This window comes from Microbacterium sp. C23T (assembly GCF_053345975.1).
This window is the reverse complement of the sequence record NZ_JBKFBD010000026.1, coordinates 1-56,715: the sequence shown is the minus strand read 5'-3', so window position 1 is coordinate 56,715 and position 56,715 is coordinate 1. Positions and strand designations below refer to the sequence as shown.

Annotated in this window: 54 protein-coding genes and 1 pseudogene (1 of these 55 only partly in view); 40 read left to right on the top strand and 15 right to left on the bottom strand. The window is 69.1% G+C overall.

The window, feature by feature from the left end:
* From ACLBXX_RS15015 to ACLBXX_RS14995, 5 genes are all read left to right on the top strand, one after another.
* Positions 1–284: the end of an L-idonate 5-dehydrogenase gene (locus ACLBXX_RS15015; RefSeq protein ID WP_447658677.1), read on the top strand. It extends 721 nt beyond the left edge of the window; 284 of the gene's 1,005 nt are visible here — the last part of the coding sequence; its start codon lies beyond the left edge, outside the window; the stop codon is at positions 282–284.
* A 44-nt stretch (positions 285–328) separates the two neighbouring features.
* Positions 329–1,729 (top strand): MFS transporter, encoded by a 1,401-nt coding sequence (locus tag ACLBXX_RS15010; RefSeq protein ID WP_387144133.1) that lies wholly within the window; start codon positions 329–331, stop codon positions 1,727–1,729.
* 77 nt (positions 1,730–1,806) lie between these two features.
* The gene (gene manD / locus ACLBXX_RS15005) at positions 1,807–3,036 is read left to right on the top strand and encodes a D-mannonate dehydratase ManD (RefSeq protein WP_447658676.1); all 1,230 of its coding nucleotides are present in this window, start codon (positions 1,807–1,809) and stop codon (positions 3,034–3,036) included.
* Positions 3,026–3,688: a bifunctional 4-hydroxy-2-oxoglutarate aldolase/2-dehydro-3-deoxy-phosphogluconate aldolase gene (locus tag ACLBXX_RS15000; protein WP_447658675.1), complete on the top strand. Its 663-nt coding sequence runs from the start codon at positions 3,026–3,028 to the stop codon at positions 3,686–3,688. Before manD ends, ACLBXX_RS15000 begins: the two co-directional genes overlap by 11 nt.
* On the top strand, positions 3,685–4,656 hold the full coding sequence (locus tag ACLBXX_RS14995) for a sugar kinase (protein ID WP_447658674.1): 972 nt from the start codon (positions 3,685–3,687) through the stop codon (positions 4,654–4,656). The genes ACLBXX_RS15000 and ACLBXX_RS14995 overlap by 4 nt, the downstream gene beginning before the upstream one ends.
* A gap of 261 nt (positions 4,657–4,917) precedes the next feature.
* Here ACLBXX_RS14995 and ACLBXX_RS14990 read toward each other — a convergent pair whose 3' ends face one another.
* On the bottom strand, positions 4,918–5,796 hold the full coding sequence (locus tag ACLBXX_RS14990; RefSeq protein ID WP_447658673.1) for a PhzF family phenazine biosynthesis protein: 879 nt from the start codon (positions 5,794–5,796) through the stop codon (positions 4,918–4,920).
* Between the two features lie 105 nt (positions 5,797–5,901).
* Between ACLBXX_RS14990 and ACLBXX_RS14985 the strand changes: the two genes are divergently transcribed.
* The 11 genes from ACLBXX_RS14985 to ACLBXX_RS14935 all read left to right on the top strand — a co-directional run bounded on the left by ACLBXX_RS14985 (position 5,902) and on the right by ACLBXX_RS14935 (position 21,247).
* Positions 5,902–6,651, top strand: a complete 750-nt coding sequence (locus ACLBXX_RS14985) for an ABC transporter permease (protein WP_447658672.1) — start codon at positions 5,902–5,904, stop codon at positions 6,649–6,651.
* Between the two features lie 102 nt (positions 6,652–6,753).
* On the top strand, positions 6,754–7,800 hold the full coding sequence (locus tag ACLBXX_RS14980) for a LacI family DNA-binding transcriptional regulator (protein WP_447658671.1): 1,047 nt from the start codon (positions 6,754–6,756) through the stop codon (positions 7,798–7,800).
* Positions 7,801–7,930: 130 nt separating this feature from the next.
* Positions 7,931–9,292 (top strand): ABC transporter substrate-binding protein, encoded by a 1,362-nt coding sequence (locus tag ACLBXX_RS14975; protein ID WP_447658670.1) that lies wholly within the window; start codon positions 7,931–7,933, stop codon positions 9,290–9,292.
* A gap of 78 nt (positions 9,293–9,370) precedes the next feature.
* Complete coding sequence (locus ACLBXX_RS14970; protein WP_447658669.1) at positions 9,371–10,405, top strand: carbohydrate ABC transporter permease; 1,035 nt, start codon at positions 9,371–9,373, stop codon at positions 10,403–10,405.
* Positions 10,402–11,292, top strand: coding sequence for a carbohydrate ABC transporter permease (locus ACLBXX_RS14965; RefSeq protein WP_447658668.1), 891 nt, complete (start codon positions 10,402–10,404; stop codon positions 11,290–11,292). Before ACLBXX_RS14970 ends, ACLBXX_RS14965 begins: the two co-directional genes overlap by 4 nt.
* Complete coding sequence (locus ACLBXX_RS14960; RefSeq protein ID WP_447658667.1) at positions 11,289–12,026, top strand: hypothetical protein; 738 nt, start codon at positions 11,289–11,291, stop codon at positions 12,024–12,026. Before ACLBXX_RS14965 ends, ACLBXX_RS14960 begins: the two co-directional genes overlap by 4 nt.
* Positions 12,023–14,146, top strand: a complete 2,124-nt coding sequence (locus ACLBXX_RS14955; protein ID WP_447658666.1) for a glycoside hydrolase family 36 protein — start codon at positions 12,023–12,025, stop codon at positions 14,144–14,146. Before ACLBXX_RS14960 ends, ACLBXX_RS14955 begins: the two co-directional genes overlap by 4 nt.
* Positions 14,139–15,038 (top strand): family 43 glycosylhydrolase, encoded by a 900-nt coding sequence (locus ACLBXX_RS14950; RefSeq protein ID WP_447658665.1) that lies wholly within the window; start codon positions 14,139–14,141, stop codon positions 15,036–15,038. The genes ACLBXX_RS14955 and ACLBXX_RS14950 overlap by 8 nt, the downstream gene beginning before the upstream one ends.
* Positions 15,035–16,033: a hydroxyacid dehydrogenase gene (locus ACLBXX_RS14945; protein WP_447658664.1), complete on the top strand. Its 999-nt coding sequence runs from the start codon at positions 15,035–15,037 to the stop codon at positions 16,031–16,033. The genes ACLBXX_RS14950 and ACLBXX_RS14945 overlap by 4 nt, the downstream gene beginning before the upstream one ends.
* A 26-nt stretch (positions 16,034–16,059) precedes the next feature.
* On the top strand, positions 16,060–17,640 hold the full coding sequence (locus ACLBXX_RS14940; protein WP_447658663.1) for a family 43 glycosylhydrolase: 1,581 nt from the start codon (positions 16,060–16,062) through the stop codon (positions 17,638–17,640).
* A 118-nt stretch (positions 17,641–17,758) separates the two neighbouring features.
* Positions 17,759–21,247, top strand: a complete 3,489-nt coding sequence (locus tag ACLBXX_RS14935; protein WP_447658662.1) for a hypothetical protein — start codon at positions 17,759–17,761, stop codon at positions 21,245–21,247.
* A 57-nt stretch (positions 21,248–21,304) separates the two neighbouring features.
* Here the strand turns inward: ACLBXX_RS14935 and ACLBXX_RS14930 are convergent, their stop codons facing one another.
* Positions 21,305–21,787, bottom strand: a complete 483-nt coding sequence (locus tag ACLBXX_RS14930; RefSeq protein WP_447658661.1) for a hypothetical protein — start codon at positions 21,785–21,787, stop codon at positions 21,305–21,307.
* A 57-nt stretch (positions 21,788–21,844) separates the two neighbouring features.
* Positions 21,845–22,309: an Hcp family type VI secretion system effector gene (locus ACLBXX_RS14925; protein WP_447658660.1), complete on the bottom strand. Its 465-nt coding sequence runs from the start codon at positions 22,307–22,309 to the stop codon at positions 21,845–21,847.
* Between the two features lie 187 nt (positions 22,310–22,496).
* On the opposite strand from ACLBXX_RS14925, the gene ACLBXX_RS14920 reads away from it, so the two are divergent.
* The 3 genes from ACLBXX_RS14920 to ACLBXX_RS14910 are packed head-to-tail and all read left to right on the top strand — an operon-like array spanning position 22,497 to position 25,262.
* Positions 22,497–23,174: a response regulator transcription factor gene (locus tag ACLBXX_RS14920; RefSeq protein WP_447658659.1), complete on the top strand. Its 678-nt coding sequence runs from the start codon at positions 22,497–22,499 to the stop codon at positions 23,172–23,174.
* Positions 23,167–24,468 carry a sensor histidine kinase gene (locus ACLBXX_RS14915; RefSeq protein ID WP_447658658.1) on the top strand — a complete coding sequence of 434 codons (1,302 nt, stop codon included), beginning with the start codon at positions 23,167–23,169 and terminating at the stop codon, positions 24,466–24,468. The genes ACLBXX_RS14920 and ACLBXX_RS14915 overlap by 8 nt, the downstream gene beginning before the upstream one ends.
* Before the next feature lie 56 nt (positions 24,469–24,524).
* Positions 24,525–25,262 carry a PepSY domain-containing protein gene (locus tag ACLBXX_RS14910; protein WP_447658657.1) on the top strand — a complete coding sequence of 246 codons (738 nt, stop codon included), beginning with the start codon at positions 24,525–24,527 and terminating at the stop codon, positions 25,260–25,262.
* 455 nt (positions 25,263–25,717) lie between these two features.
* Here the strand turns inward: ACLBXX_RS14910 and ACLBXX_RS14905 are convergent.
* Both ACLBXX_RS14905 and ACLBXX_RS14900 read right to left on the bottom strand, forming a co-directional pair.
* Positions 25,718–26,176 (bottom strand): annotated as a pseudogene (locus tag ACLBXX_RS14905) (O-acetyl-ADP-ribose deacetylase); the annotation flags it as partial.
* A gap of 164 nt (positions 26,177–26,340) precedes the next feature.
* The gene (locus ACLBXX_RS14900; protein ID WP_447658656.1) at positions 26,341–29,226 is read right to left on the bottom strand and encodes an ATP-binding protein; all 2,886 of its coding nucleotides are present in this window, start codon (positions 29,224–29,226) and stop codon (positions 26,341–26,343) included.
* 185 nt (positions 29,227–29,411) lie between these two features.
* Here ACLBXX_RS14900 and ACLBXX_RS14895 point away from each other — a divergent pair, with 185 nt between their 5' ends.
* From ACLBXX_RS14895 to ACLBXX_RS14840, 12 genes are all read left to right on the top strand, one after another.
* A complete protein-coding gene (locus tag ACLBXX_RS14895; RefSeq protein ID WP_447658655.1) occupies positions 29,412–33,230 on the top strand; it encodes a S8 family serine peptidase in 3,819 nt (1,272 codons plus the stop codon).
* Positions 33,231–33,324: 94 nt separating this feature from the next.
* Entirely contained in the window at positions 33,325–33,987 is a 663-nt protein-coding gene (locus tag ACLBXX_RS14890; RefSeq protein WP_447658654.1) for a YoaK family protein, read from the top strand.
* A 67-nt stretch (positions 33,988–34,054) separates the two neighbouring features.
* Positions 34,055–35,443: an AAA family ATPase gene (locus ACLBXX_RS14885; RefSeq protein ID WP_447658653.1), complete on the top strand. Its 1,389-nt coding sequence runs from the start codon at positions 34,055–34,057 to the stop codon at positions 35,441–35,443.
* A 90-nt stretch (positions 35,444–35,533) separates the two neighbouring features.
* Positions 35,534–37,576 (top strand): vWA domain-containing protein, encoded by a 2,043-nt coding sequence (locus ACLBXX_RS14880; RefSeq protein WP_447658652.1) that lies wholly within the window; start codon positions 35,534–35,536, stop codon positions 37,574–37,576.
* 283 nt (positions 37,577–37,859) lie between these two features.
* The gene (locus tag ACLBXX_RS14875) at positions 37,860–38,432 is read left to right on the top strand and encodes an alternate-type signal peptide domain-containing protein (RefSeq protein ID WP_447658651.1); all 573 of its coding nucleotides are present in this window, start codon (positions 37,860–37,862) and stop codon (positions 38,430–38,432) included.
* Between the two features lie 73 nt (positions 38,433–38,505).
* On the top strand, positions 38,506–39,096 hold the full coding sequence (locus tag ACLBXX_RS14870) for a hypothetical protein (protein ID WP_447658650.1): 591 nt from the start codon (positions 38,506–38,508) through the stop codon (positions 39,094–39,096).
* Entirely contained in the window at positions 39,093–40,010 is a 918-nt protein-coding gene (locus ACLBXX_RS14865) for a hypothetical protein (protein WP_447658649.1), read from the top strand. Before ACLBXX_RS14870 ends, ACLBXX_RS14865 begins: the two co-directional genes overlap by 4 nt.
* Positions 40,007–40,690, top strand: coding sequence for a signal peptidase I (locus ACLBXX_RS14860; protein WP_447658648.1), 684 nt, complete (start codon positions 40,007–40,009; stop codon positions 40,688–40,690). Before ACLBXX_RS14865 ends, ACLBXX_RS14860 begins: the two co-directional genes overlap by 4 nt.
* A 391-nt stretch (positions 40,691–41,081) precedes the next feature.
* Positions 41,082–41,246 (top strand): hypothetical protein, encoded by a 165-nt coding sequence (locus tag ACLBXX_RS14855; RefSeq protein ID WP_447658647.1) that lies wholly within the window; start codon positions 41,082–41,084, stop codon positions 41,244–41,246.
* An 80-nt stretch (positions 41,247–41,326) separates the two neighbouring features.
* A complete protein-coding gene (locus ACLBXX_RS14850) occupies positions 41,327–41,641 on the top strand; it encodes a TraR/DksA family transcriptional regulator (RefSeq protein WP_447658646.1) in 315 nt (104 codons plus the stop codon).
* Between the two features lie 362 nt (positions 41,642–42,003).
* A complete protein-coding gene (locus tag ACLBXX_RS14845) occupies positions 42,004–42,900 on the top strand; it encodes an alpha/beta hydrolase (RefSeq protein WP_447658645.1) in 897 nt (298 codons plus the stop codon).
* Between the two features lie 184 nt (positions 42,901–43,084).
* Entirely contained in the window at positions 43,085–43,777 is a 693-nt protein-coding gene (locus tag ACLBXX_RS14840) for a head GIN domain-containing protein (protein WP_447658644.1), read from the top strand.
* 107 nt (positions 43,778–43,884) lie between these two features.
* Here the strand turns inward: ACLBXX_RS14840 and ACLBXX_RS14835 are convergent, their stop codons facing one another.
* From ACLBXX_RS14835 to ACLBXX_RS14820, 4 genes are all read right to left on the bottom strand, one after another.
* Positions 43,885–44,331 carry a VOC family protein gene (locus ACLBXX_RS14835; RefSeq protein ID WP_447658643.1) on the bottom strand — a complete coding sequence of 149 codons (447 nt, stop codon included), beginning with the start codon at positions 44,329–44,331 and terminating at the stop codon, positions 43,885–43,887.
* Between the two features lie 93 nt (positions 44,332–44,424).
* Positions 44,425–44,805, bottom strand: a complete 381-nt coding sequence (locus tag ACLBXX_RS14830; protein ID WP_447658642.1) for a nitroreductase family deazaflavin-dependent oxidoreductase — start codon at positions 44,803–44,805, stop codon at positions 44,425–44,427.
* Positions 44,806–44,900: 95 nt separating this feature from the next.
* Positions 44,901–45,299: an ester cyclase gene (locus ACLBXX_RS14825; RefSeq protein ID WP_447658641.1), complete on the bottom strand. Its 399-nt coding sequence runs from the start codon at positions 45,297–45,299 to the stop codon at positions 44,901–44,903.
* Between the two features lie 234 nt (positions 45,300–45,533).
* Positions 45,534–45,914, bottom strand: coding sequence for a VOC family protein (locus ACLBXX_RS14820; protein ID WP_447658640.1), 381 nt, complete (start codon positions 45,912–45,914; stop codon positions 45,534–45,536).
* 84 nt (positions 45,915–45,998) lie between these two features.
* On the opposite strand from ACLBXX_RS14820, the gene ACLBXX_RS14815 reads away from it, so the two are divergent.
* Complete coding sequence (locus tag ACLBXX_RS14815; protein WP_447658639.1) at positions 45,999–46,346, top strand: nuclear transport factor 2 family protein; 348 nt, start codon at positions 45,999–46,001, stop codon at positions 46,344–46,346.
* 97 nt (positions 46,347–46,443) lie between these two features.
* Here the strand turns inward: ACLBXX_RS14815 and ACLBXX_RS14810 are convergent, their stop codons facing one another.
* Both ACLBXX_RS14810 and ACLBXX_RS14805 read right to left on the bottom strand, forming a co-directional pair.
* Complete coding sequence (locus ACLBXX_RS14810; RefSeq protein ID WP_447658638.1) at positions 46,444–46,803, bottom strand: MmcQ/YjbR family DNA-binding protein; 360 nt, start codon at positions 46,801–46,803, stop codon at positions 46,444–46,446.
* Between the two features lie 153 nt (positions 46,804–46,956).
* Positions 46,957–47,397 (bottom strand): hypothetical protein, encoded by a 441-nt coding sequence (locus ACLBXX_RS14805; RefSeq protein WP_447658637.1) that lies wholly within the window; start codon positions 47,395–47,397, stop codon positions 46,957–46,959.
* Between the two features lie 160 nt (positions 47,398–47,557).
* Here ACLBXX_RS14805 and ACLBXX_RS14800 point away from each other — a divergent pair, with 160 nt between their 5' ends.
* From ACLBXX_RS14800 to ACLBXX_RS14770, 7 genes are all read left to right on the top strand, one after another.
* Positions 47,558–48,094: a hypothetical protein gene (locus ACLBXX_RS14800; RefSeq protein WP_447658636.1), complete on the top strand. Its 537-nt coding sequence runs from the start codon at positions 47,558–47,560 to the stop codon at positions 48,092–48,094.
* Positions 48,095–48,139: 45 nt separating this feature from the next.
* A complete protein-coding gene (locus ACLBXX_RS14795; RefSeq protein ID WP_447658635.1) occupies positions 48,140–48,577 on the top strand; it encodes a hypothetical protein in 438 nt (145 codons plus the stop codon).
* A 133-nt stretch (positions 48,578–48,710) separates the two neighbouring features.
* Positions 48,711–49,517: a hypothetical protein gene (locus ACLBXX_RS14790; RefSeq protein ID WP_447658634.1), complete on the top strand. Its 807-nt coding sequence runs from the start codon at positions 48,711–48,713 to the stop codon at positions 49,515–49,517.
* Positions 49,518–49,783: 266 nt separating this feature from the next.
* Positions 49,784–50,104, top strand: coding sequence for an SdpI family protein (locus tag ACLBXX_RS14785; protein WP_447658633.1), 321 nt, complete (start codon positions 49,784–49,786; stop codon positions 50,102–50,104).
* Between the two features lie 399 nt (positions 50,105–50,503).
* Positions 50,504–50,941 (top strand): SRPBCC family protein, encoded by a 438-nt coding sequence (locus tag ACLBXX_RS14780; protein ID WP_447658632.1) that lies wholly within the window; start codon positions 50,504–50,506, stop codon positions 50,939–50,941.
* Positions 50,942–51,309: 368 nt separating this feature from the next.
* Entirely contained in the window at positions 51,310–52,059 is a 750-nt protein-coding gene (locus tag ACLBXX_RS14775; protein ID WP_447658631.1) for a hypothetical protein, read from the top strand.
* Positions 52,060–52,274: 215 nt separating this feature from the next.
* Entirely contained in the window at positions 52,275–52,493 is a 219-nt protein-coding gene (locus tag ACLBXX_RS14770) for a hypothetical protein (RefSeq protein ID WP_447658630.1), read from the top strand.
* Between the two features lie 9 nt (positions 52,494–52,502).
* On the opposite strand, the gene ACLBXX_RS14765 is transcribed toward ACLBXX_RS14770, so the two are convergent.
* The 4 genes from ACLBXX_RS14765 to ACLBXX_RS14750 all read right to left on the bottom strand — a co-directional run bounded on the left by ACLBXX_RS14765 (position 52,503) and on the right by ACLBXX_RS14750 (position 54,868).
* Positions 52,503–53,144 (bottom strand): hypothetical protein, encoded by a 642-nt coding sequence (locus ACLBXX_RS14765; RefSeq protein WP_447658629.1) that lies wholly within the window; start codon positions 53,142–53,144, stop codon positions 52,503–52,505.
* A 280-nt stretch (positions 53,145–53,424) separates the two neighbouring features.
* Positions 53,425–53,754 carry a hypothetical protein gene (locus tag ACLBXX_RS14760; protein ID WP_447658628.1) on the bottom strand — a complete coding sequence of 110 codons (330 nt, stop codon included), beginning with the start codon at positions 53,752–53,754 and terminating at the stop codon, positions 53,425–53,427.
* Positions 53,755–53,908: 154 nt separating this feature from the next.
* A complete protein-coding gene (locus ACLBXX_RS14755) occupies positions 53,909–54,325 on the bottom strand; it encodes a hypothetical protein (RefSeq protein WP_447658627.1) in 417 nt (138 codons plus the stop codon).
* A gap of 117 nt (positions 54,326–54,442) precedes the next feature.
* Entirely contained in the window at positions 54,443–54,868 is a 426-nt protein-coding gene (locus ACLBXX_RS14750; RefSeq protein ID WP_447658626.1) for a hypothetical protein, read from the bottom strand.
* Between the two features lie 698 nt (positions 54,869–55,566).
* Between ACLBXX_RS14750 and ACLBXX_RS14745 the strand changes: the two genes are divergently transcribed.
* Positions 55,567–56,334 carry a ferritin-like domain-containing protein gene (locus ACLBXX_RS14745; protein ID WP_447658625.1) on the top strand — a complete coding sequence of 256 codons (768 nt, stop codon included), beginning with the start codon at positions 55,567–55,569 and terminating at the stop codon, positions 56,332–56,334.
* Positions 56,335–56,715: the final 381 nt, after the last annotated feature.

Sequence of the window (56,715 nt, the reverse complement as noted above, 5' to 3'; positions counted from 1 at the left end):
CGCAGTCGGTGCGCGGCGCGCGCCGTACCGGAACGATCGTCCAGGTCGGCATGCTCCCGAACGCCGAGATCGGCGTGAACCTGGCGCCGATGCTCGCGAAGGAGCTCACCCTGCGCGGGGCGTTCCGGTTCTCGACCGAGATCGATGACGCCGTGGCCATGCTCGCCGAATCGGACGCGCTCGATGCCGTCGTCTCGCACACGATCGAGGCATCCCGTGCCGTCGAGGCGTTCTCGGTCGCGCGCGACTCGTCCGCCTCGGCCAAGGTCCTGCTCGAACTCTGACCTCTCACCCCCTCCACCGCTCACTCATCTACGAAGGAGTACTCATGAGCACCCCCCAGGTCCCCGGCGTCGACGCCCCCGCGCCGCCGCCCACCGTCACCCGCTCGACGGGCGACCTCGTCCGCGCCGCCGTCTCCGGCTGGCTCGGCACCGCGCTGGAGTTCATGGACTTCCAGCTGTACTCGCTGGCCGCTGCCCTGGTCTTCAGCCAGCTCTTCTTCGCCGGCGAGGAGCCCGGCATGGCCGTCGTGCTCGCCATGGCCACCTACGGCGTCGGCTACCTCGCCCGTCCGCTCGGCGCGTGGTACTTCGGGCGCATGGGCGACAAGATCGGCCGCCGCAAGGTGCTCTTCTACACGATCCTGCTCATGGGCCTGGCGACCACGCTCATCGGCTTCCTGCCGACGTACGAGACGGCCGGCATCATCGCTCCGATCATGCTCGTCCTGCTGCGACTCGCGCAGGGCTTCGGCGCGGGCGCCGAGATCTCGGGTGCGGGTGTCATGCTCGCCGAGTACGCGCCGGCCAAGCGCCGCGGCATCATCGCCTCGCTCGTCGCACTCGGCACCAACTGCGGAACGCTCTTCGCGTCCGCGATCTGGGCGCTCCTGCTGGCCGTCATGGTCGAAGAGGACGTCCTGGCCTGGGGCTGGCGCATCCCGTTCATCGCCTCCGCCGTGATCATGGTGTTCGCCGTCTGGGTGCGCCTCAACCTCAAGGAGAGCCCGGTCTTCGAGGAGCGCACCGACGTCGTCGACGGTCAGGCCCTGTCGCGTGACGAGATGGTCGACCTCGCGACGCAGACCAACGACATCCGCACGCTCGAGTCGCTGCAGCGCAAGCCGATCAAGGCCACCCTCGTGTCGTTCTTCCTGCGCTTCGGGCAGGCCGGCAACTCGGGCCTCATCCAGACGTACCTGATCTCGTTCATCACGATCACCCTCGCCGTGCAGAAGGGCGTCGGGCCCGAGATCGTGATCGTCTCGTCGCTCATCGGGTTCGGCACCATCCCGTTCGTGGGCTGGCTCGGCGACAAGTTCGGCCGCCGCCGGATGTACATCATCATGACGTCGCTCGCGCTGGTGCTCATCGTCCCGACGATGCTCGCGATCAACACCAAGGAGGTCGCCTGGATCTTCGTCGGCTACGTCGTGATCCACAACGTCGCCGTCCTGGGCCTCGCGTCGATGGAGAACATCGCCATCCCCGAGATCTTCGGTTCGCGCAACCGCTACACGCTCACGGCGATCGTCCGCGAGATCGCGGCGATCATCGCGACCGGCATCGGCCCCGTGCTGGCCGCCGCCTGGGTGGCTGCGACCACGGGCAGCGTCATCCCGGTGATCGTGCTCCTCGCGCTGTACACCCTGTCGGCGCTCATCGCGGCGGTCGTCGCGCCCGAGTGGACCGGTCGCGACCTGACCGACCCGCGTCCCGCGATGTAGTCCTCGGGACACCCGATCCGAACCCTGGTGCGGCCGTCGTCCGCGGCGGCCGCACCGACACTTCCTAGGAGACTCAGATGGCGATCGAGAACGTCACCGTCAACATCACCAGCCCCGGTCGCAACTTCGTGACGCTCAAGATCGTGACCTCCGACGGAATCGTCGGGTGGGGCGACGCCACCCTGAACGGCCGCGAGCTGTCGGTCGCCTCGTACCTCGCGGACCACGTCGCCTCGATGCTCATCGGGCGCGACGAGGATCGCATCGAGGACACCTGGCAGTACCTCTACCGCGGTCCGTACTGGCGTCGGGGTCCCGTGACGATGGCGGCCATCGCCGCGGTCGACATGGCCCTGTGGGACATCAAGGCGAAGAAGGCCGGGATGCCGCTGTACCAGCTCCTCGGCGGTGCCAGCCGCTCGGGCATCCGTGTCTACGCCCACGCCTCGGGCACCGACTACCAGGCTCTCGCGAACGCGATCACCGGGTACGAGGAGCTCGGCTTCACCGCGGTCCGCGTGCAGACCGGCGTGCCCGGCCTCGGCCAGATCTACGGCGTCTCGTCGGCCGGTCCGGGCGTCCGCTACGACTACGAGCCGGCCAAGCGCGCCGCTGACGGCCGGCCGAGCGAGGAGACGTGGGACACCCGCACCTATCTCTCGCACATGCCCGACGTGTTCGCCAAGATCCGTGAGGACTTCGGCACGGGCCTGCGCATCCTGCACGACGGCCACCACCGGATGTCGCCCATCGAGGCCGCGCGGTTCGCCAAAGACATCGAGCCCTACGACCTCTTCTGGCTCGAGGACTGCACGCCGGGCGAGGACCAGTCGGCACTGCGCCTGGTGCGCCAGCACTCCACGACGCCGCTCGCCATCGGCGAGGTGTTCAACACCGTGTTCGACTACCAGACGCTCATCACCGAGCGGCTCATCGACTATGTGCGCTCGGCGGTCACGCACACCGGCGGCATCACGGCGATGAAGAAGCTGCTGGACTTCGCGGCGATGTACGGCATCAAGTCGGGCATCCACGGCCCCACCGACATCTCGCCCGTCGGCATGGCGGCGGCCCTGCACCTCGACCTCGCGATCCACAACTTCGGGATCCAGGAGTACATGCCGCACAACGAGCAGACGCTCGAGGTGTTCCAGACGTCGTTCACGTTCGACCGCGGCTTCCTGCACCCGGGCGAAGCGCCGGGCCTCGGCGTCGAACTCGACGAGGACGCCGCCGCGGCCTTCGAGTACACGAAGGCCTACCTCCCGGTGAACCGCCTGCTCGACGGGACCGTCCATGACTGGTGAGACCGCGCCCGGGCGCCTGGCGCTGCCCGAACGCACGGTCGCCTCGCGCCTGGTCGTCGTCGCACGCGCCGAGCGCGCGGAGGACTACGACCGTGTGCTCGACGTGCTGGTCGAGGCCGGTATCCAGAGCGTCGAGCTGACGCTCACGACCCCCGGCACGTTCGACCGGTGGGGGGCGCTGCGCGAGCGGTACGACACCGTCCTCGACCTCGGGATCGGCACGGTGACGAACGCGGACGACCTCGCCCGGGCCATCGACGCCGGAGTCGCGTACGTGGTCACGCCGATCACGGACCCCGCGCTGGTCGCGCAGGCGACGGATGCCGGCCTGCCGATCGTTCCCGGAGGGCTCACGCCCACCGAGCTTTTCTCGTCGTGGTCGGCCGGCGCTTCCGCGGTGAAGATCTTCCCCTCGGGCGTGGTGGGTCCCTCGTATCTCAAGGACCTCCGCGGGCCGTTCCCCGACATCGTCGCGATGCCGTCGGGTGGCGTCGACCTCGACGGCGCGGCCGCGTGGCTGAAGGCCGGCGCCGTCGCCGCGAGCGTCGGCGGTCCGCTGCTGGGCGACGCGTTCCGCGGGGGCGACCTCGCAGCCCTCCGTGACCGTGCGAAGGCGTTCGTCGACGTCTGCGCGGAGGCGGGCGACCGATGACCGAGGCACGCCCCGGGCGAGCCATCGTCACGCTCGGCGAGACGATGGCCCTCGTGCGCACGACCGAGCTCGGGTCGCTGCGTCACGCGTCGGGCCTGGCGCTCGGCATCGGCGGGGCCGAGAGCAACGTCGCCATCGGGCTGGGCCGCCTCGGCGTCCCGGCGTCGTGGCTGGGCCGCGTCGGCGACGACTCGCTCGGTGAGCGCGTCGTGCGCGAGATCCGCGCCGAGGGACTCGACGTGCGCGGCATCGTCGACGCCGGCGCGCCGACGGGGCTCATGGTGAAGGAGCGGCCGTCCGCCGCATCGACGGCCGTGCACTACTACCGCTCGGGCTCGGCCGGGTCGCGGCTGAGTCCCGAAGACCTTCCGGCCGACTGGGTCGAGGAGGCGGCGCTGCTGCACGTCACGGGCATCACGCCGCTGCTGTCGGAGTCGGCGCGCGCGAGCGTGCGCGGCGCCGTCGATCGGGCGCGGGCCGCCGGCGTGGCGGTGAGCTTCGACGTCAACTACCGCTCGGCGCTGGCAAGCCCCGAGGCCGTCGGCTCGGTCTTCCGTGAGATCGCCGAGCATGCCCAGGTCGTGTTCGGCGGCGTGGAGGAGCTCAGCCTGCTGTTCCCGCAGACGGATGCCGAGACCGCCGCGCGCCGACTGCTGGAGGCCGGGTGCACCGAAGTCGTGCTGAAGCGCGGCGCCGAGGGCGCCACCGTCTTCACCGCCGCGGGCGGCGCCGTCGAGTCGCCGGGCTTCGTCGTCGACGTCGTCGACACGGTGGGCGCGGGCGACGCGTTCGTCGCCGGATACCTCAGCGCCACGCTCGACGGTCTCGACGTGCCGGAGCGGCTGCGACGCGCGAATGCCTGCGGCGCGCTCGCGTGCACCTCCCCGGGGGACTGGGAGTCCGCTCCGACCCTGCGCGACGTCGAGAGATTCCTCTCGGGAGGCGACAGCGACCCCGTGCGTCGCTGATCCCGACGAGCGAGAGAGCCTGCGGCGGAGCCGCTCTACCGAAGCCGACGGCATCAGCTCGGTGCGGATGCACAGAATCGAAAGATCCCGGCGGCGCGCCGGTGACGGATGCCTCGGCACGGCGTGTCGCCGAGAACCTCCGATCCTGTGCATGCGGTTCGTCAGTGACCGGTGAGAAGCGCGGTGACGGAGAGGCCGCGCGAGGCGGTCACGGCGTGGTCGCGGACGAACGCCGCGGCCCACGGCGGGTCGAGCTGGGGGTCAGAGCCGGAGCACGCCGTCGGCCACCACGAGCCCGCTTCCCGACAGGTCGACGCGATCGCCGTCCACGGCGACCTCGAGGATGCTCGGCCTACCCATCGCGTGGCCTTGCAGGATACGGATGCTGCCACCCGGCGCTTCTCCGTCGCGCGCGAGAAGTGCGGCGATAGGCCCGGCGGCTGTGCCGGTCGCCGGGTCTTCGACGATGCCGACGGTGGGGTTGAAGAACCGGGTGTACGCGTCGGCGCCGTCCGGGCCGCCCTCGGTGGTGAAGACGTAGCACCCCTCCGCGCCGACCCCGGCGAGCAGCGCTCGGAGGCGTGCCGGCTCCGGCGCCGCGGCGTCGACGTCGGCGCGCGTACGGAGCCCGAGCATGAGGTGCTCGGCCCCCGTCCAGACGACCTCGGCAGGTCGATCGGCCAGGGCGGAGGGGGAGAGGCCGAGCGCCTCAGCGAAGTCCGCGTGCTCTGTCGTCGAGTGCAGGAACCGGGGTGCGGCCTGCCGCATCGTCACCCTCGACCGGCCACCGGAAGTGCGCGTGATCCACACCGGCAGCACGTCGTCGCCGATCTGCTGCGCGAACTCCTTCCGCTCGGGCGGCAGTGCACCGGTGTCGGCGAGCCAGATCCAGGCGCCCATCGCGTTGTGACCCGCGCCGAGCACCTCGACGCCGGCGGCGGTGAACGACCGGAGGCGGTGGTCCGCGCCGGAGGCCGACGGCGTGACGAGGAACGTCGTCTCGGACTGGTTGAACTCCTGCGCGATCGCGCGCATCTCGCGCTCGCTCAGCGCATCGGCGTCGGGCACGAGCGCGAGCGGATTCCCGGTCAGCGGGGTCTCGGCGAATACGTCCACCCAGAAGAAGCGCAGCTCAGCCATCTCGTCCCGTTCCGTCGCGCGGCGTTCCGACAGGACGAGCCTGGCAGAACCTCCCCACGCGTGTCCGCCCGTCGGAGCTCGCCGCCCGGTCGGTAGGCTCCGACCGTGAACGTGCCCGCCGGCCTGGCCCCGACGCTCGTCGGCGTGCTGGTGCTCGCGGCCGTCACGACCGTCGTCCTGGCGGCGTTCCGCATCCCGAGCATGTGGGCGCCGGTCGTGGCGATCCTGCGCGGTGCGGTGCAGCTCGCGGTGATCAGCGTCATCCTTACGGGCGTCATCACGAACCCGGTGTGGATCGCCGTCGCGCTCGTCGTCATGTTCACCATCGCCACGTCCGTCGCGACGGGTCGCATCGGCTGGTCGACGCGTGGGTTCGCCACGATGTCGTCATCGATCGCAGTCGGCGTCCTCGTCGCCACGACCGTGGTGTTCGCGACCGGCGCGCTGGAGCTCACGCCGCGCTACGCGCTCGCCATCGGGGCGATCATCATCGGCAACGCGATGAGCATCGCGGCGCTCACCGGGCGCATGTTCACGACCGCGATCGTCGACCACTGGGACGAAGTGGAAGGCTGGCTCGCGCTCGGAGCGACGCCGCGAACCTCTACTGTGCTGCTCGCTCGCCGCGCAGTGCGCGATGCGCTCGTGCCGGCGATCGACCAGACGAAGACGACCGGGCTGGTCGTGCTTCCCGGCGCCTTCGTCGGTGCGATCTTCGGCGGCATCTCGCCGATCGAGGCCGGTCGCTTCCAGATCGTCGTGCTCGCCGCGATCATGGCCGCGGGCGCGATCACGTCGGTGCTGGTGGCGACGTGGATGGGCCCGGTCCGTACCAAGCCCGCGCAGCCGGCGTGACGCGCGTTCCCTTCGCTGGCGCCGTCCTCGACGCCTGTCTGCCGCGAAAGTCATTGTTGGATAGCGTTATCTAGTCACGCTCGCCCGTGTGAGAGGAAGTCGATGCCGAAGCCCGCCAAGCCCCCCACCCTCACCGACGTCGCACGCCTGGCCGGTGTGTCGGTGCCGGCGGCGTCGCGTGCGCTCAACGGCGGGGTTCGCGGCAAGAAGAGCGGATCGCCAGAGCTCCGCGAACGCGTCGAAGAGGCTGCCCGCACGCTCGGCTATGCCGTGAGCCCGGCGGCTCAGACCATCAAGGGTGGCAGGGCGCGCACGGTGGCGTTCATCGTGGGCGACATCGACGACTTCGGCTCGGCGACCATGATCTCGGGCATCATGCATGCAGCCGAGGAGCGCGGGATCTCGGTGGCCGTGCGCACGACGCGCGACGATCCGATGCGCGAGCTCGACCTGTTGACGCAGTTGCGCGGCGAGCGCCACCTCGCGGTGGTGATGGCGACGAGCCGGACGACGGATGCGGCCCGCGAGGCGTCGGTGAAGGAGCAACTCGCGGTGCTGCGGGACCACGGAGCGAAGATCGTCGTGATCGGCGACAACGAGCTCGGCTTCCCCACCGTGACCGTGGACAACCGGCACGCCGCCCGCCTGCTGGCGGAAGGGTTGGTGGACGCCGGGCGCCGGCGATTCGCACTCGTGTCCGGTCCTGCTGGCGAGATCACGGCGCTCGAGCGCGTCGGCGGCTTCGTCGAAGGCCTCGCGCACCGGGGCATCGCCGTGGACGAGCGCGACATCGTGCACACCGAGTTCTCTCGCGATGGCGGCCACCGAGCGGTGGACCAGCTGCGAAAGCGGCTCGGCGAGATCGACGTCATCGCGGCCATGAGCGACGCGATGGCAGTCGGTGTGATCGCTCGTCTGCGCGAGTTCGGCGTCTCGGTTCCCGATGGCATCGAGGTGACAGGATTCGACCACGTCCCCATGCTGGGGGATGTCCTGCCGGGGTTCAGCACGGTCGAGGTGCCGCTCGAGCAGTTCGGCGAAGCGGCGCTCGCCCTCGTGCTGGATGAGCATGCCGACGGCGTCGACACGGTCGGGCTGAGCGGCACGCCGATCATCCATGGCGAGGCGATCGCAGCCCTCGATCGCTGACGCGGGAATGTGTCCGCGGTTGTCGAGCGGACGCGAGGAAAGCGTGTTCCTGAAAGAGTGGCAAACGTTGTCCACTTTGGGGTACTCTCTCGATGACGGAATCGTTCCGGCACGAATCAAGGGAGATCACATGCACGACGCAACGACGCGGGCAGGGGCGCAGCGGCGCCGTTCTGCCTGGCTCGCGGGCGCAGCGGGTGTCGCCGTCGCGGCTCTCGCGCTCACCGGCTGCACCAGCTCGGGAGGCGACGGCGATGACGCCGGTGCCGCCCCGAAGACCACCATCCGCTTCCTCTACGCAACGGGCGACGAGACCTGGAACTCGGTCGTCGACGCGGTCGTCGAGGCCTTCAACGAGCAGAGCGAGACCACGACCGTTCAGCTCGACCCGCTCCCTGCGGGAAGCGACTACGCGACGGCGCTGAAGACGATGGATGCCACGGGCAACTGGCCGGCCGTCGTCGATATGCGCGACACCCTCACGTACATCAATGCCGGCAAGCTCGCGCCGATCCCCGAGTCGGTCACCGAGCTCATCGAGCCGGAGGCGGTCGGCTCGGCCGAAGACGGGAACGTCTACACCGTGCCGTACAGCGCTCTCAACGGTGAGATCGGCCTGAACATCGTCTACAACAAGGACTACTTCGAGGAGAACGACCTCGAAGTCCCTGAGACTTACGACGACTTCACCGACCTTCTCGCCGACATCAAGGCCAACGGTGACGAGCCGCTTGCCACCGCGGCGGCCGAGGTCTGGCCCAGCGACCAGCTGTGGAAGCAGCTCGCCTCGCCGTACTTCGCCGAGTGGGGCGACGAGGGCGGGTTCTGGACGGCCGCCCAGAACGGCGACGCCACGATCGAGGACCTGCGCGAGCCGCTGCAGGAGCTCCTCGACATCACGAACGAGTACGTCCTCGAGGGCTGGCAGTCCACCGCGGACGCGCAGACCACGACGCTGCTGGTGAACGACATGGCCGTCATGGCGACCTCGTCCGCCGGCATCGGGCGGCTGAACGACATCCACAAGGTCGATCCCGACTTCAACGCAGGCCTGTTCATCGTCCCGGGTGAGGACGGCTCGATCAACGTGCTGAAGAACGCCGTCAACGGCGACACCGCCGGCGGCCTGGCCATCTCGTCGCAGGCGGCGGAGGACGACGACGTGTACGCATCGGCGACCGAGTTCCTCGAGTTCTTCTACCAGGTCGATACCGCCAACCTCATGGAGGCGAACGGCTGGCTTGCGCCGAACATCGTCGCGGCCGACGCGATCGAGCGGAACACCTCGATCCCCGGCGCCGACGACTACTTCGCCTTGCTCGAGAGCCCGAACCTCGTCTGGTACGAGAACGTCTCCGACCTGTCGACGTTCAGCGCCTTCAACACCTTCTTCCGCCAGGCGCGGATCGAGATGCAAGACGGGCAGTCGTCGATCGACGACACCATCGCCAAGGTGCAGGCCGAGTTCGACAAGACGGTCGCCGCAGGCTGATCCACACCGGATGTCGCGGTGCCCGGGTTCCGCCCGGGTTCCGCCCGGGCACCGCGACAAGGAGCCGAGGAGGTCTCCATGACAGATCAAAGTGCATCGCAGGGGCAGACCCAGGTCGTGGGCGCCGCCGTGCGCCTCAGCGGCGGAGGTCCGCTCGACGGCGCGCCGGATGGTGCCCCCGACGACGTGTCGTTCGTGCCGGTCGGGCCCGAACGCGAGCAGCGCCGCACGCGGCGGTTCCGCTCGGCGCGGTGGGTCATGCTGGGCTTCGTCGCTCCGGCACTGATCGTCTACCTGTTGATGGTGATCGTGCCGTCGATCCAGTCCCTCCAGCTGAGCTTCACGAACTGGGACGGCATCAGCCCCGACTACGACTACATCGGCACCCGCAACTACGAAGAGATCCTGACGAGCGGACGGTTCTGGAACGCGGTCAAGAACACGCTGATCCTGGGCCTCGGCTCGGCTGTCATCATCAACGCGATCTCGCTCGGCGTCGCGCTCATGCTCGACAAAGTCGGTCGCTGGCAGGGCTTCTTCCGCACCGCCGTCTATCTGCCGGCGCTGGTGAGCGGCTTCATCCTCGCGACCGTGTGGAAGTACCTCCTCAACTTCAACTTTGGCGCGGTGAACACGTTCCTGCGCGACGCCGGCTTCCCTGAGTGGGCCCGCGACTGGCTGGGCGACAGCTCGATCGTGGTGGGCGTCATCCTCTTCATCACGTGCTTCACGCTCGGCGGCAACACGACGCTCATCTACCTCGCGAATCTGCAGTCCGTGCCGCAGGAGCTCACCGAAGCAGCACGCATCGACGGGGCCAACAGCCGCCAGGTGTTCCGGCACGTCACGTGGCCGATGCTCGCAGGAGCCGTCACGGTCAACATGACGCTCGCGATGATCGCGGGCTGGACCATCTTCGATCAGGTCATGGTCCTCACCGCCGGCGGACCCGGGTTCGTCAGCGAGACCATGGCGTTCTTCATCTACAAGGTCGGATTCGGCGAGTACCGCGCCGGCTTTGGCAGTGCGGCCGCCATCGTGCTGTTCCTCGTGGTGATCGTCAGCACCGTCGCGGCGAACGCGTACATGCGCAAGAGGGAGATCCAGGCATGAGCACCGAGACCGAACTGCTCGTCGCCCCGGAGCGCACGTCGCGCCGGGCGCGGCCCAAGCCCAAGAAGCTCACTGCGGGCCAGGTCGTCGTCATGGCCGTGCTCGCGGTGCTGGTGCTGATCGTGGCGAGCCCCGTGATCTACGCGGTCCTGAACTCCTTCCGGTCGTACGCCGAGATCACGGTGGACCCGATGGGTCTGCCCACCCAGTTCACCCTCGACAACTACGTCCAGCTGTTCCAGCAGACGGACTACGGCGAGGCGCTGCTCAACACGCTCACCATCACCGTCACCACCGTCGTGCTTCTGGTGGCGATCGTGCCCATGGCCGCCTACGGGATCGAACGGATCGGCGGACGCACCTCGCGATTCCTCTACATCCTGTTCATCGCCGGTCTGATGATCCCTTTCCAGGTACGCATGATCCCGCTCGTGAAGGGCTTCGACGAGGTCGGGCTGTACAGCACGCTCACGAGCGTCATCCTGGTCCACCTCGGCGGGGCTGCGAGCTTCGGCATCCTGCTGTACTGCAGCTTCATCAAGGGCATCCCGATCGAGGTGGAGGAGGCGGCGCACGTCGACGGCGCCGGGCGCCTCCGGACGTTCTGGTCGATCGTGTTCCCGATGCTGCTCCCGGTGACCTCGGCGTTCGTGATCATTCAGGCACTCGGTCTGTGGAACGACTTCTTCATCCCGCTGGTGTTCCTCGACTCGTCGTCGGCGGGCACGATCAACGTCGCCATCAACCGGATGGTGGGCCTGCTCACGTCGCAGTGGCAGCTGATCTACACCGGCGCGATCCTCGCCATCATCCCCTCGGTCGCGATCTTCGCGGCGTTCCAGCGCTACTTCGTCAAGGGCATGTCGGTGGGGGCGGTGAAGGGATGACCGTGTCGAACACGTCGTCCCGCACAGCCGGCGTCGGCCCGCGGATGCGCGCGATCCTCGCGCTCGACGGCCCCCTCGCCGGGACTGTCCTCGCGATCTTCCAGTACTTCGTGGTCTCGGTGTCGTTCCTCGGGTGCCTCAGCCCAGCGCTCGCGTTCACGGCGCTGGTCGGCTGGCAGTCGACGCATCTGGCGATCTGGCTGGGAGCTGCCTCCCTCCTGCCTCTCGTGCCCGCGATGTACGCCCTGCTGCGGAGCACGCGACGCTTGCTCGCCGAGCGTGGCGAGGCGCGGGCCGGCGGTGTGTTCTGGAGATCGTTCGCGAGCGGATGCCGCTCCTTGGCGTGGGCCGCGATTGCAGCGAGCGCGGTGGTGCTTCTGCTCGCATACGACTTCGCGCTGTTCGGCGGGTCCGATGCGATGCTGCTGTTCGTCGCAGCCGCCGGCGCGGCATCCCTCGCCTTCTTCATCGCGGTGGCGGTGCTCGCTGCCGCGGCGAAAGACGAATACGGCGCTGTCGCGCTGGCGACCGCGGCGGCGAAGGTCATCGCCCGGCGGCCGCACATCGTCCTCAGCGGGCTGCTGCTGACCGGCCTCGGCGTCGCGGCGCTCGCGCTGCCGATGGTCGGGCCGCCGCTCGCGCTTTTCCTTCCTGCGCTCCTGGGCGTCAGCATCCACATCTGCAACGACGCCCTGCGTCTTCCCCTGATCGACGAGACGAGAAACACTCTGTGACTGACGCCGCTTCCTCCACTATCGCCTCGACCCTCACCGCGGAACGGGAATCCGCGCCCGCCGGCTTCCGCTCCCGGGTCGGCGCGTTCGAGCTGCGCTGGTCGGCCGACGCACCGGCTTCGCTCAGCGTCCCGTCGTCGACGCATGCGGGCCGTCCGGGGGTTGGGCTCGTCCAGGTGTTCACCGCCGTCGAGCAGCGCGCCCGGACGAGCCAGGCGTACTGGCGATCGGCGCTGGGTGACCGTCTGCGTGTGCAGGGCTCGGACGTCACGACCGTCGCGGGGGCGTCGCGCGCCGTCGTCGTGCAGACGGATGCGGTCAGCGGGATCGAGATTCGCACGACGGTCACCGCCCCGATGGGCGCGAGCGCCGTCCGCGTCGAGCACGAGGTGCGCAACGGCGGGCGCGACACGGTCGTGCTGACCGCGGTGTCGTCGGCGACGATCGGCTTCGGCCGCTCGCAGGATGACCTCGACGACGTCATATGGGGCGCGGCGGCGAGCGAATGGCTTGCCGAGAATCGCTGGAGCGAGACGTCGCTGCGGACGCTGCTTCCCGACATCGCGCTGCCGTTCCACGGACAGGATGCGCGCGGCCATGCGGCGATCACCAGCCACGGTGCCTGGTCCAGCGGCGAGCATGTGCCGTGCGGATACCTCACTCGCGGAGACGGTGAGGCGCTGGCGTGGCAGATCGAGACGAGCGCCGGATGGCACGCAGATCTCAGCCAGACGCGCGACGGGGGAGTGCTGTCGCTGCTCGGCCCGACGGACCTGGAGCACCAGTTCGCACACGAGCTCCTGCCGGGCGAGACATTCACCGTCGTGCCCGTCGCGATCGCCGCATCGACCGCCGCGCGCGACGGCGCGATCGGGGAGTTGACCCGCTACCGGCGATGGCTGCGCGGCCCGGCGCGGGACCAGGCCCTCCCGATCGTCTACAACGACTTCATGAACACTCTCATGGGGCAGCCGACGACCGAGCAGCTCCTGCCGCTCATCCGGCGCGCGGCTGACGCGGGCGTCGAGGTCTTCTGCATCGACGCCGGCTGGTTCGCCGACCCCGCCATCGGCGACTGGTGGTCGACGGTCGGCGAGTGGCGCGAGGCGTCGACCCGGTTCGCCGACGGGGGCCTGCGGCGCGTGATCGACGAGATCCACGCGCTCGGTATGGAGGCAGGACTCTGGCTCGAGCCGGAGGTGGTCGGTGTCGACAGCCCGGCCGCGGCGCAGCTGCCCGACGAGGCGTTCTTCCAGCGGTTCGGTCGGCGGGTCCAGGAGGATCGCCGCTTCCACCTCGACTTCCGGCATCCGTCCGCTCGTGGCCATCTCGACGCGACCGTCGATCACCTCGTCACCGAGTACGGCATCAGCTACCTCAAGCTGGACTACAACATCAATCCCGGCGCCGGGACCGACCACCACGCCACGACCGCGGGCGACGGCCTGCTCGCGCATACCCGTGCGTTCCGCGACTGGCTCGAGCGGGTGCAGCAACGGCACCCCTCGCTGCGCCTCGAGAACTGCAGCTCGGGGGCGATGCGCGCCGACTACGCGCTGCTCGCGGTGACCCACCTGCAGTCGACGAGCGATCAGCAGGACTTCCGCCTCTACCCGCCGGTGGCGGCGTCCGCGCCGGTGTCGATCCTTCCCGAGCAGTGCGGCAACTGGGCGTACCCTGCACGTGGCATGAGCGACGAGGAGACGGTGTTCACGCTCGTCAGCGGACTGAGCGGGCGGCTGTATCTGTCGGGATTCCTCGACGATCTGCGGCCCGCGCAGAGGGCGCGCATCACCGAGGCGGTGGCGCTGCACAAAGGACTCCGCGAGCAGCTGGCCGACGCAGAGCCGTTCTGGCCACTGGGTCTGCCCGAGTGGGACGCGGCGACCGTATGCCTCGGGCTGCATACGACGGACGGTGACCTGCTGTTCGTCTGGGATCGGGATTCTGCGCCGGCCGCCTTCGAGCTGCCCGGCGTGGAGGGCGCGGTCGAGGTGCTCTTCCCCGCCGCCGACTCGGGGAACGGTCGGGAATGGCGGCTGCAGTCCGTCGACGGAGGCCTTTCGGTGGCGACGACGGCGGGGCTCGGCGCCCGCGTTCTGCGGGTGCGCCGTGGCTGACCGCGCGGTGATCCGGCCGGGCCGGACGTTCACCGACGAGCGTGGACGCACCGCGCAACTGCACGGTATCGGGCTGCAGCGCATCGGCGACCGCTGGTTCGCGTGGGGTGAGGACAAGACGGCCGGCGACCGGTTCATGGCGGTCGCGTGCTACTCCTCAGCCGACCTCACCACGTGGGTATTCGAGGGCGACGCACTCGCCGTGGGCACCGGCGACATCGGCGCGGACCGCATCGTCGAGCGCCCGAAGGTGCTGCAGCGGCCCGACGGGCGGTGGGTGATGTTCCTGCACGTCGACACGGGCGACTACGCCTACGCCCGAGTGGGGTATGCGATCGCCGACCGACCGGAGGGGCCGTACGAGTACGTCCGCAGCGAGCGGCCCCTCGGCAACCTGAGCCGCGACATCGGCGTGTTCCACGAAGACGGCGTCGGCTACCTGCTGTCGGAAGACCGCGATCACGGCCTTCACATCTACCGCCTGCGCGACGACATGCTCGGCGTCGACAGCATCGTGGCGACCCTGCGACAGCAGGCGAATCCCGCGATCGGCTACGAGTCGCCGACGCTCGTGCGCCACGACGGCCGCTACTGGCTCTTCGGTTCCGACCTCACCGGGTGGAGCATGAACGACAACGTGTACACGAGCGCAGCGAGCCTGTCGGGACCGTGGGACAACTGGCGCCCGATCGCGCCTCGTGGGACGAACACCTTCGAGTCCCAGGTGAGCGTCGTCGCGCCCGTCGGCAAGGGGTTCGTCTACATCGGCGATCGCTGGACGCCCGACGACCTCGCCGAGTCTGCCGCTGTCTGGCTCCCACTCCGCATCGACGACGGACATGTGCGCCTCGAGTGGCGCGACGCCTGGAGCATCGAGGAGCTCGGAGCATGAGGGCCGCGCTGTTGATGGACCCCGCAATGGTGCCGTTCGTCTTCGGCGAGCACGAGACGCGGCGCCTGGCCGACATCCTCGCCATCGAGATGACGGATGCCGTCACTTCCCTCGACGACCTTCACGACCCTGACCGCATCGAGCTGCTCCTCACCGGCTGGGGCGTCGTGCGGCTGGGCGCGGAGCAGCTCGACACGCTCCCGGCACTGCGCGCCATCGTGCACTGGGGCGGCGGGATCGGGTTCCTGGACGAGGCCGCGTCGGCGCGCGGTATCCGTGTCTCCACCGCCCGTGCTGCCAACGCGATCCCCGTGGCGGAGTTCACGCAGGCGATGATCACGCTCGCCGCCAAGGACACGTTCTGGCTCTCGCGCCGCTACGCCGCCGAGCAGCGGTTCATCGCCCGTGAGGTCGCCGCGCCGCGGGCGGGCCTGTATCGCACTACGGTCGGGATCGTCGGCGCTTCGGCGATCGGAACGCTCGTCATCGAGAAACTCGCCGCGAGCGATGTGACGGTGCTGCTGTACGACCCGTACGCCACGCCGGCGACGGCAGCGGCGCTCGGCGTCGAGATCGTCGGCGATCTCGCCGAGCTCGCGCGGCGCAGCGACCTCCTCTCGATCCACGCCCCTGAGATTCCTGCGACCATCGGGATGATCTCGCGCGATGTGCTGGCGGCCCTGCGTGACGGCGCCACGGTGATCAACACCGCGCGGGGCGCGCTCGTCGACCAGGACGCGCTCGTCGTCGAGCTGCAGGCGGGCCGGCTGCGCGCGGTGCTCGACGTGACCGAGCCTGATGTGCTCGAGTCTGGGCACCCGCTGTACTCGCTCCCCAACGTGTTCCTCACGCCGCATCTGGCCGGCTCGATGGGCGTCGAGCTGCGACGTCTCGGCGAGGCGGCCACCGCCGAGGTCGAGCGGTTCGTCGCGGGGGAGCCGTTCGCCCACCCCGCACCGCCGGTCGCGCCGTCGCCGCCCGCACCCCCGTCCTGAGTCGTTTCGCCGAGGAGCACCCGGTCATGGCCGTGATCCACAACCCTGTCCTGCGGGGCTTCAACCCCGACCCGTCGATCCTGCGCGTGGGCGACGACTACTACATCGCGACGAGCACGTTCGAGTTCCACCCAGCCGTCCGCCTGCATCACTCGACCGACCTCGCCACTTGGTCAACCATCGGCCACGCGCTCGACGAGGGGTTCGACCTGCGGGGTATCCCGGACTCCGGGGGAGTCTGGGCACCGAGCCTGTCGTACGCCGACGGGCAGTTCTGGCTCGCCTACTCGATCGTCCGGACGATGGACGGCGACGACAAAGACATCGACAACTACCTCGTGACCGCCGATGCCGTAGCGGGTCCGTGGAGTGAGCCGGTCCATCTCGGCTCACGAGGCTTCGACTTCTCGTTCTTCCACGACCCCGACGGCACTCATTGGATCGTCGGGGTGCAATGGGACCAGCGCCCTGAGCACCCGTCGTTCTCGGGGCTCGTCGTCGAGCAGTACCTGCCCGACGAGCGCCGCACGACCGGCGACGCTGCCGTGATCCACCGCGAAGACGGGCTCGTCGAGGGACCCAACCTCTACCGCGTCGGCGACTGGTATTACCTCCTCATCGCAGCGGGCGGCACTGGCTGGAACCACGGCATCACGCTCGCACGCTCGCGCGACCTGCTCGGGCCGTATGAGCGCGATCCACGCGAGGCCGTGCTGACGGCGCGAGATGCGCCGGGGCATCCGCTACAGAAGGCCGGCCACGGTGAACTCGTGCAGGCTCCGGAGGGCGACTGGCTGCTCGTGCATCTGGCAAGCCGCCCCACGCTCCACCTCGGCGAGCGGTACAGCACGCTCGGGCGCGAGACGTGCATGCAACGCGTCGAGTTCGACGCCGAGGGCTGGCTGCGACTCTCCGACGGCGGGCATCACCCGGTGGTGGAGGTGGTGCTCGGCTTCCCGCCGGGGGACGGATTGGATAGCTCTCCCTGCGCCCGCGAGTGGATCGACGAGTTCGACGGGTCGGCGCTCGACTCGCGACGCTGGTCCACGGTGCGCGCCCCGCTGCCGCCCGCCGTGGCGGAGCTCGCGGTGCGCCCCGGCTGGTTGAGGTTGCATGGCGGCCACTCCACCGCATCCGTGTTCGATCAATCCATGATCCTCACCCGCGTCGAGGAGCACCGCGCCGAGTTCGAGGTGGTGTTCGACGCCGAGCCCCGCTCGCCGCGGGAGGCCGCCGGGCCGATCGCCTGGTACGACAGGTCGGGCTGGATCTGGCTGCAGATCACGCATGACCGTGAGAACGGCCGCCACTTGCGCGTCGTGCGGCGCGACGGCTCGACGACGACGCGATCGGCTGCGGTCGCGGTGCCGGACGGCCCGCTGCGGCTGCGGACCGTGCTGGACGGGCCGGAAATCCGATTCGCCTGGGCCGGTGTCGGACAGGAGTGGTCGGCCGTTCCCGGCGCTTATCCGGCGTGGACGCTATCGGACGACCATGGCCCGCGCCTGCGGTTCACAGGACTCTTCGTCGGCATGCGGGCCGACGACCTCGACGGGCGCGGCTGGACCGCTGACATCGCGTCAGCGCGCCTGCGCTTCACGCCGTGAACCGATCCTGATCAGGAGTTGACGCGATCCCCGTCAGTGTGACATTCGTTAAGTGGCAAACGCTATCCACCCATCCCGTGCCGTTCTCGAAGACGGCGCAGACACAGAAGAGAGATCGATGAAGATCGCAAGACGACGTCGTTTCCACCAGGTGGTCGGGGCCTTCACCGCAGGGCTGCTCGTGCTCGGCGGTTCCCTCGTGGCCGCTCAGCCGGCAGTCGCCCAGGAGGCGCCACCACCACCCGAGATCGTACGCACCGTCAGCGACGCAGGGTTCTCACACCCGGGCCTCGGCTTCACGGCGGACCACCTCGAGAACATGCGCACGCAGGTGCTCGCCGGGGCCGACCCGTGGGCGAGCTACTACGAGGCGATGACGCAGACCAAGTACGCGGCGCGCGAGTTCCGGGCGGAGAACGCGCAGCCCGGCACCGACACCCCGAAGAACGACGCGTACGCGAGCGCGGGCATGCGCTCCAGCGCGCTGCGCGACAGCCTGGGGGCTATGGCCCAGGCGCTCGAGTACGTGGTGACCGGCGACGAGCAGTACCGGGCCAACGCGCTTCACGTGCTGCGCACCTGGAGCAGCCTCGACCCGGCCAAGTACGCGTATTTCGCCGACGCCCACATCCACACCGGTGTGCCGCTCTACTACATGCTGATCGCGGCGGAGGTGCTGCGTGGCACCGCGCCGGTCAACGATTCGCGCGACGGGTACGACCTGCGCTGGACCACCCAGGACCAGCAGCGCATCGAAGACAACCTCGTCCACCCGGTGCTCGACACGTTCCTCTACTCGCCGAACCGGCTGTGGAACCAGCACCTGTACGGCGTGATCGGCATGGTCGCTGCGGCGATCTTCCTCGATGACGCCGATCTGTACGCCGAGCGCGTCGAGTGGTTCACGGTCAACGCCGGCTACGAGAGCGAGCACGACCTGTACGGCGGCAACGTCAACGGGGCGCTCGCCTCGATCTTCCGGGAGATCCCCGCAGACGCAGCCGGCAACACCACGGGGCGGTCCTTCGTCCAGCACATGGAGATGCTGCGCGACCAGGCCCACGGTCAGGGCGACGTGGACCTGCTCGTCGCCCTCGCGCGCCTCGTCGACAACCAGGGCACGACGCTCGACCCCGTGGCAGGCACCGTCTCGGACGCGTCGGATGCGGTCTCGCCGTACCGGTTCCTCGACAACCGGATCCTCGCGGGTGCCGACACGTTCGACGCCTTCATGATGGGCGAAGAGGTGCCGTACATCCCGGCGAACCAAGGCGGCGCGATCTCGCAGGCGTATCGCGGCCGACTGCAGGACCCGCTCAGTGAGGCGTACCTGCAGTATCGCTACGTCGCCGGCGTCGATGTCGAGGCCGAGGCGCCTCACGTCGCCGAACTCTACGAGCACCGGGACGGACCGCTGTACTACTACGGCTCGGGTGTCCAGAACTTCTGGAACGACCGTGGCTCGGACTATACCGGCGCCGAGTACTGGGTGGCGTTCCCTCCGCAGCTCGCCGAGGTGGAGGGCGCGGCCGCGCCGCTCGCACCGAGCGCGGAGCTGTCGGTGGGCACCTTCGGCAAGCCGCTGGGAGCGGGTGCGCACGCCTACGCGGATGCCGACGGCACCGCCTTCGTGCGGCTCGACGCCGCCGCAGCCGACGCCCAGGTGGCCGTTCGGCGCGCGGTGTGGTCGGATCGCAGCAAGACCGCTCTCGTCGGGATTCGGGTGCGCAGCGATAGCGTGGCACGCCTCGAACTCGCACGCACGGGCGCCGAGGGGCCGTTCGCCGAGGTGGTCGTCCCCGATACCGGCGGGCAGTGGCGCTACGTGTGGGTCGATCTGCACCTCGACAAGACGCCTGGCGCCGTCGGCGACAACATCGTCTTCGTCACAGCGACCGGCGGCGACGCTTCGGTCGATGTCGCGGGTGTGCTCGCGCAGGCGAACGGCGTGCTGACCCCGCCGGTGTTCGAGGACGCTCCGGCGGTCGACGCCATGGCGGTGGCAGGCGAGCCATGGACGCGCTCCTTCGTCACGACCGACGCGTCCGGAGGCGCGACCCGCATCGAGCTGCAGAACGCCCCGGCGGGTGCGTCGATCTCGGGGAACACGGCCAGCTGGACGCCTGCGCGCTCGGGGAACGCGCAGCTGGTGCTCGTCGCGTCCGACGACGCGGCGGTCACGGCCCTTCCGGTGGCGGTGACCGTCGCCCCGAATCGCTCCTCGGCGATCGGCAAGCTGCTCGACCGCATCGAGGGAACACGCGAGCTCTACACCGCCGCATCCTGGCAGCGCGTGGAAGAGCTGCACGCGAAGGCGAAGAAGGTGCGCAAGACCGCGGACTCGCCGACCTTCGCCGCCCTGCTTCAGCAGCTGGGGGACGCGGTCGACGGGCTCGAGGTGCTCAGCCCGCGTCTCGCGGACGGCACGCTCGACTTCTCGGCCATCGTCGCCGCACCAGGGCTCACATCGGCGCAGCTGCGTGCGCTCGTCGACGGCGACAACCAGACGTCCTGGGGCGACCAGCGCGTGGCGGGGATCGTCTTCGACTTCGGTCCGGGCTTCCGCGTCACGTCGTCGGCGTTCGGATTCCAGGCGCGCGACACGTTCCCCAACCGGGCAGAGGGCACGAACGTGTACGGCTCCGACGACGGCGCGACCTGGGCGCTGCTCACCGAGCGTCCCAATGCCGGAGAGGATGCCGCGATCGAATGGATCCCCGTGCGCGCGGACATGCGCGACCAGCGGTTCCGGTTCCTCAAGTTCCAGGTCGACGAGCCGGGCGTGCCGTCCGACCCCGCGTACCCGGGTATCTGGAGCGTCGCCGACATCCGGATCGACGGTGTTCGCAGCGAGGCGACCGGTGCCATGGACACCGTCTCGCTCGGGTCCCCGGACGGCATCGCCGGCCGAGTCGTGCCCGGCGATCGCGTCGAGGTGCGGATGACGGGGCCGGCGGGCAACACCGACGTGGCGGTCACCGTGCTGGGCGAACCGGCCGAGGTGACGCCGCCTGAGGCGGGCGAATGGGTGGCGACGGCGGTGATCCCCTCGAGCGCACCGGTCGGCGGATCGGTCACGTTCGACATCCGCTTCACCACCCCCGACGGCGGGTCGGCGGATGCGATCGCGGCGACGTCGGACGGGTCAAAGCTCTTCCTGTCGAGCGACGCCGGGCTCGTGGACGACGCGTTCCGCGCCGCGCGGGTGCTTCGCCCGGACGGCGTGGTCGACTCCGCGTGGACCCAGTACACCGCGAAGATGTTCGACGGCGACGCGGCGACGCACTCCGACACTCGTCTGAACTCCGGCACGTACGGCAACGTGTGGGATCTGGGAGCCGACAAGCGCGTCGCGCTCACGGGCGCCGAGATCCTCGTGCGGCAGGACGGGTATGGCACGTCCCGCATCGCGGACATGCGATTGGAAGGCTCGAACGACCTCCAGTCGTGGACCCGCCTCACGCCGGCGGCGCCCGCGAAGACGCTCGAATGGCAGCGGTGGGCGGTGCAGGGCAACACCGGGTACCGCTACGTTCGCATCGTCAACGGCCAGATCCTCGGCGTCGCCGAACTGCACCTCTTCGGGAGCGTGAGCCCCGCGCAGTGAGCCATCGACGGGTGGGGGCCGCGTCTCGCGCGGGGCTCCCACCCGCTGGCGTGACGCCTACATCTCCCTGCTCGACGCCTCCGCGAGGCTCTCGGCCATCTTGGCGAACGACGCCTGGGCGTGGCCGCCGGCCAGCCGCGACGCGAGCGACGCGAACGCCACGGCGCCCGTGATCTGCGCCGCCGCGACATCCCACGGCTCGGGTTGCGGGCCTTCGCCGCGCGGACCCGGCAGCGGAATCGGCAGCCGCCGCGGCCAGCCGGTGCCGCACCAGTCGTCCACCACCTCGGTCACCCACCCGGGCGGGTCCTCACCTCGGAGGTCCGCCTCGAGCACCGCTTCGGCGATGTAGCCCGAGAGCTCCGAGGCCGCCAGCATCCATCGGGGCGGCAGGGGCTGCGGGTTGAGCGCCACCGCGTCGAACCTGCTCGCGAGGTGAGCCCGGTGGCTGTGCGGCGGGAAGACGTCGAACATCTCCGGCCTGATGCGCCCCAGCAGCGAGAGCATGCGAACCGTGCTGCTGATCTCGTTCCAACTCATGGGTGACTCCCTTTCGGATCGGTGGATTGCATTCCACGCACCGTCACACCGGGGCGATCACCTCTGCGCGCGCCCGATCGTGACCGCGACCGGATCGCCGAGCGAGCCGTCCGGCAGCGTGGTCTGGTAGGTCATGGTCACGGTGGCGAACCCCAGGGTGATCTGCACGGCGGGTTCCTCGCCCGCGAACGCGGTGGTCGCCGAGGTCACGACGGCCTCCTCCAGGCGCACCGTGAAGTAGTCGCCGATCATGCCCACACGTCGTGCCGACAGCAGCGCTTCGGGCAGACGGATGCTGCGCGCACAGGCATCGAAGAGGCGCGGGGTCGCAGCATCCATTCGCAGCGAGACCGCGATATCGGAGAGCGTCGGCTTGCCGACCCGGCCTCCGCCGCCCGCGCCGGCCGGAGCGGCGTTCGACACCGCCCAGCTCCAGCTGAGAACCTCGATGGCGCCCGGGTGCCGGTCGTCGACGACCTCCCCGGGAATCGACGCGATCGTGAGGAACTGCTCATCGGCCATCGCACACGCTCCCCGCCTGTATCCGCGATTCCCCCGGTCGCGCGGTCGCTCGCGCGACCACCTCACAGATACTCCCGGCGGGCGGCACCCGCAAGAGGGTCGGCGACGCAGCCGTCGAGGGCTTGCGACGACGGACTGATCATGCGCTTCAGGGCGGATTCAGGTGCGGCGGGCCAGACTGGAGCGGATGCGGATTCTGGTGGTGGATGACGAGGTGCGCCTGGCCGACGGCATCCGTCGCGGGCTGGAGGCCGAGGGCTTCGGGGTCGACGTCGCACACAACGGCGTGGACGGACTGTGGCGGGCTCGTGAGACGGCGTACGACGCCATCGTGCTCGACCTCATGATGCCGGGGATGAGCGGCTGGAAGGTCTGCGAGGCACTGCGCGCGGAGGAGAACTGGACACCCGTCCTCATGCTCACGGCGAAGGACGGCGAGTGGGACCAGGTCGAGGCGCTCGAGACGGGCGCCGACGACTACGTCACGAAGCCCTTCTCGTTCGCCGTGCTCGTCGCCCGGCTGCGTGCGCTGATCCGCCGCGGCGGGATCGAGCGGCCGACGGTGCTCGAAGCGGGGGACCTGCGGCTCGACCCGGGTGCGCGACGGGTATGGCGCGGCGATGCCGAGATCGTCCTGACGTCGCGGGAGTTCTCCGTGCTCGAGCACCTCATCCGCCATCGCGGGCAGGTGCTCGCCAAGCGCGACCTCATCGCCGGCGTGTGGAACGACGACTTCGATGGCGACGCGAACATCGTCGAGGTGTACGTCGGGCACCTGCGGCGCAAGGTGGATCGGCCCTTCGGTCGAGAAGCGATCGAGACCGTCCGCGGAGCGGGCTACCGTCTGGCGGCAGACGGTGGCTGACGCCCGCCGCCGCTCGCTGAGGACGCGCATCACCGGCGCGGCGACGCTGGTCGTCGCCGCCGCGCTGATCGTCGGGGCGCTGGCGTTCTACGGCGTCCTGTCGGTCAGCATCCACGATGCCACCGTCCGCGCCGCGCAGACGCGCGCCGAGCAGCTGGCCGCCCGGATCGACACCGAGGGACCTTCGGCGGTGGCGGACCTCGACGACGACATCGCGCAGGTCCTCGACGAGGATGGTCGTGTCATCGCGTCGTCCGAAGAGGCCGACAGCGGCGAACTGCCCGTCTCCGATGAGCTTTCCTTCGTCACCTACGACGACGAGCCGATGCTCGTCGTGGCGGAAGACCTCGATGACGGCACGCTGCTCCTCGCCATGCCGGTCGAGGACGACGCGCAGACCCTTGCGACCGTGGCAGTGCTGCTGGCGGTCGCCGTCGCCGGCGTCGTCGCACTCGTCGCGGGGATCACCTGGTGGGTCGTCGGGCGCGCCCTGCGTCCCGTGTCGCGCATCCGCGCGGAGGTCGACGACATCACCGCCGACCGCCTCGACCGCCGTGTCGCCGTGCCGGCGTCCGGCGACGAGATCGCCGCGCTCGCGGGAACGATGAATCGCCTGCTGGACCGATTGGATGCTGCGGCCACCGCGCAGCGCCGGTTCGTGTCCGACGCCTCGCACGAGCTGCGCTCGCCGCTGGCGACGATTCGCCAGCACGCCGAACTGGCACAGCTGCACCCCGAGGCGACGTCCGTCGACGACCTCGCCGAAGTGGTCCATGACGAGGGTCTCAGGATGCAGGAGCTCGTCGACGCATTGCTGCTGCTGACGCGCCTCGACGAGCGGGTCGTGCGCCAGCAGGACGACGTCGATATGGACGATCTCGCGCTCACCGAGGTGAAGCGGCTGCGTGGCGGCGGCACGACCGTGGATGCGGCCGGTGTGCACGCGGCACGAGCGCGCGGCGACGCCCGCCTTCTGGGCCGGCTCATGCGCAATCTCGCCGACAACGCGGCCCGCCACGCACGGACAGCGGTCGCGATCGCGGTCGTCGAGCATGACGGGCAGGTGCTGCTGACGGTCGACGACGACGGGGGCGGGGTTCCGCTGGAGGAGCGCGAGCGCATCTTCGAGCGCTTCGTGCGGCTCGACGAGGCGCGCGCACGCGACACCGGGGGCAGCGGTCTGGGACTCGCGATCGTCCGTGCGATCGCGGAGGCCGAGGGCGGCAGCGTGCGCGTCGAGGACTCGCCGCTCGGCGGTGCGCGGTTCGTCGTCGCCCTGCCGGCCGCAGCCTGAACGTCTCTTCAGGGTGCTTCAGGTCTGCTTCAGCGTCCGCTCGGCACCATCGGAGCATGGATGACAAGAACAGCACCCCCGAGACTTCTCCCGCCCAGTCCGTCGACGCCGGTCCGACCGAGGCGGTCGCAGCGACCTCTGCGCCCGCTCCCACCGCGAAGCGCAGCCGCACTCGCGGCTGGCTGATCGGCGGTGGTGCGGTGTTCGCCGCGCTGGTGCTCGCCGGCGGAGGCGTCGCCCTCGGCGCGGAGATCGCCGACGAGGCCGGTGACGACGACACGACGTCGTCGGCGTCCGGCAACCGCGGTGACGAGGACACGAGCGGCGACGAGGATGGCTCGAGCGACGACGATGCCGTTGGCGACGTCTCGAGCCTGGGCACCGACTCGGTCGACGACCTGGTCGCGATGATCGACGCCGCGTCCGCAGCCGGTGAGGGCGAGCCGACGTCGATCGACCTGAAGCGCGACGGGGGCGCCGAGGTGACGCTTGAGGCCGCGAACGGCGCCGAGACCGAAGTGCGCGTCGACGCCGGCGGCGAGGCATCCGTCGTCTCCACCGAGTCCGCCGATGACGATGGTGCCCCGCAGTACGTCCTCGACGCCGACTCGATCGCCGCGATCGTGGACGCGGCGCTCGCTGAGGCCGACGGCCGCATCGTCGAGATCGAGGCCGACGACGACGGCACCTCGCCGTGGGACGTCACCGTGCTGACGGCGAACGGCGAGTTCGTCGAGATCGACCTGGACGCCCAGTTCGCGGTCGTCTCGGCGGGAGTGGACAGCGACGACTGACTGCGTCGAGACGCGTGCCGACCGCCGGATCGCTTCGATCCGGCGGTCGTAAGAAATCAACTCGTGGGGCGTTCCGAGCTGTCCTGCTGCAGCGCTTCGAACCGGTCGATGAGGATCGGGATGCCGGTCTGGTGCCACCACGACGGCAGGACGTTGCCGGCCGACATCCCGTGACCGGGATCGAACTCCGGTACGTGGATCGGGTCGTCGGTATGGGCCAGAGGAGCGCCGATGATCCCTTCCGCTGCCCGCACGACCATCGGGCGGAGCTCGAACCACGTGGACGGCAGGGGAGTCGCGGCGAACTCCGCGCGGAGAGCGAGCCATAGGTAGGCGTCGCCCCGCATGCCCATCTGTGCGGGCGCCCGGTCGAACAGCTGCCCGACCGAGCCGGGTTCCGCCGGCGGCGGGAACAGGCGGTGCACCTGCGACTGCACGCGCCGATGCGTGTCTTCGCTGAACGAGACCAGCACGACTTCTTCGACGCGGGTCGGGGCCTTCGCGATCGTGGTGACCGCCGCGTCGATGGCGTCGTTGAGCGGCCACGCGTAGACCCCGGCGCTGATGAGGGGGAAGCTGACGCTGCGAGCGCCGATCTCGTCGGCGACCTCGAGCGCTCGCCGGTAGCACGACTCGAGGAGCGCGCGGTCGCGCTCGCCGGCGCCGTAGTTGGGGCCGACGGTGTGGATCACCCAGGTCGCCGGGAGGTCTCCGGCCGTCGTCCAACCGGCGTCGCCCGTGCGCAGGCCGTCGGGGAAGCGCGCGATGCAGTCATCGAGGATCGCGCGCCCGCCCGCACGGTGGATCGCGCCGTCGACCCCGCCTCCGCCGCGCATCGCGTTGTTCGCCGCGTTCACGATCGCGTCGACGCGCTGCCGGGTGATGTCGCCGTGAACGGCGGTGACCGTGACCATGTGCCCAGTCTCGCGCAGGGATGCTGCGCGCACAGGCCGGAGGCTCGCACACAGAATCGGAGCTCTTCGGCGACACACCTGCAGACGGATGCCTCGCAGCGGCGTGTCGCCACTTTCCTCCGATTCTGTGCAGCCGTCCGGCGAACCGATGCCGAGGCATCCTGTCAGTCGCTCGTCAAGGCCTCGAGAGCGGCCGCGTCGAGTTCGTCGCGGGAGGTCAGCCCCAGTTTCCGCAGCGCGTTCGACATGTGCGTCTCGACGGTGCGAGGAGAGAGGTACAGCTCCGCGGCGATCGCGCGGTTCGTGCGTCCGGCTGCCGCCCGCTGCACGACTTCCTGCTCGCGCCGCGAGAGGTCGTTGCCGTGCGTCGGGCGCCCGCCGCGCCACGGATACGGCACGGGAACGCCGTGCCGCCGCATGGTTCGAGTCACGCGGGCGATGTCCTGCCGTGCCGACAGACCACCGTACGCGGTGAGGGCCTCCGTGAGCAGACTCGGGCCGTCGGCCCCAGCCCGTTCGCAGCGCCAGTCGCCGAGCCGTTCCGTCGATCGAGCCGCCACGTGAACGAGTCCCGCCTCGTGGGCGGCCGCCCGGGCGTGCGACAGCCGCTCTTCGGCAGTGGAGGTGTTTCCGTCGTGGTGCGCGATCAGGGCCTCGCACGTCATCACGGCGACGGTGATCCCGGGCGCCTGCGCGTCGCGGACGCGGTCGCCGATGGACGTGACCCGCACGCGGACATCGTCCACCGTGCCGAGGTCCGTCGCGGCCTCGACCTGGCACACCAAGGCGTCGGCTGCCCACGCCCACATGCCCTTGCGCCGGATCTGCTCGAGGGCGGCGGATGCCTCGTCGAAGGCCGCCTGCGGATCGCCCAGCGTGAGCCGCAGGCGCGCGAGCGCCGCACGTGCGGGCACCAGCGGCCACACCGCACCGACCCGCTCGCAGTCCCGGATGAGATCGGTGAGACCTTCGACCGCTTCCGCGGCGTTCCCGCGAGAGCCTTGGACGAGGTGGTGCAGGTAGCGCGCCTCGAATGAGGCGGCACCGAATCCGAACGCGCGCGAGGCCAAGGCGTCGGCCCGCTCGGCGAGCCCGTCCCATCGTCCCGCGGCGTGGTCGACCATCGCGCCGACCAGCTCGAAGACCTCCAAGAGGCGCGGCGAGAGCGATCGCTCGGCGATCGACCGCCCCTCGGCCAGCAGTTCGTCCGCGCGGCGCACGTTTCCGATGTGGAGGGCGCCCTGCGCCCAGTTGAGCGCGGCTCGGGCATGTTCTCGTGGCTGCGTGAGCACCACGGGATCACGTCGTGCGGCGTCGATCAGCCCCCACGCGGCGGGATCGCCCTGTTCGAGAAGAAGCGAGGCGCGCGCGATGCGCACCCCGAGTTCGACGTCCACCGATCCGGCGCGCTGAGCCGCCGCCACCGCTTGCGCGCACCGCGCCAGATGCGCCTCGAGCGACACATCGACGACGGTCTCGGGGGCTGCAAGTACGGCCAGCGCACGCGCCTGGAGGTCGGGACGCTCGTCGAGCTCATCCACCGCGCGCTCGATCTCGCCGTATCCGTCGCGGGCGAACCCCTGCTGCCGGTAGAGCCTGCCCAGGGCGAACCGGAGCTCGCCGCGGGCTGCCGGCGTCAGCTGCTCGCTCTCCAAGAGGCGGGTGAGGATCGGGGCCGACTCGGCGTGCGCGAGTCCGTCCACGGCGGCACGACCCAGCTTCGTCGCGATCCGCACGCGATCGTCGATCGAGAGGCCGGTCATGTCGGCGGTCGCCTCGCGGAGGAACTCGGCCGCTGCGGCCTCGTTCCCGTGGCGGACGGCTTCATCGGCCGCGGCCTCCGCCCAGCGGACGAAGTCCTTCACGAGACCGGCGCGCTGATAGTGGTGGGCGATGCGCGCCGAGAGGATCGGGTCGTGCCGCTCCTCGAGCACGCGTGCGATCCGGGCATGCCACCACTGACGGGTGGGCAGCGGCGTGGCGTCGTAGACGATCTGCTGCGCGAGCACGTGCCGGAAGCGGCTGCGACCGTCCTGCTCATGCAGCAACCCCGCGGCATGGGCTGCCGTGAGGGCGGCCGCCACCTGTCGGGCGTCATGCTCGGTGAGCTCTGCGGTGAGGGTGGGGTCGACGGTCGGCCCGACCACGGCGGCCGCCTCGATCACCTCGCGGGCGGTCGCGTCCAGTGACATCAGCCTCTGGACGACGACATCACGCAGCGCCGTCGACACCGACAGCGCCGCGAGGGCGTCCGTGTGGGTCGGGATGTCCGCGGCGGGAAGCTGCACCAGCAGGGTGCGCAGGACCTCCTCGACGACGAAGGGGACGCCGCCCGTGACCTCGTGCAGCGCCGCGGCGACCGGATCAGGGACGTCCACTCCGAGCAGGTGCCGGGAGAGTTCGCCGACCTGCGCGACGTCCAGCGGCGCGAGCCGGGCCGTGCGGGTCCGGCCCTCCGGGGCGCGTGCGAACGACTCCCCGACGGGCGTCGCACCGAGGTCGATGCGGCTGGTGACGACGACGGTCACCTCGGCCGGCTGGTGCGCGATGAGGTAGGTGAGGAAGTCGAAGGTGACGGCGTCCGCCCAGTGCACGTCCTCGAGCACCAGCACCGCAGGGGAGAGATGCTCGATCAGTTCGGTCGCCGCCCGGAAGATCTGGTGTCGCGCGTCGCGCTGATCCGCCGGGCGTTCGGGTGGCGCGGGGAGGCGGTCGGCGATCTCGGGCACGAGCGGAGCCAGGTTGCCCACGACGGGGCTGAGGTCACGGACGTCGATACGATCGCGCTGCTGCCGGAAGGCGTCCAGTACTGGTCCGAGCGGAAACGGATCGTGGAGCGGCTGACACTGACCCACCAGTTCCTCGGCCGAGGGCGGTGCCGCGGCGAGGAGTTCGCGCACCAGGCGGCTCTTGCCGATCCCGGCCTCGCCCTGGACGACGATGAGCGCCGGGGGTGACGTGATCGCGCGAGCCAGCGCGTCGAACTCGGCGCGCCGACCGACGAGGACAGGCGACACCCCGCCGGGAGGTGGAGCGGGGGGCTGAGGCATGACTGCCATTCGTCTCGTGGGGCGCGAGCAAAAGTCAGTGTAGGTCACGGATGCAGGCCCCGTTCACCCGTCCGTAACCTCCAACGCAAGGTGTGAAACGAATCATCCGTGTGCGAGGAGAGACAGTGCCCAGACATCTCAGACAACGACCGCGGAGGCACGCCTCCACGCGGCTGACCATCGCGGTGGCTGCCGCCTTCGCCCTCGTGGTGACGGCCGCACCGGCCGCACCGACCGCGGCGCTCGCCGTGGATCCGGCGCCGGTCGCGGTGGAGGACCTCGGCGACCGGACCGGCGGCGTGAGGGTCACGACCCCCGAGGACGCGCAGGCGCTGGTGAGCGAAGCCGCGCAGCCGCAGACGTACATCGTGCAGATGGCGCCCGCGCCCGTGGTCGCGTACGAGGGCGGTGAGAAGGGGCTGACGTCGACGAAGCCTCGCGGCGGCGCGAAGGTCGACCCGGCCGATCCCGCGGTCGAGGCGTACAGCACGCACCTCAAGGGGCAGCAGCGGGCGGCCCTCGCGAAGGTCAAGGGCGGCAAGCCCTCGTACAGCTACGTGTACAGCTTCAACGGCTTCGCGGCCGAGCTCACCCCCGCACAGGCCGCAGAGCTCGAGGCGCAGCCGGACGTCATCTCGGTGCACCCCGACGAAGCGGTCGAAACCGACACGTCGTCCACGGAAGGGTTCCTCGGACTCGACGACCCGCACGGCCTGTGGGCACAGCTCGGCGGTCCGGCCGGCGGCAAGAAGACGCCGGGAGCCGGCGAGGACATCGTGATCGGCGTCATCGACAGCGGCATCTGGCCCGAGGTCGCGAGCTTCTCCGATCGCAGCGACAAGAAGCTCGTGTACCAGGGCAAGCCCCAGGGGTTCCGCGGCACGTGCGCGTCGGCCGAGAAGGTGGGCGACGACTCGTGGGACGCCAACCTCTGCAACAACAAGCTCGTGACCGCCCAGTACTTCAACGCCGCGTGGGGAGGCAACGAAGGCGTCGCGCAGCAGCTGCCTTGGGAATTCCTGTCGCCGCGTGACTACAACGGTCACGGCACCCACACCGCCTCGACCGCCGGCGGCAACTACGGCGTCGACGTGACGGGTCCGGCCTCGCCCTTCGGTGAGATCTCGGGCATCGCGCCGCGGGCGCGCATCGCCGCGTACAAGGCACTGTGGTCCGTCGAGGACGGCTCCACCGCGACCGGCTACACGTCCGACATGGTCGCCGCGATCGACAAGGCCGTCGCCGACGGCGTCGACGTCATCAATTACTCGGTCTCGGGTTCCAGCACCGACTTCCTCGAGCCCACCGAGGCGGCGTTCCTCAACGCCGCCGCCGCGGGCATCTTCGTCGCGGCATCCGCCGGCAACTCCGGCCCTGATGCCGCGACCGTCGCCCACCCCGGTCCCTGGCTGACCACGGTCGCGGCCGGCACCCATGACCGCACGACGACGGGCGCTGTCGTCCTCGGCAACGGCGCGCGCTACGAGGGCGTCTCGCTCAGCAGCGCTGCGGTCGGCCCCGCGCCGATCATCACGGGCGCCGCCGCGCGGCTCTCGGGTGTCTCGATCGGCGCCGGTGCCCGCTGCTATCCCGCGAGCGACAACAACGGCAAGCCGGCGCTCGATCCCGCCAAGGTCGCCGGAAAGATCGTGCTCTGCGAGCGCGGCGGCGACATCGCCCGCGTCAACTCGTCGCGCGCGGTCGCCGAGGCGGGCGGGGTCGGCATGATCTTCGTCAACGCCTTCGGCAACTCGCTCAACGCCGACTTCCACTCGGTGCCCACGGTGCATCTCCAAGACACCGAGTGGAGTGCGATCAGCGCCTACGCGGCGACGGCGGGAGCCAGCGCGACCATCGAGAAGGCGGTCATCGCGAACGGCGGCACAGCGCCCTTCACCGCGGAGTTCTCCTCGCGCGGCCCGCTCGTCGCCGGCAACGGCGATGTTCTGAAGCCCGACGTGATCGCTCCAGGGCAGGACATCCTCGCTGCGGTCGCCCCTCCCGGCCAGGGCGGGATGGACTTCAACCTGATGAGCGGCACGTCGATGTCGGCGCCCCACGTCGCCGGCCTCGCCGCCCTGCTGCAAGACCTCCACCCGGACTGGTCGCCGATGGCGACCAAGTCGGCGCTGATGACCACGGGATCCGACGTGCTGGACGGCGAGGCGAACACCGACCCGAACCTCATCTTCAAGCAGGGTGCCGGGCACGTGCAGCCCACGAGCGCGGCCGACCCGGGCCTTGTCTACGAGAGCGGCGTGGACGACTGGACCGCGTTCCTGTGCGGCTCGACGCGGAGTGTGGCCGACGCCGCCTGCGACGACCTCGAGGCGGGAGGGCGCTCGCTGGACCCCAGCGACCTGAACACGCCCTCGATCGGCATCGGCCTGCTCGACGGCACGCAGACCGTCACCCGCACGGTCAAGAACGTCGACGACAAGGCTGCGACCTATTCGTCGACGGTGACCGGACTCGCCGGAGTCGGTGTCACGGTCGAGCCGAGCACGCTCACGGTGGCGCCGGGCGCGACCGCGTCGTACTCGGTCACGTTCGCCGTCGGCGAGGAGACCCAGCTGTTCGACTACCTCGCCGGTCAGCTCTCGTGGACCGACGGCACGCACACAGTGCGGTCGCCGATCGTACTGCGGGCGAAGCAGCCGGGTGACGAGGACTGGGCGGCCCGGTACGACGGAGCGGGCGGGCAGTTCGGCAGCTCGTCGGATGTCGGCACCGAGCTCCTGCTCCACCCCGATGGTGAGCGCGTCTACATGAGCGGCTTCAGCCGTCCGCCGTCGGCGGGTGGGCTCGTGAGCGACTTCCTGACTGCTGCGTACGACCCCGAGACCGGCGACGTGATCTGGCAGGAGCAGTGGGATGCCTCGGACGGCGGTTCCGACGAGCCCGCGGGCTTCGGAATGAGCCCCGACGGCGAGACGCTCTACGTCGGCGGCACCAGCGGCGGCGACTACCTCACAGTCGCCTACGACGGAGCGACGGGTGAGCGGCGCTGGACCGCGCGACTGGACGGTCCGGCTCAGGCCGGGGACTCGCTCAACGACCTCGCCGTCAGCCCGGACGGCTCGACCGTCTACGTCACCGGCTACCAGACCACGGGCGAGGCTCAGCTCGACTACGCCACCGTCGCGTACGACGCGGCGACCGGCGCCGAGCGCTGGGTGTCGCGGTACGACGACCCGGTGAACGGGACCGACGACGCGCGCAGCATCGCGGTGAGCGAGGACGGCTCGACCGTCGTCATCACCGGTCAGAGCGCCGGCGACGGCACCGGCCTCACCGACTGGGGCACGGTCGCCTACGACGCCGCGACGGGCGCGCAGAAGTGGGATGTGCTGCGCAACGGTTCGGACGGGCACGTCGACATCGCGGACAACATCGCGATCGTGGGCGACTCGGTGATCGTGGCCGGCGTCGTGAGCAACACCGACCGCCAGGTCGACTGGGAGACGGTGGCCTACGACCTCGCGACCGGCGAGGAGCGCTGGGCCACCGGCTACGGCGAGGCGGGCACGGACGTGCCGCAGGCGCTCGCCGTCAGCCCGGACGGCGGCACCGTGGTGGTCGTCGGCAACGTCGAGGGCGGCGCCGACATGGACTACGCGTCCGTCGCCTACAACGTGGCCGACGGCGCGCAGCTCTGGGCGAACCGGTACGACGGCACCGCGCACGGGCTGGACGTCGCCTACGACGTGGCGCTGACCGCCGACGGCACCCACGCCGTCGTCACCGGTGAGTCCCGCGACGCCGAGTCGGCCTGGGACTACGTCACGATCGCCTACGACCTCGTCACAGGCGAGCAGGTGTGGTCGGCGAACTACGACGCGACCGGCGCGAGCGACGGGGCGAACGGCGTGGCGGTCGACCAGCGGGCCGACGGCACTCGGCGGGTGTTCGTCACCGGAGCGAGCACCACCGCGTTCGACGCGGTCGGACTCGACAGCAACATCGACGCCGCGACGGTGGCGTACTTCGACCCGTTCGGCTGATCGACCGGGCGGCGCGGGCCGCCGGGCGAGGACTCCGTTCTCGTCCGGCGGCCGTCGGCGTTCCCGGTGGCCGCCGGTCGATACGCTCGCTGTCATGGTGAGAGGCCTGAGCAGGAGGGGGCTCGCGGCCGCTGTGGTCCTCGCGGGCCTCGCCGGATACGTCGACGGCTTCGCGTTCGTCTTCCTCGGCGGCTACTTCGTCTCGTTCATGACCGGCAACACCACTCGCGCGAGCGTCGACCTGTCGCAGCTGTCGCTCGTGAGCGCGGCGTTCGCCCTCACGCTCATCGCCGCGTTCGTGGTGGGTGTGATGGCCGGAACGCTCGTTCCCGGGAATCGCGCCCGCGGGCAGCTCCGGGTGCTGCTCCTGATCCTCGGCCTCGTGTGTGCCGCCGCGGTCCTCGCCGGATTCGAATGGCGGTGGGCGACGGGATGCTGCCTCGCCTTCGCAATGGGAGCGCTCAACACCGTCTTCGCACGAGGTGGCCAGGTCGCGTTCGGAGTCACCTACATGACGGGCGCCCTGGTGAAGGTCGGGCAGGGTCTCGTCGGCGCGATGCGCGGCCAGACCGGCACCGGGTGGCCGCGGCATCTGCTGCTGTGGGCGTCGATCGCCTCCGGCGCCGTCCTCGGCGCCGCGGCGTTCGCCTGGATCGGGCACGGAGCGCTCTGGATCATCGCGGCCGCGCTCGCCATACTTCTGGCCATTCAGTGGATGCTGCGATCGCAACGCTCCCGCGCCCGCTCCGCGCCGTGACACCCGCCCCCTGAGGAATTCCTCCGATCCGGCCCCGACCCCCGCGCACCAGGCGTAGCGTGCGGACATGACGCCTTCACCCGCGATCACCACCGTCGGCGAGCTCCGCGCATCGGGCCACACCTACCGCCCGGTTCGCATCGAGATGCGCGAGAACCTCCTCGAGGCCCTCGCGAACGGCGACGACCCGTGGCCGGGCATCCACGGCTTCGACGCCACCGTCATCCCGCAGCTCGAGCGGGCCATCCTCGCGGGCCATGACATCGTCCTGCTCGGAGAACGCGGTCAGGGCAAGACCCGTCTCCTCCGCAGTCTCAACGGCCTCCTCGACGAGTACAGCCCCGTCATCGAGGGGTCGGAACTCGGTGAGCATCCGTTCCACCCCATCGCCCCGGCATCCATCCGCCGCGCGAACGAACTCAAAGACGAACTCCCGGTGAAATGGCGTCACCGCCGCGAGCGCTACGCCGAGAAGCTCGCCACGCCCGACACGTCGGTAGCCGACCTCATCGGCGACGTCGACCCCATCAAGGTCGCCGAAGGGCGCTCGCTCGGCGATCCCGAGACGATCCACTACGGGCTCGTGCCGCGCAGCAACGGCGGCATCGTCGCGATCAACGAGCTGCCCGACCTCGCCGAGCGCATCCAGGTGTCGCTCTTGAACGTCATGGAGGAGCGCGACATCCAGATCCGCGGATACGTGCTGCGCCTCGACCTCGACGTGCTCGTCGTCGCCACGGCCAACCCCGAGGACTACACCAACCGCGGCCGCATCATCACGCCGCTGCAGGACCGCTTCGGCGCCGAGATCCGCACGCACTACCCCCAGACGATCGACGAGGAGATCGCCGTCATCCGCCAGGAGGCCGACCTCGTCGCGGAGGTGCCGGCGCATCTCCTCGAGATCCTCGCGCGCTTCACGCGGAACCTTCGGGAATCGGATGCTGTGGACCAGCGCTCGGGCGTCTCCGCCAGGTTCGCGATCGCCGGCGCCGAGACGATCGCCGCCGCGGCCCTGCACCGCGCGACGCGCCAGCACGAGGAGGTCGCGGTGGCACGCCCGGTCGACCTCGAGACCGCGGTCGATGTGCTCGGCGGCAAGATCGAGTTCGAGACGGGCGAGGAGGGGCGCGAGCGGGCGATCCTCGAGCACCTTCTGCGGACCGCGGTGGCCGATACGGCGCGGGCGCATCTGCGCGGTGTGGATTCGCGTGCGCTGGCTGACGCCCTGCACACCGGCGCGACGGTGATGACGGGGGAGCAGGTGCCCGCGGCCGAGGTGCTGTCGGCGATGCCGGTGCTCGGCGAGTCGGACCTCTACGACCAGGTGGCCGCGCGGCTGGAGGCGGTGACGCCCGGCGAGCGGGCTGGTGCGCTGGAGCTGCTCCTCGAGTCGCTCTACCTCGAGAAGAAGATCGGCAAAGACAGCGCGGGCGGTGAGACGGTCTATGGCTAGGTACTCGGCGTCATACCCCCGCTCGTTGAGCGAGCGAAGCGAGACGAAACGCCCCGAACGCGGTCGCGACCGAGATCCGAGGCATCCGTAATGCCCCGCTCCTTCCACCGCACCCCCGCGCACACCTCCCGCTACGGCCGCTACGCCGGTGGCGACCCGCTCGCGCCTCCCGTCCCCATCCAGTCGGCGCTCGAGGTGATCGGCCGCGAGGTCATGGAAGGAACGTCCGCCGAGCGCGCGATGCGCGAGTACCTGCGCCGTGGCGACCAGAACCGCCTCGGCCTCGACGAACTCGCCCGGCGCGTCCGCGAGCGCCGCGCCCAGCTCACCCAGCGCCACCGACTCGACGGCACACTCGAAGAGGTCCGGAGACTGCTCGACCACGCCGTCCTCGAAGAGCGCAAGCACCTCGTCCGCGACGTCGATCTCGACGACGACACCAGGGCCTTCTCCGAGATGCGGCTCGAGAACCTCCCCACCAGCACCGCCGCGGCCGTCAACGACCTCGCCGACTACGACTGGCAGAGCCCCACCGCGCGGGCTGACTACGACCGCATCCGCGAGCTGCTCGGCCGGGAGCTCTTGGATCAGCGCTTCGCCGGCATGAAGAACGCACTCGAGAACGCGACGGATGCTGACCGCCAGGCGATCCGCGACATGCTCAACGATCTGAACGACCTGCTCGAGAAGCGCCGGCTCGGCGAAGACACACAGGAGGACTTCGACGAGTTCATGCAGAAGCACGGGGATCAGTTCCCCGAGAATCCGCAGAACCTCGACGAGCTGCTCGACACGCTCGCCGAGCGTTCCGCCGCGGCGCAGCGGATGCTCAACTCCATGACCCCCGAGCAGCGTGACGAGCTGCTGAGTCTCGCCGAGCAGGCGTTCGGCTCGCCGGACCTCATGCAGTCGCTGTCGCGTCTCGACGACAACCTGCGGTCGCTTCGGCCCGGCGAGGACTGGTCGGGTTCGGCATCCTTCTCCGGTGATCAGCCGACGGGTCTCGGCGAGGCGACCGGCATCCTGCAGGACCTCTCCGACCTCGATTCGCTCACCGACCAGCTCGGCCAGATGTATCCGGGCGCGCGTATGGACGACATCGATCTCGACTCGCTCGAGCGGCTCATGGGCGAGGACGCCGCCGTCAGTGCGCGCACGCTGCGGGAACTCGAGCAGGAGCTGAGGGATACCGGGATGCTGCAGCGCGCGTCCGACGGACAGCTCAGGCTGACCCCGCGGGCGATGCGGCAGCTGGGGCGCGCGTTGCTGAGGGACATCGCGACGCGGCAGTCGGGTCGCTCGGGGCGTCGTGAGACCCGCAACGTCGGCGCCGCCGGCGACCGCACCGGCTCGACGCGCGAGTGGGCGTTCGGTGACACCGAGCCGTGGGACATCCCCCGCACCGTGTCGAACGCGGTGCTGCGGACCGTACTCGACGGGGGAGAGGTGTCGGCCGGCGTGCGGCTCGACACGCGGGATGTCGAGGTGGTCGAGACCGAGGAGCGCACGCAGGCCGCGGTCGCCCTGCTTGTGGACACGTCGTTCTCGATGGCGATGGACGGCCGCTGGGTGCCGATGAAGCGCACCGCACTGGCGCTGCACCACCTGATCTCGACGCGGTTCCGCGGCGACAAGCTGCAGCTGATCGCGTTCGCGCGTCACGCCGAGGTGATCGACATCGAGCAGCTCACCGCGAAGGACGCCGTGTGGGACAAGGGCACGAATCTGCAGCACGCGCTGCTGCTCGCGCAGCGGCATTTCCGCAAGAACCCGGCCGCGCAGCCGGTGCTGCTGATCGTGACCGACGGCGAGCCGACGTCGCACCTGCGCCCGGACGGGAGCGTGTTCTTCGCCTACCCGCCGGATTCGCGCACGGTGGCGGTCACGGTGCGCGAGCTCGACAACGTGCAGCGGATGGGCGCGCAGACGACGTTCTTCCGCCTGGGCGAGGATCCTGGGTTGGCCCGGTTCATCGACGCGCTCGCGCGGCGCGCAGGCGGGCATGTGGTGGCGCCAGAGCTCGACGATCTCGGGCGTGCCGTGGTCGACAGCTACCTCGGCGCGCGGCACACGGGGCGCGGGACCCCGGAGGACTTCGGCGACATGCTCCACGGAAGATCGTGGTGGTGGTGAGGAGAGTCGCCGCCCAGCCACCCAGCTAGCACGCAGACCCCCATAGCCCTCTCCGGCGCGGGACTCTTGCGCTGATCTTGCGCTTCTTGCGGAAGCGCTCCTGGGTTCGAAAGATCCTTCGCGCGATCTTGCGGTACTGCTCACGCTTGCTCGGCGGGACGTTGCGGTGCGCGCCGAAGACTGGGGTCGTGCTCGAGGAGCGATCGGAAATCTCACCGACTGCCCACCCGCACCTCTCGCTCCTCACCAGACAAGTGGGCGCCGCCCGCGAAAGGACACTCCCATGAAGAAGATCGTCAAGGCCTCCATCGCCACCACCGCCGGTGTCATCCTGCTGCTCGGCGGCGCGGGCACCTTCGCCACCTGGAACTCGTCGGCCACGGCGCAGGGCGCGTCGATCATGGCGGGCAACCTCGTCGTCGAGGCCTCGCAGGACGCGGGCACCTGGACCGCCAACGGCTCGGCCATCTCCATCGACGACTACCGCGTCGTCCCCGGCGACGTCCTCACCTACACGAAGACCATGAGCGTCGGTGCCGAGGGCGGCAGCCTGAGCGCGACCCTCGCCCTGACCGACTCGTCGATCGCGCCCGCTGACGTGACGAAGCCCGCTGATGTGGCTCTCGCGAGCTACCTCACCGACTCGGCCGTCCTGACCGCCTCCGGCGCCGGCATCACGGGCACCGGCCCCACGTTCACCGTCACCCCGGCCGGCGACGTCGTCAGCCAGGACGTCACCGTCACGGTCACCATCGCGTTCCCGTACGGCGACGTCGCCGGCGGCAACAACGCCGCAATGAACGGTGCGGTCACGCTCGACGAGCTGACCGTCAGCCTCACGCAGAACACCAAGTAAGCCCCGGGGGCCCGTCTCGCCCGAGAGGCGGGTCTCCGGTTCCACGTCCGCCCCACACTGAGAAGGAGCCGCGATGAGCCGCCGCACCCGCCGCCACGCCGCACGGCGCGACGCCCGCCGTGCGGCGGCGCCGCGGCGCCTGCTGCTCGGCGCGCTGGGTGCGGCGGGAGCGATCGTCCTCGGCGTGCTCGCCGGCGGCGGCACATTCGCCCTCTGGACCGTGGCCGCGCCGGCAGCCTCTGCCGTGACGCTGCAGGCGGGGTCCGCGGGTCTCACCTCCACTCCGCTCCAGCTCTCCGCTGCGAACCTCTACCCAGGCCGCACCGTGTACGCCGCAACCACCGTGAGCAACACCGGCACGACGCCGCTCGCTCTCACGATCGACTCGGTCACGAGCACCGCAGCCACCCCGTTCGCCACGGCGGTCGCCGTCACCGTGGGCAAGACTGCCTCGGCCGCGGACTGCACCGCCGGCCGCGTCCCCGCCACCGTCACGGCCACCGTCGGCGCTGCGGGCTCCGACCTGCAGCTCACCCTCGCGCCCGGGGCCTCGCAGCTCTTCTGCGTGGGCGTCGGGCTGCCGCAGAACGCGCCGGCCGCCGCGGCCGGGGCCGCAGCATCCGTCCTCACGATCACCATCTCGGGAACGCAGGTGCGCCGATGACCCGCCGTCGCCTGCTCGGCCCGATCGCCGCGCTCGTCACTCTTGCGGTGCTCGGCAGCGCCGGCGGCGCGACCGCCGCGTGGATCGCGAGCACGTCGGTGGCAGCATCCGTCTCGTCCACGGCCATCGCCACCACGGCGCAGCTGACGAGCGGCCTCGACGCGAACTACCGTTCCGGCACGACCGCGCCGGCCACCGCGGGCCAGCTGACGATCGCCAACACCGGCGGCGCTCCGCTGTCGTACACGCTCGCCACGCAGCTCGCCCCGGGCAGCAGCAGCGCGCTCGCCGCGAAGGTCACGCTCCGCCTGTGGTCGGGCAGCGCGTGCGGCACGACCGCGCCGACCGGCGCCGTGAGCACGACCCTCGCCGACGCCGCTCCTGCCCTGCCGACCGCGGCACGCGCCCTCGCGCCGGGCGCATCCGTGGTGGTGTGCGTGTCGACGCAGATCAACGGGCAGACGGATGCCTCGCTCTCGGGGCAGTCCGTCACCGCGGCGTTCCGGGTGACCGGCGCAGTCGGAACGAACTGGACCACCTCGGCGACCACCGCCGCGTTCACCCAGTCCATCTCGGGACTCGGCCCCGCGGGCGCTCCGACCTGCACGCAGGCGCCGCCGCACGGCGTGCAGCTGAGTTGGACCGCCCCCGGGAACCGCGCCGCCGGTGCCACCCTGCTGTACCGCGTCGTCGACAAGTCCAACACCGTCGTCAAAGAGCTCTCGAGCAGCGCCGCAAGCGTATCCGTGACCCTGGGCGGAACCGATATCCGCGCCGACGGCGTGCACGAGCTGCGCATCGTCGCCATCGAGACGACCGGGTCGACGACCACCTCGTCCGACAGCGCAACCCTCACCGTGCGGCGGACCGCCGTCGGAAACTCCAACGTCAAGTACGAATGCGTGATCCCATGACCGTCTCCACCTCCGCGACGTCCCCCCTTCCGACGCTCCGCGCCGCCGAGTCGTCTCGCCGAGGCCTCCGCGCCGATGCCCGGCGCCGTGACGAGGGGCAGAGCCTGCTGCACTACCTCGCCGTGTCGATCAGCGCGTCCATCCTCGTTCTGCTGCTCGGGGTCGCGGTCGCCGTGGTCGGCCTGCCCGTCGTCGTCGGCGGCAGCGCGATGACGGTGCTCACGCAGTCGATGGAGCCGGGCCTGCCGCCGGGAACGCTCGTGGTCATCCGCCCGACGCCGGTGGACGAGATCCGCGTCGGCGACGTCGTCACCTACCAGATCAGCTCGGGCGAAGCCGCCGTGGTGAGCCACCGCGTGGTGTCGAAGACGTATGCCGACGGCGAGCTGACCTTCATCACGAAGGGCGACAACAACGACACCGTCGATCCCGCGCCCGTGCGTCCTGTGCAGGTCCGCGGCACCCTCTGGTACAGCCTGCCGCTGCTCGGCTGGGTGAACAGCCTGCTGAACGGCGCGAACCGCACCATCGTCCTCGCGGTGGTCGCCGGCGGTCTCTTTCTCTACGCCGCGGTGTCGGTCGGCGGGGCCGTGCGGGATCGACGGAAGAAGACGGATGCTGCTGCCGCCGTTGCAGAGCAGGCCGAGGCGCCGAGCGAGTCGCGGCGGGGGAGCCGCTAGGCGCGCTCTCGCCGCGGAGCGCGGCGACGGCACTTGTGCCAGCCGCGAGCGTCGGTCGTATCGGCCTGTGTTCGCGATGGTGCCGCGGGCTCCTCAGAGCGAGGAGCCCGCGCCGTTCGTCAACCGGACGCGCCCTTGCGTGGCTTGATGAACGATCGTGACTCCTGGCTCGCGCGCTTCTCGGCGCGCTTCTCCTTCGGTGACGACTGGGCGACCTTCTTCGTGTCGCGTGCTCGCGGTGATCGACCTGACATGCGGACTCGCTTCCCCTGGTTGGCTGGCGGGTGAACCCACGACCATAGCCGTCTTCCTGGGAAAGTCAACTCGAGTCCGCTCGCGCAGAAAAATCCGCTGACTTGCCTTTTTCTGGAAGCGGGCTATGGTGATGGCCATGACCCCGATGGCCCACCCTCACCGCATGGAGCGTCCCGCCGACGCCTCCGTGGTGACGGCAGTGGCCGACATCGCGGGCGCCCGTCACGAGGTGCTGCCGCCCCGGCGGAGCGACGCGGATGGTCTGTCCGTGCAGCCCACCCGTCGCGTCGCGCCCCCGTGATGACCGATCCGAACGATCGGTCCAACCGGACAACCCGCGCGCCGCACCTGCGGCGCTTTTTTGTACCCCGAGGAGCATCAATGCCCATCGAAACCACCGAACCCGTCCCGCTCGCCGGCGTTCAGCGCGAGCTCGAGCGGCAACTCGACGAGCGGCTCGCGATCCTCCAGGAGCTCGAGCCGTTCGCTCTGCCGAGCGTCGATCCCGTCGCCTACCAGTCGGCGGCGTCCCACCGGATCGCGATCGAGCAGATCACCGCGGCGCTCAATCGCATCAGCCAGGGCACGTACGGCCGTTGCACCCGGTGCGGAGGTCAGATCGCACGTGCCCGGCTCGAGGTTCTCCCGTACGCCGCCGCCTGCATCGAATGTCAGAGCCATGCCGAAGCCGCGTAGCCGTAAACCCTTCGACATCCCGTCGGTCCCGCCGGTCGCTGTCGCGGGTGCGGCCGACGCGGCGACGTCTCTCCCGGCCCGGGTTCTTGTTCGAGCAGGCGCACTCCTGCGTCCGCGCGCGGATCGTCCCGCTGGGCATCGCCGACTCGTCGATCGTTCCTCCGACACGCCGCGAGCCCAGGCGGTTGCTCCGGGCGCTGCGCACGACGGTCCCGCGAGCACCTTCCACGGCGCCACTGCGCGTTTCCTCGCTCTCGGCTGAGCCCCTCCGGCCGCTGCGAGCGATCAGCTGCGGTTCGGAAAGCGGTGGCGGGGATGACGGATGCCTCGTCCCCGCCGGCTTCCGTCACTAACCTGGCCGCGTGAGCGCCTACGACGGCAGCGGCATCGAGCAGGTGCGTGCGCTCCTCGGCTCGAAGCCGCGGCCGGTGGGGTGGGCGGAACGCCGAGCGCGCATCGTCGAGGTCGGATCTGCCTGGCCCGTGGCCGGCGACATCGCCTTCGAGCCCGCGGATGCCGGAGGCGTTGCCGCCGAATGGTCGCGAGCTCCCGGAGCCGACACCACGCGCGTTCTGCTCTTCCTCCATGGCGGCGGGTACTGCTCCGGGTCGATCGCAAGCCACCGCACGATGGCGGCCGCGGCGGGCCGCGCGGCGGGTATCCGAACCCTCGCGCTGGAGTACCGCCTCGCGCCGGAGCATCCGTTCCCCGCTTCGCTCGAGGACGCGCTCGCGGCGTGGGACTGGCTCAACGCCACGGGGATCGCGCCGGATCGGATCGTCGTGGGCGGCGACAGCGCCGGCGGGGGACTGAGCCTCGCGCTGTGGCAGGAGCTGCGCCGTGCCGGACGCGAAGGGCCGGCGTGCCTGTGGCTGGTGTCGCCGTGGACCGACCTGACGATGTCCGGCGCGTCCGTGGACGAGAACGCCGCCATCGATCCGCTGCTCCACCGGTCGTACCTGGAAGAGCTCGCCGCCGCGTACGTGCCGCCCGGCGTGGCGCGCGATGACCCGCGGGTCTCGCCGCTCTTCGCTGACCTGACCGGCCTGCCGCCGACGCTCGTCCAGGTCGGAGCCGACGAGACGCTCCTCGACGACTCCCTGCGCCTGGTGCGAGCCGCCGCTCGCGCCGAGGCGGATGTGCGCCTGCACGTACTGCCGCACATGATCCACGCCTTCCCGCTGTGGAACGCCGTACTCCCCGCGGCGCGCGCCGCGCTCGCCGAGTTCGGCGACTTCGCCCGCCAGCACCTCGGCTGAGTTCCGGAGGGGTGGCACGAGCGTGCCTGGCGTTCCATCATGGTGACGTGGGCGCGGCTGGGAGCGCTCAGACTCTCCGCGGCTTCGCCCTGCATCCGGCGAGGGCTGTCGAAGGTCGCCCGGAGACCTGTCGGCACACCTTCGATGGCGGAGGGAGTCATTGATGAACGGAAAAGGATGCCGCGTGCCCGGCGTCATTGTGATCGCGGCGTCGGTCTTCGCGCTGTCGGGGTGCTCGTTGATGATCCCCGTCGGACCGATGGCCTCGGAAGAGCGGGACATCGGCGACGTGTCGCACGTGGTGCTCGAGACCTCCGGCGATCTCGTCGTGTCGGAGGGGGAGCCGGCACTCACGGTTCGTGCGCCGGAGGGGATGATGGACCGTCTCACGTCCGACGTGAGCGACGACACGCTCGTACTGGACACCACTCCGGGCTTCACGATGGGGATGGGTGACGTGCGGTACGACCTCACCCTGCCACAGCTGGAGCGGCTCGAACTGAACGGCTCGGGTGATGTCGAGGCGACGGTCTCGGCGGACGGCACCGTTCAGCTCGACATTGAGGGCTCGGGCGACGTCGACTGGTCGGGCCTGGCGGCCGATCGTGTCGAGGTGCAGATCTCGGGGTCGGGCGATGTCACCCTGGCCGGCTCGGCCGCCGAGCTGTCCATCGACCTGGAGGGCAGCGGCAACGTCGACGCCGAACAGCTCGACGCGGAGGATGCCGTTGTGAAACTGTCCGGGTCGGGTGAGGTGGATGTCGCGGCGAGCGTCAGCCTGTCGGTCGACCTTTCGGGCAGCGGTCGAGTCACGTACTCCGGCGACCCGAGCACCGACGTGCGCGTGTCGGGCTCGGGGGACGTCGTACGCGGCTGACAAACCTTTCGCCGGCCGCGTGATTATGCGGAATCTTGACGGGGCTCCAGCGAGAGGGCAACGCGGTTGGAGGTCGACACGATCGACTGGTTGCTGACTGCCCCCACTCAATCGAGATCGTCAGCATCCGTCCACTCCTGCGGCTCGCCGGGCTTGTAGGTCCCGAAGGTCCACTCGTAGCCCTCGAGGTCGCGGACACGGCAGCGGTAGTTGCCCCATTCCGTGTCCGTGGGCTCGAAGACCACCACCGCGCCGGCGTCGACTGCCGATCGGAATGTCTCGTCGACGTCGACCGGCGAGCCGAGAGCGAACACCAGCCCGAAACCGACCGACTCACCGCGGGCGTGCGGCCGGTCGTATCCAGCGCGGTCGGTGAAGACCGTGAAGACGGCGTTGCCGCGTCGCATCTCAGCGTGCTGGATGCCTCCGTCGTCATCTGGCCATTCGGCGGTGGTCTCCAGCCCGAAGGCACGCTCGAGCCAGCGGAGTGCGGCAGGTGCGTCACGATACGGAATCTGGGCGTAGAGGAAGGAGGCGTCCGAGGGTGCGTTCATGCGGCAACGCTAGCTCCCGACGCTGACACACGCTGTCCGCGATCGAGAGTCGGCAGATCCTCGACCATCCGGCAGCCGGTCGGTGGTATGCCGTCAGGCGGCGGGCGCGGTAGCCGCAGTCAGCACGATGAGCGGACTATGCGCGATCATCTCGTCGACATCGTCTCGGTGCCATCGGCGGGCGGCAGCCTCGATGAGCGGCCGCGCTTCGTGGGGATCGGTGATTACCCGCGCCGTGGCAGGGACCTCGGCCTCGATGCCCTTCTTCAGATGCACAATGACGTTGGGGTCTGCAGTGATGTTGTGTATCCAGTCCCTTGTGCGGTCTCGACGCGGCATCCCGGTGATGAACAGCACGCCGTCCTCATCGTGCAAGAAGATCTCGATGCGGCGCGGCAGTCCGCTACGGCGACCGGTCGTCGTCAAGTCGATGAGCTGACTTCGGTGCAGGGCCTCGCTGACCTCGTTGTTCACACTTGTGGAAGCAATCTCGCTGCTGCAGACATTCCCAGCGATCGATGAGGCTCTCCGCGCGCACCGCTAGTTGTGGCACGCGGGCCGGTTCGCGGTCAACCGTTGAGGGGGATGGCGCCTAGCTGTCGGTAAAGTCCGAGGCGGTCGTATTCGACCCAGTCCTCCTTGAGCTTGTCGTCGGCGAAGCGGCCGATGATGATGGCGGTCCACTCCACCGTCTTGCCGGTCGCGGCGATTCCTGCCCAGTTGCCACGCTGGGTGCCGCGCCAGTGGCCTCGCCACACGCCGCGGTCGCCGGCGACGAACAGGTCGTCGAGCGTGTACGTGACATCCGGAAACGCGGTGAAGAAAGCGGCCATCGCGTCGCGCCACGCGGGTAGTCCGTGCAGGCTCTCCTGGCCCATCCAATGAGAGGAAAGGTCTTCTACCCAGTACGTTCCCAGATCATCCAATTCATGCCGATTGAAGACGGCCTCGATGTAGTCCTGGATCAACGACTCGTGCGGTGATACTGACACGGCAATGGCTCCATCCGAATGGTGTGATGACGAGCATGACTCGTTTCTCACAGGCTGGCCCTAGTCGGACGACCGCGTCAACGAGACAGATGTGCTCCGGATCGGCGCCTGCGGCATCTGCCGGTAAGTCGGCCAAGTGCCCCGAGGCCGGACGGCGGTGGGTCAGCGGGCGCAGTACGGTCCGCCAGCGAAGAGGCGTGATCGTCGCTCTTACGAGGCCGACCACACACCGAGTTCGTTGCCGCTCGGGTCGAGGAAGTGGAAGCGGCGGCCACCGGGGAATTCATAGGGACCGTTCACGACGGTTCCACCGGCCCGGGTGACGCGCTGCACGGCGTCGTCGATGTCATCGGCGTAGAGGAGAACGAAGGGGCCGCCTCGGGTGACGGTCTCAGCAAGGAGCAGCCCGCCGGCTTCCTCGCCGTCGCTTCCCAGTTCAGCCGCGGTGCGAATGCCCGAGTACTGGTCGCCGTAGGTCGTGAACGACCAGCCGAAGGCGGCGGCGTAGAAGTCACGAGCGGCCTGCATGTCGGTGACTGAGATCTCGACGTAGTCGATCGTGAGCGGAATCGAGTGCGTGTGCCCGGTCATGTGCTCATCATCCGGCACACCGCCGACACCCGATCGCTGTGGAGCTGCGCGGAGGTGAGTCGCGCCCCGTGCAATTCTGGGCTGGTGGATCTTCAGAGTGTTCGTGCCGCCGAAGAGCAACTGCTGTCTTCAGGTGTTCGGCGTGACCCACGGCGCGTGGTGGAGCTTCTGCACCCGGACTTTGTGGAGATCGGTCGCTCAGGGCGAGAGTGGTCGCGCGATGAGATCGTGGCGGCGCTGTCCGGCGAACGTCAACGCGTTGCTGCCGACACCGACGAGTGGCGACTCTTGGAGCTGGGCCCTGACCTTGTGTTGGTCACCTACCTCATCCGTGGCGTTGACGGTGACAGCCGGCATTCGTCGATCTGGTCGTCGGAGGGCGGGCGTCTGCAGATGCTCTTCCACCAGGGGACCTTTGTGGCCGCCCCGTAGGCGGTCCTGGACCGCGCAGGTCTGCCTACCGAATCAGGGGGCATCAGCCTGCCGCTGACCCGAACCTAACGAGTTCGCACGAGTTCCACTCCGTGCCTCAGCCCGGGCCGTTTGGATGGATCAGGTCGTACGCGTGAGACACCTTCTCGGGGACGACCATGCGCCAGGCGTCCACGACGAGCTCGCGAGCCTCGGTCGGGTCGAGCGAGGCCAAATCCGCCTCGACCCAATTGAAGCGCATGTCTGACTCCGATGGCATCTGGAACTTGCGGGGGTTACCGCCGACAAGCGCCGCCCGCTCCTCCTTCGGGAACGCGAAACCCATCACCGTCTCATCGAGGGAGAAGGCCACGTAGACGAGCTGCCCCACGCGAAACTTCAGTCGCCCCCGCACGTACACATGGTACGAGCGCTCCAATTCACCGCCCAGCGCCCGAACATCCTCGACCGCAGCCATCTCAGAACCCGTCCGCTCCTCACAAGACAACATGCGGTTCGCACGTTGTCGAGGACCACATCTTGCTGTCGATGTTCGTCACGCGCAACGTGACACGACGAGATGCGAGATCGGCCGTCGCGTCCTTCGCGTCGGCGACCGATGGTCGGTGGCCTACCGCCCTCGAAACATCTTGACGAGACCGACGCCTGAAACGGCCAGACCAACGAGACAGATCGAGACAGAGACCGCGGAGGTGACGGCCGAGAAGGGCCGCAGGTCATCGACGCTCGCGATCGTTGCTTGCGTGATGTCGACCAGGAACTGCGTCAGACCAATCGTGCCGAACAAGCCAACAGCCATGATCGCGGTTCCGGTGAAGAGCCACGGTATCGCCTGCGTCGTCCCCGGCTGCGCCGCTCGCTGCAAATACCGATGGGTCATCTGCTCGCGAACCGCGACGAGCGCGTCTCGATGCTGACCTGGCTCAGTCCTCTCGATGACAGCGGACAGCTGCTCGATCTTCGTCAGACTCCCGTTGCCAGCGAAGAACACCACAACCGTGACTGCCGCCCCGATGCCGGTCGCCGCGACGACCGCCAGTGCCTGTAGCAACCCTTGTCCTCCCGTCTGCTGCTGCGAGCGTATCGACGTTCCGATCCCCCACACGCGCCCCGGAATCCCACCAACCCCGCAGGCTGCCGGTCGTGGCGCCAGGGAAGGCGCTCGCTGAGCGGTCCTCCAGCGGACGCCGGCGACTACTAAAGTGCGAGGCATGGATGACGCGATGCAGCGCCCGGGCGACGCGGCATCCCCCGGGCGTACAGACGTGACGGCTTTCACATTCCATGACGTCACGCTCCACACGCTGACGGTCTGGGCGACGTTCATGGTTCTCTCCCTTGCATACGGCTGCATCAGATACCCGGACACGTTCCGTGACACCGGGGGACTACCCCTCCTCGGTGCCACGGTCGTCGCCTACGCCGTCATCGCCTTGGCCCTCACCTGGCTTGGCGCGCCGTTCGCGTGGCTGCTCGGGTGGGCGCTGCGCAGCGTTCACCGTCGCTGGGTTCACGTGGTCGCGTTCGGCATCCTCGGGTTCGTTGCGGGCGCCGTGGTCGCGTTGGCTGCAAGGGCGGCAGCGGTTGGAGCGCCGATCGCGCCGCCGATTCTGCTTCTCGCGCTGATCTTCGCCGCGGTCTGCGGCGGGTGCACCGCGTTCGCGCGCTGGGTGGCCTTCCGTCTCCGCAGCCGGCGCGAGGCCGTGTCCGAACGGACGGGCGTGAGCGTAAGCGGAGTCGCAGGCTGATAACGATCTCCTCGCGCGAGACCCGATCGACCCGAGACTGGCTCCATGCGACGACTCGCTTCTTCGATCGCGGCAGCCGCAGTGATCCTCGCGCTCACCGGCTGTACATCGTTTCCCATCCCGTTCGCGTGCCCCGCGATCGGCTACAGCAGCACCGCATCGATCAAGCTGTCCTCACCCACAGCCGGGCTGAGCCTTGAGCTCTGCAGCGGGGAGGGTTGCACACCGGGGCCTGTCGAGAAACCGGTCGAGGTCGGAGCCACGGCGACACCTATCGCAACCGGGATATTCGGACTCGAGGGCGATAGCGTCGCTGGGTGGACGGCAACGCTGCTCGACTCTCCCGCACTGATGGGATACCGCGTCTCTGATGCTGCCGGGGCGATCGTCCAGGAGGGCATCCTTGACGTCGACTGGGTACGCATCGACGGCACCGAACAGTGCGGTGTCAATCAGCACGCCGGCGTCGTCATAGAGTTGTAGCTCCCGTAGCGCGAGTTCGGCGGACGTCGCGCGTAGCGCGGTCGCCATGCGCGCCATCCATGCGTTTCTAACCGCCCGCGGTTGCTTGCTGAGCTGCGTGCAGTGCGCGCGGTTGAACTGGCAAGGTTAGGGCATGCCGCGCGTCGACGAGCCCGCCTTAGACTTCCCCGCGCACCTCGACGAATCGGCGCGTCAGCTGCTCGAGGAGCTGGCGCGCCAGAACGCGCGGGACCACGGCGAGGGTTTCGTTGGTCTGATCCTCTCTGGTTCGGCGGGCCGCGACTTCGCAACGCATCATTCGGACCTTGACGTGTTTGTCGTGCTGACTGACACCGCCGCAGCCGACCGAACGGTCACCCACTCGTCGGCGGTCGATGAGATTCCGACGTCGTTGACCGCGCTCGAGACTGCCGCACCGTACGGAACCAATGACTGGTGGAACCGCTGGGCATTCGCGTGGGCGCCCGTCCTGTTCGACCGTGCAGGGGGACGAGTGGTGGCCGCAGCACTGCGGCAAGCAACGCTCACCCCGGACGAGCAGCAGGCCGTACTGCTGCGCCATGATCGCCTCGACGGGTGGATCAATTTCGCGTATCGCGCCCTGAAGTCGGACCGCGACGGCCGCACCACCGAACGCCGACTCGACGCCGTTGAGTCGGTGGCGTGGCTCTTGGACGTCATCTTCTCCCTTGCTGCCCGAGTTCGCCCGTACAACAAGTACCTGCTTTGGGAACTGGGCACGCATCCGCTGCCCGACTGGCCCGGCCAGTCGCTGCCGTCGCTGCTAGACCGAACCATCGACGGAGATCCAGCGGCGATCCGAGAAACGTTCCACCGCGTGGAGATCGCTTGCCATGCATACGATGCGCGCCAGGGCGACGACCAGCTGACGCGCATGATCGACAACTGGGGAAGCGAACTCGCACTGCTCCGAGAGTGAAGGCGCAGACGACGACACCCACGACACCGGAAACTCATCCATGAGCCACGCGACTCACAAGCCGGTCCCTCACTGACGCAGTCCTCTGGCGGGCGGGTCTGTGAATGCGTTGGGTGCGCGATCCGCTGCGATTTCTGGACGGTGGTGGGATGCTTACAGCGCGGCCGATCCTCGGCAGTCGAACGCGTTGGGGTGGTGGCCGACGTGCGGCGCAGCTCGGAGATGTGCCGACGCAGTGACTTGCGACTCAGAGAAGGGGGTGTGGCGTGGTCCTTGCTGTGTTGGCGTGGGTGTTCACGGCGCTGCTGGGTGTGTTGGTCATCTCGTGCCTGGCTGCGAGCGTCGGCCGGTTGCGGCGCAACCGCTACTTCGGAGTCAAGCTGCCGGCGCTGGAAAAGAGCGATGATGCGTGGCGTGAGGGTCATCGGGCGGCAGTGATGCCCGCGACAGTGTCGTTCGCGGTGGCGGCGGTCGCGGCAATTGTCGGCGTGTTCGTTCCGCTCGCGTATGTGGTGACGATCATGGTGGCCGTGTTCGGTGTGATCTGGGTGTTCGTGCGGTCCACCCGCGCCGCTACCCGGCCCTGAGCATCGATCAGCTGCGGGAAGAACTGAATGAACAGTCCCAGCTCGCCAACAAGGTCCCGGAGAGCGTGCGGATGGCTGTCCCCGTCTGTCTCGCATACGGACTACCCGCCGCGGATGCTCGGTCCGTCGAAAGTAGGGGCCGGCGGCACGTCACCGACGACCATGAAAAGACCGCACGACGGGCGCCGGTATGCGCCGGGCTCGTCGCGCATCAGCACGCCGCAAGAGGGTCAACGCGGCTGCTCCATGAGGTCCACGCCGCGAGTTTAGGACGACCCCACCCAGCGGAGGCCCGATGAAGCATCGCTAAAACGGACGGGTGGATGGACTTCGAGCCTGAGTCCCGTCAGGCACGCGTTCGGCATGCCGTGTGCGATCCGCGGCGATAGCATTCGTCGCATGGCCGAGGAGCCCGCAACGTCGATCACGGTCGATCACCACTTCAATGCACCGCAGACGAAGGTATGGGCCGCGTGGACGGACCCCACGATCGTGCGTGTCTGGTGGGGATCCGACCCCGATGGTGTCGTGACATCGGCAGCTCTCGACGTGCGACCAGGCGGCCGTTTCGTCATCTCATTCCAAGATTCCAGTGGTGACTTTCACACCAGCACCGGCGAGTACCTCCGCGTCGAGGAGCCGACTGAGCTGGAGTTCACGTGGTCGTGGCTCAGCGAAACCAACACTGCATCTCGAGTGAACGTCGTCTTCGCGGGGGATGACACCGGAACACGCATGCGTTTCGTGCACCAGGACCTCCGCGGTGCGTCGGAACACGACTATGCCGAAGGGTGGCGACGCACCTTCGCGAAACTGGACCGCGTCCTCGCCGGCTAGCTTCCCGCGTCGCGCCGCGTCCCGCCGGCGCGGATGTCGGTCGTCCTGCGGTCATCATCGCTCCGTCGGTGAGGTCAATTGCGAGGGCAAGGTCTACAGTCCACGCTTTCCCTAGATCGAACTCGTCGCGACACCGTCCAGGGTCATGTCGGGGATGAGTCGGTTGAGCTCGGTGTGCATTTGCGTCGTGGTGGGGTTACGAGCTCGGCGGCCGCGCCTCTGTTGCGCATAGCCGGTTGATGCCAGAATGCAGCAGTCTGCTCACTGGGGAGGTAGATATGAACACGCGCGTCGTGTCCGCACTTATTGTTTGTGTCCTCGCTGTCGCACTCGGGGGTTGTACGGGTGCGGGGGACGATGATGAGCCAGTGCCCGAAGAGCCAGCGCCTGAGGCGGGCTGTACAGCCTCATACCCAGACCGGCTGGACCTCGTGACCGACATTCCCGATGAAGAGCAGTACCACGACGACACGATCGTCTGTGGCAACTCCGACCTCTCCGCCGCCACCCTAGAGAACAAGTCAGGTGTCGTCTTCGCGTTCTATTCGGACGACGCCGAGGCCACCGCGGACTTGGACTCGTCGGAGCTTGCGGGTGGGATCTTCCGAGAAGAGGTGGCGGCTCAGCAGCTAGACGTCGGGACTTTCGCGGTACCCGGAGATGTAATGGTGCTAGCGAGTCCCGGCCTCCAGGGCGTCGCGAGCATAGAGTGGCATGTCGATCCAATCTTGACGTCCGCATGGCTCGTGCAGGAGACCATCGTCGGACGTCTCCAGAATCTGACGCAGGTGGCCGCCGTGGACATGTTCGCGTCCGGAAGCAAGGCGCGCAAGGCCGTGGCCACCTGCGCGTTCGCTGGCGGCTACACCGCGAAGGCCGTTCAGGACCTCACGGAAGGGTCCGACCAGTTCTTTGGCACGTTCGCAGTGGCAGCCGCAGCGTCGCCCTGCATCGCAGCGTGGGGCGCTGCGGAGCGAGAACTCGGCACGACCCGGTGGCCGACGCTCTCAAGCAGTCTGCAGACGGCCGGCTTCGCCGCCGAGGAGGTTACTTGGCTCTCAGGGAAGGTGGCCTGGGTCTCAAAGTGGATATCTGTCTTCAAAGGTGTCGTGCACTAGCCGAGTTCACCGACTCTTAGAAGCTGGCAGCCGTGCCAAGAGCGATGCCCGGTGAGAACAAGGGTCCCTGGGTGCGGAGGGTGGCGTCGGGTCAGTTCCCAGCGCGCCACGCGCGAGCGATCAGGCAAAGACGCCATGCCGACGGGTCCCGCGACCACGATGTGCGCGAGACCATCGGTGAGCGTCCGCGACTCCACGCACACGATACTGGTCACATGTTCCCGACGGACTGGACTCCGCGATCACTCTTAGTCGCGGGCTCCGTGTTTATCGCTTTCGCGGTGACGTTCATCGCGCTCGGCTCGATCGCGGGCGATCCTTTCGCTTTGTTCGTCGGTATCACGTCAGTCGTGCCGGCGGCGGCAATGCTGGTCGACGGGACTCGCCGCGGCAGTAAGAATGCCAGGAGGGCGGAACCGCGCGAGCGCACGTAGCCCGGTCGGTCAGCGAGCGGGGATCTCCTCGAGACGGTGGACGGCGAAGCTATTGAGGTCGACCGGGAAGCGCTCGTCGCCCCGCATTTTCTCGGTCACCACCGTGACCCACATCTTCACATGGGTCCCGGTTGCGAACGCGGACAGGTCCGGAGGATCGGGATCGCTGACATCTCCCGCCGCGGGGAGCAGGCACTTCCACTCGAAGTACTCGTCCGGGTCGATGTACTGGACATTGTGAACGAAGGCGACCGATGGACAAGACCCACTCGCACCCTGGATCGTGCCGTATGCGATGAAATGCTCGCCTTCGTAGGTGTCGTCGTACACAGTGAGGTCGACATATCGATCCCAGCCGACCTCCTCGAACGCTGAAAGATCGACCGGTGCTTCTCGGTCGTATCGGGGATTGAACAGGCCCCCCGGAACCCCCATCGCGATCAGCCCCGCGATCAGTATCAGCCCACCGCCGATCGTCAAGGCGACCTTCGTTCGACGTCGCCGTCGGGCCGGCTCAACGCCGGAGGTCTCGGGCGCTGATTCGCCTTCGATGTTGAGGCCGGGGGGACGATAGCCGTCGGCGGACCAGGCGGGCACCCCAGCATCCGTGCCGGGAGCGTCGCCACCCTGCCCCAGCGGGGGGAACGTCATGCCGAAAGTATGGATGCTCGTGCCCTCGCGACACCATACGACCTCCCGATGAATACTCCGCGAGATCGCGCACTGGTGATCCCGGGCGGGATAGCCCTCCTGGGGTAGGCGTCTCGATTCGTAACGCGCCGCGAGATGGCCGGTCGCTGAGCGCGCTAATCCTGGGCCGACTGTCGGGACTCGGCGCCTCGTCCGCGTCGACCGGTAGCGGTTCCATGCCCCTGCGGCGGGCGGCCAGTAGTGGCGAATGCAGGGCCGCCGCTCCATCCATCGCGGACGGTTACCTCGATACCTCGATGGTGAACTCGACATCCTGAATGCCGCCATCCGAGTTTGAAAGCACCACTGCGGTCTCGCCCTCCGCTACGCCGTACGCCTTCGGCCACCACGTACCGTCGTCGGTTTCGTCGCCTGCGACGAACTGGGCGACACCGGTGTCCGCGACAACGCCGTGAATCGAGTCGGCGGCTAGCGATCCGGGGTCGATCTGCAGCACCTGGTGCGTGAGCAGTTGGACCGTCGCTCCCTGCAGTTCGCCGATCTTCATCACTACTGGCGGCGTGCGCGAACCGTCTGGCGAGCATCCCGCGAGGCCGATTGCGACGGCCATCGCGAATACTGCCACAATGCTGCGCCGTCTCATGCCCACAGAGTCGCATAGCGGCGCGCTCGGGTCTACGCACGCAGCCATCAACGATCTATCCGCCGCTGGCGTCGCAGCCAGTGCGATTGCCGGGCGCCATCGGCTGGCTCGCCGACCGATGCTAGCCCTCGACCAGCGCTGCGAGCGAAGCCAGGTCGCGCTCCAGGCTGTGCTGAACCTCGTCAGACATTCCCCCTGCCAGATGCGCTTCGCCGGGCCCATCGAGCCATGCAGACAGTGTGACCTCGGTACCGTCGAGCCCTGCAACGGCCTCGTGGTGCACGGTCAACTCCGCCCCATCGAGTTCGGTGGTGTCGGCATAGACAAAGCCCGGCCCCACCGTCGTGATGCGGAACGGCGACTCTTGACCCCCGACCGCTTTCAGGACTCCGCGGGCGCCCACGCCGAAGGGCTCTGACAGCCTGAAGTACTCCATACTCGGCGCCCACTCGGGGTGCGTTTCGATAGCGCACCAGCGCTCGAAGAACAACGAAGCCGAGGCGCTAGACGTGCGGCGGGTTCGGGCGATCTCGATCACGAGTCGACGCTAGCGCCAACCTCCGACAGTGAAGCGCCGAGCTCTTTGGCCGCTCTCATCCGGTCGTTGGTGTCGGTTGCGGGTCCGCGAGCGGGCCGCGTTGATCTCAACGTCTCGTCAAGGAGTGAGCGACACGATGGCGATGCTCGGGCCACCGCATTGTTCGGTTCCTCCCACGCGCTCCCAATCGGGGCTGACGCGAGTCTCCCAAAGTACGGAGCCATCGGCCGCGAGCGTCTGAACTGTGATCTCCTCGAGCGCGAGCATGTCAGTCGAAAAGACCCACGCGTCGCCGTCTCGATCGACGAGAGCGATCAGGCTGAGCGGATTGCTGGAGTCGAGATTGGGTCCAGGAGCACACCCATCCTTAGTGCATAGCTGCATTGTGGCGACGGAGGAGGTGTCGCCGGCCAGCTCCACGGTGAGCGAGTTCGTCCAGCCGATGGCCGGGCACGCGAAAGGCGCTGGCACGCATCCGGTCAGCGTGAGCAGGGTTGCGCACCCCAGAATTGTCAGCGCCCTCACCGACCCGTCGGTCATCATCCGCTTCCCTAGGCCTCGTGTCCCAAGGAGCATATGCGGTCGGTCAGACGAGGCTGATTCCGCGCGAATGCCAGTCGTTAAGTGCCCCATGTCTTGATTGTGGGTCGTGGCTTCCGAATGGGAGAGTCTGACGGAGACGATGGGCCATTCTGACGTGACACGTGACGCTCGCACCGAAACGATCAGCCGACGTGCTCTGGTCGCCCTGATCCTCGGCGCCAGCGTCTGCCTCGTCTTGTCTGCTGCGATGCCCGCTATCGCAGCCTGGCTCTGGCTGCTCGGGCTCGCGCTCCTGATCGGGGCCACCGCGCTCGCGATCATCGGGTGGCGTCGCCGGCGTGGGACCGAATAGCGGTCCTCCTGCGCGCGTTGGAGCTTCGTCGATAAGCGCGAGGCCAAGGAAGATCACAATGCAAAGCGCGCCCCATGCAAGCCGCGCCAGACTCCTCATCCACTCTCCTCCGCTAACCGCTCACACGTTAACACCCGGTCGTCGCTCACTCCGGCGGGTCCTCAGCCCGGCTTCTTAGCCGCGCCTTCGCCGGTCCCCTCGCGCGCCCCCATCCGTCCTTGCTCGTGTTTGGTTAGAGTCACTCCCTCAGCTTCTGGCACATTGAGCACATGAACGCTTACCGGCAACCACTGCCAGCGTGCAGCGGCCCGCATTCCACCGGACCCGGGCGTGGAGGCGATCAGCGATGAACGGGAAAACTCCGGTGGTGCCCGTCGGTGCAAATGCGTCCACTGAGCATCCATTCGACCGTTGGGTGACTTATTTCACCAGCAACCGTGCCCGCCACGAGGCGATCGAAGCCAGCGTGAACTGGGACTCGCCCGCAGATCTCCCCGATGACGTCCGGACTGCGATCGTTCACTCGTTCCAGAGGTTCGAGCTCGGCGAAGGCGGCGACGGACAGCACCTGCTGCGCAAAGCCTCGGGATGCGGCGCGGCGCAACGGGAGGCGCTCCGCATGCTCGTCGTGGAGGAACAACTGCACTCTGAGCTGTTCAAACGTGGTCTGCAGCACCTCGGCGCGTCGCCACTGCCGGCTCACTGGTCGGACCGAGCATTCACGCACTTGCGGCGGCTACTCGGTCTTCGCATTGAGCTGGCCCTGTTCTTGGCAGCGGAGGCCGTTGCCATGCCGTACTTCGTAATGCTCGCGCGCTCGGGCCCGGACGAAGTTGTCCGGGCGATTGGGACGAGGATTGCACTCGACGAGGAGCACCACCTGGCATTCCAGATCGATCAACTCAGGGTCGGATTCGCTTCAACGCCCACCGCGGCGCGCGTATTGGTGTTCGTAGCGTGGTGGAGCGTCGCGGTAGGAGCCGCGACGGTGGTGGCACTCGACCATCGGGCGGCGCTGCGCGCCTGCGGCCTCACCTCTGGCTCGTACTGGGGCTTTGCGTTGCGATCGTTCCGACGTGCCGCGGCAGCCGCGCTCACATCGCTAAGCCCCTGATCGTTTGTCATTCGGGCGACGACGTCCCCTGCGCAACGCGGTCCGCGAGCGCGAAGGTCTGCCAAGCACGTCCCGAGTAGGCTGACCGAGTGAGTGCCCCCGCAGAGGTGAAGTCTGATCGCGGCTCGCGTGGCACGCGGACAGCCTTCTGGATTCTGGCGTCGCTTGGCGTTTTCGCGTCGGCTGTCGCGTGGGTCTGGTACGGGTTCGCTCAGTTCGAAGCGCAGACGGAACAGCCCAAGGCGCTATCCGCCTGTCGACGACGGTTGAAGAACCGGCCAAAACGACGGGCGAAAACTAGGCCACCTGGTTGTCGTTTGCTCAGTCTGCCGGATCCTGCGTCTTGATGCTTGGGAGGCTGTCGATCCCTCGTCCGCGGAG

Excerpts from the sequence above, each read along its gene's own strand:
- ACLBXX_RS14870 (WP_447658650.1), top strand. The coding sequence starts at position 38,506 with ATGAGCCGCCGCACCCGCCGCCACGCCGCACGGCGCGACGCCCGCCGT.
- ACLBXX_RS14855 (WP_447658647.1), top strand. The coding sequence starts at position 41,082 with ATGACCCCGATGGCCCACCCTCACCGCATGGAGCGTCCCGCCGACGCC.
- ACLBXX_RS14965 (WP_447658668.1), top strand. The coding sequence starts at position 10,402 with ATGAGCACCGAGACCGAACTGCTCGTCGCCCCGGAGCGCACGTCGCGC.
- ACLBXX_RS14920 (WP_447658659.1), top strand. The coding sequence starts at position 22,497 with ATGCGGATTCTGGTGGTGGATGACGAGGTGCGCCTGGCCGACGGCATC.
- ACLBXX_RS14835 (WP_447658643.1), bottom strand. The coding sequence starts at position 44,331 with ATGAACGCACCCTCGGACGCCTCCTTCCTCTACGCCCAGATTCCGTAT.
- ACLBXX_RS14890 (WP_447658654.1), top strand. The coding sequence starts at position 33,325 with ATGGTGAGAGGCCTGAGCAGGAGGGGGCTCGCGGCCGCTGTGGTCCTC.
- manD (WP_447658676.1), top strand. The coding sequence starts at position 1,807 with ATGGCGATCGAGAACGTCACCGTCAACATCACCAGCCCCGGTCGCAAC.
- ACLBXX_RS14810 (WP_447658638.1), bottom strand. The coding sequence starts at position 46,803 with ATGGCTGCGGTCGAGGATGTTCGGGCGCTGGGCGGTGAATTGGAGCGC.
- ACLBXX_RS14850 (WP_447658646.1), top strand. The coding sequence starts at position 41,327 with ATGCCCATCGAAACCACCGAACCCGTCCCGCTCGCCGGCGTTCAGCGC.
- ACLBXX_RS14820 (WP_447658640.1), bottom strand. The coding sequence starts at position 45,914 with ATGACCGGGCACACGCACTCGATTCCGCTCACGATCGACTACGTCGAG.
- ACLBXX_RS14945 (WP_447658664.1), top strand. The coding sequence starts at position 15,035 with ATGAGGGCCGCGCTGTTGATGGACCCCGCAATGGTGCCGTTCGTCTTC.
- ACLBXX_RS14990 (WP_447658673.1), bottom strand. The coding sequence starts at position 5,796 with ATGGCTGAGCTGCGCTTCTTCTGGGTGGACGTATTCGCCGAGACCCCG.
- ACLBXX_RS14960 (WP_447658667.1), top strand. The coding sequence starts at position 11,289 with ATGACCGTGTCGAACACGTCGTCCCGCACAGCCGGCGTCGGCCCGCGG.
- ACLBXX_RS14790 (WP_447658634.1), top strand. The coding sequence starts at position 48,711 with ATGCCGCGCGTCGACGAGCCCGCCTTAGACTTCCCCGCGCACCTCGAC.
- ACLBXX_RS14800 (WP_447658636.1), top strand. The coding sequence starts at position 47,558 with ATGGATGACGCGATGCAGCGCCCGGGCGACGCGGCATCCCCCGGGCGT.
- ACLBXX_RS15010 (WP_387144133.1), top strand. The coding sequence starts at position 329 with ATGAGCACCCCCCAGGTCCCCGGCGTCGACGCCCCCGCGCCGCCGCCC.
- ACLBXX_RS14940 (WP_447658663.1), top strand. The coding sequence starts at position 16,060 with ATGGCCGTGATCCACAACCCTGTCCTGCGGGGCTTCAACCCCGACCCG.
- ACLBXX_RS14765 (WP_447658629.1), bottom strand. The coding sequence starts at position 53,144 with ATGACGTTCCCCCCGCTGGGGCAGGGTGGCGACGCTCCCGGCACGGAT.
- ACLBXX_RS14970 (WP_447658669.1), top strand. The coding sequence starts at position 9,371 with ATGACAGATCAAAGTGCATCGCAGGGGCAGACCCAGGTCGTGGGCGCC.
- ACLBXX_RS14865 (WP_447658649.1), top strand. The coding sequence starts at position 39,093 with ATGACCCGCCGTCGCCTGCTCGGCCCGATCGCCGCGCTCGTCACTCTT.
- ACLBXX_RS14760 (WP_447658628.1), bottom strand. The coding sequence starts at position 53,754 with ATGGCCGTCGCAATCGGCCTCGCGGGATGCTCGCCAGACGGTTCGCGC.
- ACLBXX_RS14875 (WP_447658651.1), top strand. The coding sequence starts at position 37,860 with ATGAAGAAGATCGTCAAGGCCTCCATCGCCACCACCGCCGGTGTCATC.
- ACLBXX_RS14780 (WP_447658632.1), top strand. The coding sequence starts at position 50,504 with ATGGCCGAGGAGCCCGCAACGTCGATCACGGTCGATCACCACTTCAAT.
- ACLBXX_RS14795 (WP_447658635.1), top strand. The coding sequence starts at position 48,140 with ATGCGACGACTCGCTTCTTCGATCGCGGCAGCCGCAGTGATCCTCGCG.
- ACLBXX_RS14930 (WP_447658661.1), bottom strand. The coding sequence starts at position 21,787 with ATGAGTTGGAACGAGATCAGCAGCACGGTTCGCATGCTCTCGCTGCTG.
- ACLBXX_RS14900 (WP_447658656.1), bottom strand. The coding sequence starts at position 29,226 with ATGCCTCAGCCCCCCGCTCCACCTCCCGGCGGGGTGTCGCCTGTCCTC.
- ACLBXX_RS14770 (WP_447658630.1), top strand. The coding sequence starts at position 52,275 with ATGTTCCCGACGGACTGGACTCCGCGATCACTCTTAGTCGCGGGCTCC.
- ACLBXX_RS14880 (WP_447658652.1), top strand. The coding sequence starts at position 35,534 with ATGCCCCGCTCCTTCCACCGCACCCCCGCGCACACCTCCCGCTACGGC.
- ACLBXX_RS14860 (WP_447658648.1), top strand. The coding sequence starts at position 40,007 with ATGACCGTCTCCACCTCCGCGACGTCCCCCCTTCCGACGCTCCGCGCC.
- ACLBXX_RS15000 (WP_447658675.1), top strand. The coding sequence starts at position 3,026 with ATGACTGGTGAGACCGCGCCCGGGCGCCTGGCGCTGCCCGAACGCACG.
- ACLBXX_RS14995 (WP_447658674.1), top strand. The coding sequence starts at position 3,685 with ATGACCGAGGCACGCCCCGGGCGAGCCATCGTCACGCTCGGCGAGACG.
- ACLBXX_RS14750 (WP_447658626.1), bottom strand. The coding sequence starts at position 54,868 with ATGATGACCGACGGGTCGGTGAGGGCGCTGACAATTCTGGGGTGCGCA.
- ACLBXX_RS14910 (WP_447658657.1), top strand. The coding sequence starts at position 24,525 with ATGGATGACAAGAACAGCACCCCCGAGACTTCTCCCGCCCAGTCCGTC.
- ACLBXX_RS14885 (WP_447658653.1), top strand. The coding sequence starts at position 34,055 with ATGACGCCTTCACCCGCGATCACCACCGTCGGCGAGCTCCGCGCATCG.
- ACLBXX_RS14745 (WP_447658625.1), top strand. The coding sequence starts at position 55,567 with ATGAACGGGAAAACTCCGGTGGTGCCCGTCGGTGCAAATGCGTCCACT.
- ACLBXX_RS14925 (WP_447658660.1), bottom strand. The coding sequence starts at position 22,309 with ATGGCCGATGAGCAGTTCCTCACGATCGCGTCGATTCCCGGGGAGGTC.
- ACLBXX_RS14975 (WP_447658670.1), top strand. The coding sequence starts at position 7,931 with ATGCACGACGCAACGACGCGGGCAGGGGCGCAGCGGCGCCGTTCTGCC.
- ACLBXX_RS14980 (WP_447658671.1), top strand. The coding sequence starts at position 6,754 with ATGCCGAAGCCCGCCAAGCCCCCCACCCTCACCGACGTCGCACGCCTG.
- ACLBXX_RS14935 (WP_447658662.1), top strand. The coding sequence starts at position 17,759 with ATGAAGATCGCAAGACGACGTCGTTTCCACCAGGTGGTCGGGGCCTTC.